This window comes from Lysinibacillus sp. FSL P2-0066, assembly GCF_037969495.1.
Taxonomy (GTDB): Bacteria; Bacillota; Bacilli; order Bacillales_A; family Planococcaceae; genus Lysinibacillus; species Lysinibacillus boronitolerans.
On sequence record NZ_CP150202.1, the window covers coordinates 3577800 to 3635470 of the forward strand.

Here is a 57671-nt window from a genome sequence, read left to right on the forward strand (position 1 = left end):
ACTTTTTACATCAACTCTAATTTAAATAGTTGGTTAAAAAAATTCCAAACTCAACATGGCTTAAAGCTTGTTTCAGTTCACGGCTTACGTCACACTTGAGCTACTCGCATGTATTACCAAACAAAAGATGTTGAATTTATCCAACACCTCTTAGGTCACATAGATATAAAAACAACAAAAGATATGTCTATATTCATTGCATCCCTGAATTAGGAAATATATTAGTAAAGTCACTTAATCAAACTGTATAAATGATTGTTAATTGAATCTCAATCCGTGCCAAAGTACATTTGTATTTTGGCACTTGTTCTTTCTCTATTTTTAACAGGTATTCACAATAAGTAGTGGGATACCTTATTTGATTGCTATTGAGTATTCATTAATTTTAATGGAATGTGCTGCCTATGTTTTGCAAATAACTAACCAGAGTAATTATTCTTAGCAATCGGATAGTGATAAATTTCAATATCTGAATCAATGAAACCTCTTCGCTTTGCCCCATGCAATGTTTGATACATATTTTCTCTACCAACAGGGTTATCAGTATGAATATATATTTTGTTTGCCCGTAACCCTTTTTCACAAATATATTTTACTAAGTCATAACCTGTTGGCAATAGGTTACCTTGTAGATCTTCGCCTAAATCATGGTCAAGAGAAAGTATATCTACTTCGTGATTTTCAAGTAAGTGAATTGCTTCTTGAAACGTTCTTGCCACAACAAAACCACTCGGACAATCTCTTAAATCATCAACATAAAGATTTATCTTTTGTGTACCCAAAATCATCACATCCTTAATGCATCGTTTGTTTCAATTGTGTAGTGTAATAAAGGATTTTGCAAATATACAACCACTAATTACAAATAGCCTTTTTACTATCATTAAATGCTACCAAAATAAAGGTAGCTGATTTATTGGGAAACCATTTTTTATACGCTATACTTACAATATAGTTAATCGCAGCATTAACTGTACCCCTAGTTTCCCTGTATGGTTCTAGGAGGCATTTCAATGAAAGACAATATTAAATCATATACAAAAAAAGATGGCAAAATCTACTACATGTTTAAGCTTTATTTAGGGATGGATAGCGAAACAGGCAAACAAATTCATGTTACTAGACGCGGCTTTCAAACAAAAAAAGAGGCGAATCTTGCCTTAGCTCAATTAAGAATTGAAGTTAGTAAAGGCGAATTTAAGAAACCTAAAACAGAAACATACGAGGATATATATAATGTCTGGATTCAACACTACGAAAGAACTGTCGAAGAAAGCACCTTCGTCAAAACACTAGGAATTTTCAGGAATCATATTCTACCTGCATTAGGTCACTACCGAATTGAGAAATTGAGTGTAGCAATCTGCCAAAGCTTTGTTGATGACTGTTCATTGAAACTAAAAAGATTTCGAATGGTTAAAACTTACGCATCTAAAGTAATTGATTTTGCTATTAAGCGTGATTACATCAGTTCTAATCCATTCAAGCTAGTAGACCTGCCAAAAATCAGAGCTTCTGCTGTATTAGATACCGAGGTCAACTACTATTCAAAAGAGCAGCTAATTGACTTTCTTCAATGCTTAAAGCAGTATGGTAACGCTCAAATAACCGCATTTTTCTACCTGCTTGCTTTTTCAGGTATCCGTAAAGGGGAGGCACTTGCATTAACCTGGGCGGATTTAAATTTCGATACAAAGGAACTGCTCATTACAAAAGCTCTTTCAAGAGGTAAAAATAACAAGCTTTATATCAAAACAACGAAAACTGATACGATACGCCAGCTTTTAATCGATGATGAAACATGCCGCATCTTATCCGAATGGAAAAAGATTCAGCAAGTTAAATTTCCAAATGCGAATGACAAAAGCCAATTAATGTTTACAAACGAACAAAATGGCTTATTGCAGCAAACAATCCCTAGAAGATGGCTTATGAAAATTATCGATAAATACAACTTACCTTACACACATGTCCATTCTTTTCGACATGTGCACTGCTCTTTGCTTTTCGAAGCGGGTGCAAGTGTCAAAGAAGTACAAGAACGATTAGGTCACACAGATGTGCAAACAACGCTCAACATTTATACGCACCTATCAAAGCGTGCAAAAAACGAAACAATTAATAAATTTGTTACGTACTTGAACTCATAAATTTGACCCAAAAGTGACCAGATTTTTGACCAGTTTTCGATAAAAAGCCCAGAAAACTCAGTACAACTAAAAAGAAAAAACCCTTGATATACAAGGGTTTTGACCACTCTAGACAACTCTAGAAAATATACGTATGGAGACGGCGGGTGTTCTACCTATCAAATTAGAAAGCCTTGTAATATCAACATTTACAAGGCATTTCTGACCACCGAAAATTGCTCTTACAAAGGAATAAATAAGGTTTGCTAAAAATGCTTACGGAGACTAATAGTTTATAATAATTTACTTAGTCAAAGCTATATTAAAAGAAAATGCAGTATACTTAATCAATAAGATAGTAAATGAATTAATTATGAATATATATTAAACAACTCCTTGTAAGGATCTTCTGTTGCGTATAAATCTTTATCCATAATTGTACACTTACAAGATTTAGTTTCTTTTTTTAACTGCTTACGATATTCATAATAAAGCTTTTCTAAAGATGGAAAATCCAATTTTTTTAAGTGTTTTTTAGGTAATCTCTTTCCTGTCGCCTGGAAGTAATAAAAATTAATAGATTTGTATACCCAATTATCCAGCATTTTTAATTGATTATAGTCTGTAATAATTAAAAAAAATCGCATCCAATTTCTTGTTTTTTCAAATTCACCACAATTTTTGCATTTAAATTTTTTATAATCATTTCCAAAGTATTTATAACTTAATCTTAACTTTAATAGCTCCAAAGCTTTCCTTTTACTAAAGTCCGTCGTTTTTAAAATATCTTCAATTCTTTTTTGGAATTTCAGAACATTTGATTTTTTTATACCAATATTGCTTTTTGATATTGTAAATCCAACAAAGTCTATACCCTTCTTGCTATTTACCTCGCTAATCTTAGTTTTGTCGGGATTTGGATGTAGTATTAATTCAATACTATCTAAATATTTTTCGCATTCTTCTTTTACTTTAATAATATCATCTTCAGATTTTGCTAAAATAATAAAATCATCTGCATATCTAGTATATCTGATATTATATTTAGCTTTTAAAGCCGAAATTACCCAGCGGTCAAATTGATGTAAATAAATATTCGCAAGCATTCCAGAAATAATTCCTCCCTGAGGAATGCCTTCTTTTCTTCTTACTCTTATAATCCTATTTCTATTCTTTCTTTTATATCCTTTATCAACATGAATAAAACGATATAAAATTTTTTGGATTTTTGGCATATCATTAAAGAAAATCTGAATTTGATCGTAAAGTTTATCATGAGGTATAGTATCAAAAAAACCTTTTAAATCAGCATCTAAAGCGTAAACATACCCTTCATTTAGCTCTTTGTATACCTTTTGCGCTGCTTTTTGGGCATTTACGTTTTTACGATATGCAAAACTAACATAAGGCAATTGACTAAATTCTTTTTCTGTAATTGGACTTAAGAAATCATATAACATCTTTTGAGTAATTACATCTCTTATAGTAGCTATAGATAACACTCTTGTTTTCCCAAGTTTCTTTGCTTCTTTTATATTTAATTGAGGATCTTTTGAAATTTCTATTTCTTTTAAAGGATAAAAAAAATAATTTCCTCTTCTAATTCTTTTGAAAATCATATCAACTTGATGAGGAAGTGTTTTTTGAAATAAATTATAGTCAGTGTTATCTAGACCTTCTGGAACTTTCACTTTATTTTCTTCAGTTAAATTATCAGTCTTTAGAGCAATATACTCGTCAAATACATTTTTAATATTTTCTTTTGTCACCATTTTTTCAAAAAAAACTCTTTCTTCCATAAAGTAGGTATTCCTCCATTTCCTGCGGCGGTGGGCAAGGAGGAATAAGGTTCAACCGCCTCCCTATCTTGACAAGATAGGTTAAAGTTCTAACAGTCTCATATGTAATATAAGACTGCTGGATAAACTGATAAGTCAATTAATAGTTGCATTAAGAGATTCATTAGCATTATCCTCCATTCGGTTTCAACGTCTATAATCTGATTATAAATCATCGAAACGAATGCCCTATACCGATTATCGGGACGCGTGTATATTTACACACGCTATAGGTTAAAACCTATGTGTTAAATATTACCACAAAAATCTTTTTTAAGGTAGTTTCAATAAGTTAATTTTTCACCTATCTAAGTAAAAATAATTAGTTAAAAAAGACTGAAAATAAGGCAACTTATTGACTTGGTTAAGGATTAGTAAAACATTGGTTCATTGCATACAAATATCTCTACATTACTACCTTAAAAACAACTAAACAGATATCTCTGTTTTTTGCATTAACCATTCAATATACTTTTTATGCTCTAAATATGAATTGCTATCTAAAGTTTGTTTATATCCATCTAATTTAATTACTTTAGCAGCTCTATCCTCATAACCTGTTGGTCTCTCCGTACCTAAAATAAATTGACCTTTTTTTGTTAAGACCTCACTTAAGACTTTATCGATATTTTTCAAATTCTGATTATCTTGCCCCTGTTGATTTGGTGTATCTACAATTAGCCAACTAAAGATTCCTCTATCCTTTGATAAATTATACTTGTATAAAGCTATATGATAAGCATAAATTAATCTTGGCAATTCACTACCTGTATTGTCCAATACTTGAACAAAATCTTTTAATTTTAAAAATGTTGTTGGTACGTTTAATAAATTTAAAATAGGTATGTAATGTTCATTAAAATCATTCTTAATTTCTTTAACTCTCTTATTAGATTTATAACTACTTAATGTTTCGTTATAATTTTCTATTTCAATTATTTTATTTTCAATATCTTTTTGAATTAGATTTCCTTCTTCATTACTAATCTTAATAAATTCTTTTTTTCCTTCAGTCTTATAATTATTTATTAAAGATATACCATCACGTTCTTTTTCTAACTTTGTTTTGTTTATTTTTAGTTCGCCATGGAGTTTCTTAAGTTCATGGGAAGTTTCTTGAATATCATTTTCTAACTTAGTAAGTTCGATTCTATATTCTTTTACTAATTCGTTACCTGTTTGAATATCCTTTACAATCTCGGTACGGTGTACAATCGTATTTTGATGGGTAGTTCCGCAAAAAGGACAAATTAATTCATCTGATTCATTTTTTGCAAAATCAAAATCTAATTCAAGATCACTAATCATATTTTCTAACATTTTTAGTGACATTAATTTTTCATATCTTAAGTTTTTTAGTTTAGATAGACTCTCTTTAAGTCTAAAGCTTTCTTTTTCTAAAAAATCAATTTTATTGAGAAGAGAATTAACCGGTTCAACATTTTCAATAATATTCTTCGATTCATTAATTTTTATTTTTTCATTGATCCGACTTATTAATTCTTCTATATTTTCGTGTTTAACTTTTAATTTTTTCACTTCGTCTTGACAGATATTGATTAACTTTTTTGTTTTATAAAATTCCTCTGCCTGATACCCAATTACAAATTTATTACTATGTTCTCTCCAATTTCTTATATATCTCATATTTGTAAAACTTTCGCCTATTTTCCCCCACCCAGTGTCTTGGTCAATATATTGAAATCTCCAAAGAATAGGTGTAGTTACATTTATTTCTCTTAACTCATTTGTAATGAAAGGAAAATCAATTTCGAATATACTTAAGGTAAGAAAATCACAGAACTCGTGGAAACTTGATGTATCAATTAGAAGATGCACTTCCTCATCCTTTATTTCAAATAATATAAATCTCTTACCTACTCTAATAAGTTCATATAAGTATTCCCCGTATTTAAATTTCAAATAAAAAAGACTGATCAGACGTTTCCAACTAGATTCCATTTTCAACTCACAACCTAAAGTATAAAAAATACTTTTAATCAATGAGGATTTCCCTGTTTTATTTTCACCTATAACTATATTTAAACCATAGCTGAAACTAATTTCCTTAGATTTTTTTTCTGAATCACTTATTACTATTAATTTCTCGAGCTTGAACCTTTTCATTTCTACACTCTTCTTTCACTCTTAATTTTCTAATTAATCTTTTATATTTTAATACTTCGACATTAGATAGTTTTTTCATAAAATATGGCCTCCACTAATAGGTCATTGAAGTCTGGATGTTTGATAGTTATTGATGCTTCAAATTTCTTTTTAATATGCTCTATCAATACTTTTACATTTCCAATATCAGTGATATTTTCAATTAGAACCTCATCTATTATATTTTCTAAGTTCAATGTAGTTTCCTGATACAATAAATCATTAATATCCAATAATTTTTGATGATGCTTTTTAAGCAACCTAATAATAAGTTTGTAAGTTATCGGTGGTAGACTATTAGAAAGTTCTGATTCTATTCTGTCATATAAGCTACTATCCGAACTTGACATAACTTGTTTCAGTTTAGAAAAAACCTCTGAGGAAACCCCTTTTTTCCTTACGAGACTTGTATAACTAATGGGCATTTTAATGAGAGTTTTACTTTTCTTTCTAACTTCATCTATTATATCTCTCAAAATTTTATTACTGTTTGAAGTGTATATATCCTTGTTATCTAATGCTTGGAAAAATTCTCCAGCAACTATTTTTTCATAGTTGTCCAAAGATAAATCACCTTGATATAAAAAAGTATTTTGAACAAAACTTTCAAAGCATTCATTAAAAATATCTGGTTCTATATTCGCATACTCTAATAAAAGCAACTCTCGAATCTTTTTATATAAATCTGGATTTACTACTTTCAATTCTTTATTGTCCTCAATTACGGATTGCCACGTAGAAACTTCAGTATCCATTCCTATATTAGAAACAAAGTGACATTTGTTACATTCATTTTTAAAGTTTAAAAAATTATAAAATATAAACCCTAGAAATGAGTGTTTATAACTTCCATCTTGTTTTTTTGTCCTATTAAATAAACGTGAAAAAGACCATTCTTTATATTTCGCAGATGTCTTTATTTGAAAAAATTCCGCACAACTTTCACCTTGTTTCGATTTAGCCATATCATCATGAAATTCACAAAATATAATATAATCATTTCCATTTTTATATTCTTGTATCATATGATATACAATCCAATGAGCTTGATATTCAAACCTGTTATAGCTATCAGAGCCAGCTTTTTCTCTTAAGCTACTATTCAATATCGTCTGCATGAGCAATTCCTCCAAGAATTAAAAATTTGTTGGCCAAATAAATGCAGCTATAAAACAAGACACATACCCCATTCGAATTACCTATATTTTACTTTAATTCAAATTTTACTATATCGCTTTCGAATTATCAGTATTTTTTATTTTTCACCTCAGAACAAACGTTTAATAATTTAACTAAATTCATTAGTGTCGCATTAAAAGAATTTAACATCGTATATTTAACCTAATTTTCTGTAAAGTGTTTCGCGCACAAAAAAATCCTTTATAATGGCTGGGTGGTAATAATCCATCCAAATCCAAAATAACGGACAATCGCATGGACAAGTTTACACGAAAAATGTCATTTAACTAGTTCTATTAAATCTTCTCAAAATGTCAGCCATTGTTTTTTATCCCAACTATTTGTACTTTAAAACATCGGTATTATATATTGTTTCTAGCCTTCAATTATTTCTTGTAGATTTGTTTCATTGGCTTTCATTAATATCACTCCAAGTTTATAGAATGGATTTAGGTAAAGTTACTTTCTAATTAACATAAATTTATAAATATATATTACCATATTTATACTTAATATATAATAAAAGCATAATTCAACTCTTAGCCCCCTTAGGCTTTCTATTAATGTATTTTCGCTATAACACGTACTTACAAAATACAATTAGATAATCCCATTTAGTTTAATCATGCACCATTTTTCATATTAAAAGAACCTAATTTGTCTTATTATTTGAGGTGAGCAAATGTTCGTAGCACTCGATGAAAACAGGGAGAAACAATTTGCCTTTCATGATGATAAGGTACGCTTAAAGTCTTTATCCGCTACAAAAAAACTTTATTGTCCAAACTGCCAAAAGCAAATATTCTTTCGTGGAGGGCCAAAGCGTATACATCACTTTTACCATGCAGCTCATGTTGAATGTAGTTTTGTTGGGGAGCCTGAAACACAGGAACATCTTGGAGGTAAATTAGCAATTTATAATAGGTTAAAGGAGCAATATCCAAATGCCTATGTCGCATTAGAAGAACGAATCACTAAGACAAATCAAATTGCGGATGTATATGCGGATTTTGGTAATGGTCAAAGGTTTGCATTTGAGGTACAGTGCGCAGAGCAAACAGCTGAAAAGTGGCTGGAACGTCGTAAACTCTATGCAATAGCGGGTATAACAGACATATGGCTATTTGGTGCTAATTATTATAAAGAAATTGATTCTGAAGATATTGAGGAAAGCGAAATTTTTCTCCGATTAAAGTACTTACAGCAAACTGTTAAAGAGTGTAGTGTTTACTTTATTGATGTGAAAAATAATCTCGTAAAACATATAGGAAAATTTTTCGGTATTTCCTATCGCACCGAAACAAGAGCTTCTATAAAGATGCAGCAAATCCCTATTAATGAAATGAAAATTTTTAAAATCCCATCACCTTGTAAATACATTTTAGGAAATAAACTTTCATATGAAAAGCTTCAAGAATATTTTATTGCTAGAAGCAAGGAAGCAGCAGAACTATGGCATGAACGTAAGAAGCAAAACGCCATAAGAATGCAAAGAATCCAACAAAGACAAGAGCAGCAAAAGAGATTCCATCTATATAAAAAGTATTTGAATAACTTTAGTATAGAAAAAGTATTGCAGCGGATGTCACATAGGAAAGTTCTATTTAAACGATTAATAAAGGAATATGGTTTGACCGATTCAAATTTCCCTGGCATCTTCAATATTCAAATGCAAGATTATAAATTTATTCATACACCTTATCCTTTGTGGCAATTGCTCGTATTTCATAAAGCTATTAAGCATAATTACAGTAAAAAACAATTGATCTTTTCTAAATATTTGTTTCAGGATATAAAGGCACAACTCAGATATGATTTTATAGACAGTAAAGAAGTTGCTACTTTAATTCACAGCTATCTTGTTCTCCTAGAGAAGTGTGGGTTTTGGACAAAAAAACGTTTTATCGCAAGTATACGCATCCATTCACAATCGAAAACAATATATTACCAATCGTTAATAAAAAAGAACTGAATGCAAATGTTGCTATGTATTTTTCTGAATTTAATTTATTAAAAATTGGATGGGGTGATTACTATAGTACTCAAGTATTTATTAAAGATGAGGAACAAGAAATTTTAGAAAATGCTGTAGTCTATTATCAAAATCTCGTAATTAATAAAATGAATTCCCCTCTACATATTGAAGAAGGCTTAATTAAAAGGTTACAAAAAACTGCCTTGAACCATTCTATCCAATTAGAAGCACATGAAAAAGAGTTTATCGATTATTTAAATCGCCTAGTTCTAGAGGGTGAATTTATTTCACAGGCAGTATTTGATACATTTATTGCACTGTTAGAAGTAAAATTTAATTAAGTTAGTGAGTTAGTGTAATTCATCACTATGAACTTCTAAATTAATCCTCAATATTGTTAAAAATTCTAATAATGTATATTCAATTTCTTAACTTACAACTACGAAAAAACGTTTTGTAATTAATTAAAATTAACAAGGGAATGCCCAACCCACAAGGTGACTTTTTGGTCGCTTTATTAGAGTTGGGGTTTTTTCGTTAGGAGGAAGATAATATGCAAGACGAGAACTTATAGATTTCTTTAAATCAAATTACATGTCTTACCACTTTTTTAAGTGCATTGGTGTTTCGTAGATAAATATCAACGTTATTCAAAGGAATGGAATCAGTAGTGAGTATACGTGCGTCGGACGGTACTTTTTTGTGATGTTCGAGAGAATACGAGCTTTTTTCATGAGTCGTTGCGCGTTTGATACTAACTTTCACGCTTTCTTTGAGTAACTGTGCATTATTTTCGGCGCACCGTATCGACCATCACTTTCTTTTTGAATGGCGCAAATACGCTCCGTAATTTTTTTGTTTTCAACTTCATACACGTTAGGTTTCTTGTGAAAAGACTGGTAATACGTACTCTTGGGTACCTTTAAAACGCGACCATTAATTGAATAGTATAATGTTCGCTTTCGTTTTCAATATGGTCAATGAGTTCTTGTTCTGTTACTTTTTCGCGAATAAGGTCATAGCCTTTTTTAAAATTTCAATCTCCTGCTTTAACCGAAGATTTTCTTTTTGGATCGAAGATACTTCCGCTGCAGTTAATTCTTCTGTACCTTCGATTGGAGAATGTAACTTAATCCATTTATAAATAGTTACTTCTGAAACACCATATTCGCTAGGCCGTTGATTGACCGATGTACCAGAGTGATAAAGCTCCACTACAGCACGAATTATTACAACTTCCCCCTATTATATTTCCCAATAATCTTAATAGTCTCATCAGCTACCCGACTGCCAAGTGTTGCATAGAGTTGTTTTTCTCCAACAATATAAAATTCTTCCTTAGCACGGGTGGCAGCAACGTTCATGATGTTGGGATCTGAAACTGCCCACGAAGCTGCTCCTTTGCTTTTTGTGTCTGCACCAAGTACTAAATACACAATTTTAGCTTCTTTTCCTTGGAATGTATGAACTGTGCCAACGTTTGTGACGCGCCCCTCTTCTCGTTGAGTAAATTGTATTTGATCTAATATCTTTATTAATTGGTTTGCTACATTGCGAAAAGGTGTAATTACGTATATCTCATTGGCTAATTCAGGCTTCTCAACTAGTTGGAATTTAATTAAATCTCTTAGCATTTCGCCTTGTTCTTTTACGTATTTATCACGCGCATTTCCTTTTACATCAATCCAAACAGCTTTTCCAATAGCCTCAGATTTTTTCTTTCCTTGTACCATCAGCCCGTTGTATGAAATTGAGTTTGAAATCGAAAACATTGGCTCATTGCATCTTCTATGAACCCATAGCGGAATTCCTACCCACTCATCTTCATTTTTGAAATAACCGAATTGACTGGCAGCGTCGGTTAACGTTTGGGTTGATGCATCAGATGAAACATATCTCTCATCGACAAGATAATGTTGTCCAATTAAATTTAAAACGTTTGAGTCTAATGTTAAGACTGGTTTAATTTGTGATGGATCGCCGACAACTACTATTTTTCTGCTTCTAAAAATTGCGCCAACGCTTGCTTGTGGAAGTGCTTGTCCAGCCTCATCGATAAATAAATAGCCCAGACTATTTTCATCTAGTGCATTAAACATGCGGCTAAAGCTTGCAAAGGTTGTGCTAATGATTGGGACTGCGAAATTAATCCATTGCCAGGCTTCTCTCACAATAATTTGTCCGGTTACTCTACCAGCATATTCACCTTGTTTTTTCCAAATAATCGCTGCCGCATTTAAGTTTTTTACGTTGTCGTATAAAAACTGTTTACGTACTTTTAAAGCTAATATAAAAAGCTTAGTTTGTATGTCACGAAATTTTTCAGTAAACCATGGATTCGATTTTTGTAAATCTTCATAAGCTAAATCAAATTGTATACCTTTTATATTATGCCCCTTTAGCTCCATTTCTAAATCACGAATTTGTTCTCTAATTTTATTTAATTTATCCATTTCATTATTTAACCAATTATTGAATTCAGCAACTTTCATTTGTTTCTCATTTGTTAGTTTTAGTAATAAATTTTTTGTAGTATTCATACTCTGTTCATTTTTTCCCTTGAGCTTTAAAAGGTTGCTTCGTTTCAAAATCAATTGTTGTAACTCTTCATTTGCTTCATTTAATTGTTTAAAATAACGATTAATTTTAGCTCTAAAAAATAATCTCTGTAACCAAATAAAGCTCGGTTTTTGAGATTGGATCACCTCGAAATTTCTTTCAGCCTGCGCTCGAGTGAAGTCTAAATCTTCTACTTGGTGATAATATGAATGATGATTATTACTTAGATTGTTTAATTCCTCTTCAAGCGCATCGATTTTTCCTGAAACCTCATTTACAAACAAATCTAAATCTTGCTTTTTTGCTTGCTCTTTAATTTTTAGGTCTTGTTCTTTCTGAGCTAATTCAGGCTTTAGGTTGCGAAGCTTGTAAATTTTTTCACTCAGCTGTTGAATCTTTTGTCTTTCATAGCTTGCTTTTTGGTACATAACTTTAAACTCTTCATAAATTTTTGGTTCGGGAGTATAATTTTCCTTTAAATCTTTTATGATAGATTCTATTGTTAGCATTAATTGTTCCATATTCGAAGCTTTGCCACCCTCTAAAGAGAACGTCCCCCAGTTTTCATGACCTTTAAAGGTAGATTTAATTTCAAACGTATTACCACTAAACTTTTTCTCTAAATGGCAGTTTGAAATGTGAGTGAAATAATTTACATTTTTTATGGCCTCAATAAATTCTTTATCGATTTCTTTGATTTTCGGTAGCTCATTTACAATATTTTGAACGGCACCGTTATTGGAGCTAGCTACAATAATATTTTTTTCGGAAATCGTTTTTGGTAAACTACCAAATTTGGCAGTTTTATAATATATAATAGTTGGCTTGACACTTTTCTTTGAACTCGAAACTATTTCAATGGCTTGTTGAACAATTAAATCCGCGAATATGTCTTTTAATAGTGTTGTTTTTCCAGTACCGGGTGGACCATTTACACTTATAATTTTATTTTTATCATTCAACGCTAAATTAACTGCAGCTTGTTGCATAAAGGAGAGAGCAAATGAAGTATTACTTGGAAATCTACCTAATGGATAATATTTTGGTTGCAGAACAGTTTCCTCAAAAATTGTGGGATTAAAAAAGGCTGAATGTTTATTACTATCTAGATTATATTTCGTTCCGCTAAACCCTTTTATATATTGATTTAAATTGTCGTTATTCAGTAGCTTCGCTCGGTTTAAATCTGCTATAAAAAAAGAATGTAAGTTTACATCACCATTTTCGATATCCGTTAAATATTTGAAGCGAAAATTATCCGGTGTCACATTATATCGAATAAATAATTCATAAAACATTGCATTAAAATTTTCTTCAAATCTGCGGCTCAAAATTTCCTTAAATTCATTTTCAACTTTTCGTAAATCTTCGGGCAATTCCCCTTTATTACGAATGTAACCACTGATTGTTAAAAATAAATAATCCTCTAAAAATTCCATTTCATGATTGAAATAAAGAGCAATCGTAAATTTTTCAGATTTTGCGATGTCTTCATCTGTTTTTTTTATTTTATATTTTTCCCTTAAAATATCTACAACTTCCTCAAAATCAAAAATCCCAAAATACATTACAACACCCGATTTAATAAATCTCTTCTCAGAAAGGTGACTTTTTCTTTTCTGTCTATCAATATATTCTATAAAAAATCTTTTCCAATCTGGTGCAGGTCCATATAGCAAATCAAACGTTTTATCTTTTTTACTAATAGAACCTTCTGATAGCTGTTCTATAGTTATCCATGCATCCAATATATTACGATTATTATTCATCTTTAAACTCACCTATAAGAAAATTTTAATATCTCTCTTTATTGATTCGACTATATGATGAATTTCCCTCTTGTTTGTTTTCTAGCATTTCCTCTTAATACCTAATTCGTAAATTTGATTGTGTAATATCAAAATTTATTTTTTGCTAGCACATTAAAATTCCACTTCAATTTTTGAAATTATTTCGTTCAATTTAAATTTTGATGGTTGTTCCCAAAAGCGAGAGGGTAATTCTTTCTTTCAAATCTAGTAATTATTTTGCAATCTATATTTTTATCTTTTATTATCTGAACGAATTTTCTGCAATATTAAAGCTTATAAACGGGCTAATAATAATTGTATTTTCTTCACAAATTTCTATATATTTAAATAACTCTTGCTCTAAATTATTTATTAATAGATCCATCTTCTTCATCCCTTTAGTTTTTATATGTATATTTTACTATAAATCCCATATAAAAAATTAACTAATTAATTTTTTATGTTAAAGATCCAACTAGCAGAAAACAAAAGGAATAGAGTAACTCTTGTCATACGCAAGAATTTGCACTTTTTTTCAAACTCGAACTTATTATCCTTTTTGTTTGGCTAGCATCATTTTTTGTTTCACTAATCTAGCTCGTGTTTTTTCTAACTGATTAAAATAACCCTGCAAATTAAGTGATACATCTGGACATAGTTCATATAGCTTCATTTTTTTAAGCTTGAAAATTAATAACTCTTTATCAATATCTTTAATCGAACGAATTATTTCATTAATTTCTTCGCGTACACCCTTAACTTCAACTAATCGTAATTCTCGCTGTTTTTCTGAGATCACTTTTTTCGCTTTATCAATTTCATTGTGTTTAATTAATGTAAGAACAATATGAATAATCTCGAACTTATTCATTTTCAGCAATAGCCTCTATAATCATTCTTTCAAATGTTTCAGCAGCAATTTTTTTTGATTCTAAATCTAAGTCTTTATTCATTAAAATCGGTGCCAATTTTCCTAAAATACCACTCACAATTTCACCTTTTGATACGATTGTCTTACGGTTTTCATTTAAAGTGGCCACTTCACGATTTGTTTCTGCTTTAAAACGTCGAATTTCTGCATCCATTTCTAGCACTTTCGCTTTACTAGTTTGACGGACAGAAATGATATCAACGATTTTGCTACCAACCTTCACCAAATCCGTAACTGTTTCGACTTTCTTCATATTTAACTCATGGTTATTATTAATTTGTATTTTTTCTAGTTCATTATCTTGTTTTTGTGATGTTGCAACATTACCATCAATTATTTCACCTTTATAAACAACTTCTTCTAAATCTAAACTTCTACGACGATTACTCATATCATTAACCCCTTGTCATCTTATCTAATAAGTGTTGTATATCTTCGATTTCTTGGTGCCAAACGTCTATTTCTTCTACTTCAAGAGTATTATGCAATTGATCAAAAGTTGCAATCAACTCTTCAAAACACTCATTCACCATCTCAATATTTGTTTGACATAATTCTTCCATATCATTTTGTACATCTTTTAATGTATTCTGTTGCCAAGCATTAAGTCCTTTTTGCACATCTTTTATTAAACGACCTTGCCAACGATTTGCCTCAAGTACATAGAAAAGTCCTTCAAGTGTTATTGTTACTGCAATCGTTAAATTACGGGTAGAGGTAGCTCCAATTTTCTTTAAAAATTTCGCTAATTGGTTATATTGATCACGTGTAAATTTTTTACCAAATAATCCTCCAGCTTTTTTCATTACCTTTTTCCCTAAGTTTGCAACACCAGCTCCAGCTCCACCACGACCACCAAAATTCGATAAGAAGGATTTTAATATGGTATCAGTTGTTCTTGTCGCAATTTTTTTCGAGAAACCTTGAAGAATTGGCTCAAATTCACTTGATATTATTTCAATATTTTTTTTAAAATCAATAAACGCTTGGTTAATCAATTCATTTAATTTGTCATTTAAAATTGTTATTTCCTGATCTAAATAATCCGTAATTTTTCTACGTTCTAACTTTTCATAACGCGGCATTAAATGAGCGCTTGTATAACCGATACATTCTTCAGCAGAATTCCATTTATTCGCTTTTTTTATTTCAAGAGAAATGGTATGATGCATTTGATTATTTGAAATTTCAAAAAGGCGCGGTAAATTTGCTTCAATCTTGTTAAATGTTTTATTAATTAACTCATACGCTTCCTTTTGTTTATATTTTAATTCTGCTATTTCATGTTGCGCTTGTTGAATAGATTCATCGGACAAACGAACCCCTACAACTTTCTTTTGCCATTCTAACTGAATATCTTGGAGTAATTGAATTTGAAAGTTTAACAATACTGCATTTATGCGTTGTTGACGTTCTTGCGATTGAATTTCTTTACGAACCGCTTCCCATAAATCCGGCACTTGTGGTAACTTTACTTCATTACCCGGGATTGATTGTACAATAAAATGTTGGATGTCTTCATGTAACAAATCTTTGGCATAGTTAACAATTTCCTTTATACGGCCGTTGTCACTTGTAATACCCTCTGGTACTCGATTAATGACTAAAAAGAACGTCAAATCATCTTGCAAATAATTAGAAATATATTGCAGAAATTCGGCATCCGCTTCACCTATCCCTACGCGATAATTTATTACATAAATAATGGCATCACTATTCGGAACAAATTGTGTCAATACTTCTTCATGTTTATCATGTATGGAGCCATATCCTGGAGTATCGAATAACCTCATTCCTTGAAGGTGACAAGGCATTGTTGGTATATGTAAGCGAAGACGTAGTACATCCTCACTCGATTTTAAACATTGTTCATGAAAATGCTCATCTGTCAATTTGCGTAATTTCGCATTTTTTAATATCGCATACGGGGTAATTTTTTCATCAATGTCATATTCATATAATTCAACAATTGTTCCCGTGGTTGGTCTTGCAGAAGTATAAATTACTTCTTGTCCCAATAAACCATTCAATAGTGAGGATTTTCCTGAACTCGTTTCTCCTAACATTGTGACAAAGCTTTCAGGATAATCTACACGTTCTTGTAAAAGCTTAAACATTGTTGAGAAGGATTCATTTTGAAGTTTATTCACAAAAGGTTGAATTCTGCTCATATTTTCTTGTAAATTCATGTCATCCCTCCAACGATTGTACAAATGCTAAATCATCCTCTAACGCTTTCTTTTTCGCTTTGTACTCATCAATTTCAATAAAGCGTATTTCACGCAATTCTTCATATGCTTTTTCAAGCATATCCGCTTGCTTCTCTGTAATAGATTCAATTGTTTCTTCTATATGTAAAATAAAGTCACGTAAGTTCTCTTTTAGAGAATTTTCTAGTTTTCTCGCAAAATCTTGGATTTTTGGTTCTAATTCATTCATAGTTGTATGTTGTCTATTTTCTTGTACATATTTTTTGGATTTACTACCGATAAAAGTACCGATTATACCAATTGCCGCACCAGCTATCCATCCTACAGGATTAGAAGCAAGTAATATCGTTCCAATACCTACACCAAGAGAAATTACTGTAGATATTGATTTTTCTACTTTAAGTTTTTGTTTTTTATTAAACTCATCAAAGTTAACAAATTGTCCATCTGGCTGTTGAATTTGGATTGAATCGTAATAACTTTGAACCTCCAACTTTAAGTCTGTCATTTTTTCAATAAATTGTTCCATAAAATCATCAGCAATATCTTTTTGGCTGTCTTGAAAAGCTGTTGCTAAGCGATCTCCATCTACTACATTCGATTTTACAACTCTGTGCATCAATGTACGTAAATCCTCTTTATGTTTTTGTGCTTCGGATTCAATCCAAGATGTCAATTGCCGTTCTTCTTTACGTAACATTCGCTTTAATTCACGTAATACTTTATTATTTTCTTCTAACTTTTCTTGCATAATGACTTCTTGCTCATGTAAAAATTCATAATGCTCTTCCGGACCTTTATCATACAGCTTTATTCCTTCTTGAATTACTTCTTTTACATCTATAATTGCCTGTCGTTCTAAATTGTTTTTTTCATCATTAATCATAGAGCGCCAGTTACTTGTAACTTCCGATATAAACGTTTGAAATGCTGGAATTCCTGAAGCATCAATTTGCTGCTGATTTTCAGTTAACTTTCCAGTTAAAGCGCCATAAACATTAATAATTCGAATATCTAAATAATCATTCATTTTATAAAATTTTTGAATTTCATTTAAAATATAAGCATTATGCTCTTTCCCATCTTCTACTTCAGCATTCGCCTCGTCATTCCATTTATTTTGAACAAACCAAGCTTTTGATAACTTTGGCCAAACTATTTTTAAAAAGTTAGCTTCATTTTTTAAGATTGGTGGAACACTACGAATCATAAAAATCGCGGCTGATAATTTTTCTATGTAATCCATTGTCGTCTTTACATTGCTTGGTGTTAAGCTACCAACACCGGGTAAATCTACAAAAACAACACCATTTTGAAGTAATTCATGCTTTTTGAATACTTGAATAATCTTTACTTGCTTTTCATTTCCAGGATTGTAGCTATTATGTACATATTGTTCAATCTCTTTATGATGTCTGACAGTAATCGGGCTTTTATCCTCGAAGTGAACAACTATTTTTTCATCACCATAACGAATTTCCACTGGTACACAAGTGGTTTCATCGGCATCTACTGGTAAAATATAATCATCCATTAACAATGCGTTTAAAAAGCTACTTTTTCCCGTTCCTTGAATCCCTAAAACTGGAATATAAAATTCATCTTGTTGTTGATTTGTTAATTTGTGCTGTAAATTTTCGAAATACGTTAAGTTGGTAATCGGATCTTTGTTAGGTAGTACTTTATTTAAAATTGAAACAAACTTTTCATTCATTAAAATTTCTGTAGACATTAAAAATCCTCCCTTTTGGTAAACCACTTTTTATAAAATGGCAAACGCTGATAAGCTAAATCTTTTTCTAGTTCTGCTAATTTCGTTAATAAAACTTGTGTATTGATTGCCTCTAGAACTGTCGATTCCATTTGATTCATACGATTTTGAATGGCAAGAAAGGAATCTTTTTGATCAACAGATTTTAGAAGGATTTCGGTCTTACTTTCTAGGACTTCATGCTGTTTTATCATTGAATCTTGCACTATTTTCAGATTCGTCTTTTCAAATGTGCTCAATGATTGTGCTAATCCTTCATTTGCATTATTTTGTGTTGATTCTAATTTTTCAATAGTCGACGATAATTGCATCCCCATTTTTTCACAAAAAATAGTCATCTCTTCACGAAGATTCGTCAAAATAGCATGTGATTGCGCTGAAAAGTTTTGTTGTTCTTCATTAAACATTCGCTGTTGTTGCAATTTTTGTTCATCTAATTGAACTAGCAACTCGTTAAAACTTTCCTCTTTTTGAGCTAGTTTTGTTGTGACATTTTCAAGTAATTGTAGTTCATCTTTTATTTGCTTTAAAATCCCATCTGAATTAGTCATAAACTCTTCTTTAACAACAGCTAGTTTTGTTGTAAATTCATCTATTAAATGAGAATTTTTATTTTTAAAATGGTCCAATCCTTTTTGAAAAAATTGTGTGTTTTGTTGTTCAAATTCATTAAATATATTGGAAATTTCTTTTTGAATCGTTTCAAGTTGTCCATTTTGTAGAGTTTGTAATGCTTCCATTTGGGCTTTATATTGCTTTTCTAATTTCGTTACGCCACGCAAAGTATCTTCTACATCACGTGAAATTCTAGTAATTGGCTTTATAGACGAAGCGATTTCATCTCTCATATTTTCTATTTCTACTTGTACTGTTTCGTTAATTTGTTGTATTTGGCTCGCTTGATTATTGATTGATTTTTCTATACTAGAAGAAAAGCTTGTTTGAATACTTTGCATTATGCTTTCTTCTAACTCTGACATTATATCTTTAGTTGATTCATCTATTTCAATCATTACTGATTTTGTCATATGATATTTACTCCCTTTCTTTTGGATACGGCATTAATATATTGTTTATAGGCAAAAGCAATATGTGATGAACTTAATAAATAAGGCATTTTCTTTTCGATTGTATTCGTTAATTTTGTTAGATGATGTACTTTCGTATCAGCATGATCCAACTCTAGATGGATTAATGAAAATAGAGGACTTTGATCGTTAATTAATCGATAACCATTGTTAAATATCGGCATACTTTTTATATCATCAAACATTTCTGCAGCTTCCTCATATGCATCACTTTCAATGAATTCAACAAAGGATTGCATGACAAGATTGCATAGCACTTTTTTTTTCTTTAGTTCTGCTACAACTTTGCTTTTCATAATTTGTGACTTCGCTTGTCCAACTTGTACAATATTAGCCAATAAATAAACATTAAAATTTGATTGCCCCATCCAATCTATCAATTTCTGTGGGTGTGTTGTAAGGGCATTTTCATAGACAATACAATATTGTCGCAATATTACAACACCTTTTTTCTTTAATTCTAAAAAGTTTTGATTATTTAACATCACTGAAGGATAGCGTTGTATGAACTGAACTAAACTATACTCATCCCATCCAATTATTAAAGTTTTATTGTAATTTTGTATCTCTTTATTAGCGTTTTGTACATGATTAAAGCATGTATGATAAATATTATTAACAAAAAACTTACTCATTTTATAAAGGGAATACGTTGTTGGTTCAATGGGCATTTTCACCATTTTTCCAGAATGCATTATTGGTTTATCATGCTTAATTTTTTTTGCAAATTGTTGAATTTTCACTTCATTAGCCTTTAAGTCAATTTCTAATTGCTTAATAAGCTGTCGGATATTACCGAGAACAAAAGATATATTCTTCAAATTTTGACGCGCTTGCTCTTTCTCTTGAATCGCAAACTTTTTATCTTCTAATAGTCGCTGTAAACTATCAATTGCTGCCTTTAACTGATTTGCCCATTCATCCATTTTCTGAGTTAATACATCTTGCATTATATAGCTGAGGCTTCTTAAATTTTGACTTATCTGCTGTTTATCAAGAATATCAACATCATAATAAACCGTTTCATAACCCCAATCTTTTTTGAATAGGCCGCCTACTAGGCGTTTTGCCCCTCCAATAATCCCATCTGATTTTACTTGTTTTGATTCCTGTTTCTTTTTGGAATTAATTTCAAAATATTGGGTATTGCGATAAGTAATCTTTTGAGAAACCAATCCGCGCAATAGTTCATTTAAATCTGTACCACTTAATTGGAATAATTTCTCTATTTCTTTGTGTTTTGACTTTATAACCTCTATAAAATCAATTTCAAAATTGTTCATTTGTTTTTTTGTTGCTGATATCGTACGTTCAGCATAAATAAAATCTGTATCATTTATGGATTGAATATTTCGAATTTGACCTTCAACATGATTATTGAACTTTAAAAATTGTTCTTTCAAATGATTTTTTTGACTTACGAGTATGTTATTGGCTTGCTCCATCATTTGTAAATCTTTATCAATTTGTTCCTTTAGATTCTTAATCTCGCGCTCAAAAGTAACTTGATTTCCAGATAATTTTTCTTCCTCTAGTAAAATCGTTTGCATTTGTTGAACTAATGCAAGTCCCCTTGTTTTAAATAATTGGGGGCCCATTTTTTCACAATACGACTCAACCATATGGATTAAGTGATATAACTGAGATTGTTCCAATTTTTTAGGATTTCTCTCATTTCTCGCATCTACAGCCCGTTTAGCAGATAATTGAACAATTTGAACAATTTCATGTAGTGATAGATCTACCTTATCTAAGATACGTTTTGTACGTTCAATATGTTCATTCGCTATTTGTTCACGCGTCTTTTCAATTACTCCATTAACACCGATTTTTGGTTCAATAGAGTCGAGCATATTTTGAACAATAATCATTGGCTTAAACTGATTTTTAATTTGCTCTAAAATACGGTGCGTAGTTGCATCTGAATTTGATTTCAACGTCACGACATATAAGCAAAGATCAATTGTAGGTAATAATGTAGATAACGTAAGCTCTTCATGACGCTCAAATCCATAAGCATCTAAACCGGGACTATCAATAATTTGAATATTTTTTGCCAAAAGAAAATATTTTGACTCTACATGAATTTCTTTTACCTTATATTTATTTTCTGTATTATTATGTTCATCTCCATATTTTTCAAGGGCTGTTTTAATATTTTTTTCATCAACCTCTTCCGTTTTACCATTTTCAAAAAATATTTTTGCTTTTGTTCGTTCACCCTTTGAACAAATTATTATTGATCCTGAACTTGGACGAACAGCTGTCGGCAAAATTTTGTCTCCTAAAAGAGCATTTAATAATGTAGATTTGCCACTACTCGTCACCCCAATCAAACCAATCCGTATTGATTCGTCCTCCCACCTTACTAATTTATGATTTAATTCCTTAATATGAGGAAGGAAATATTTCGAAAACTCTTCATTTTCATTAAAAAGTGCTAGTAATTTATCTATGTATTGTTTTTCACTCATATTTTTCCCTACTATCCCAAATATTTTACAGATAAAGTAATTATACTATGTATTAATATATCTGATTTAAAAAATACTTCATTATTGCAATAAATAGAATAAATTGATTTTGAATGATAAAAGGCATGTTTTGAATTCGAAAGTCAAAACATACCTCTATTTAATATATCAACAGGTTACTTTTCTTAATTATTTTTCAAACGAATTTATGCGTTATACAAGTAAAACGAACTATCCACTTACTTTAGATGCTTTCGCTAAATCATAAGCATAACGTACTAAAGAGATACCTCTTTGTACGAGATCATCCTCGATTAAGTTTTCTTCATACACTTTTAAATCCTTAATAATTTCCTCATCACCATTAAATGTCCAATAGCCTTCAGAAATATCAAAATTTATTGCAACTCTTGTTGTCAATTTACTTTTCTCACTCAGACGAACTGCTGAAGTATCATAAGAACATATATTATTATCATTAATTTCCGCGATGACAGCATCGTAGAAAGGATTAATATGGTCTGCTTGAAGATTCACACCTGTTAAACGTTCGATAGAAAATTTATCTTCATCTTCATACACAAACAATAATTTACTTCCACGTAAAATTGTTGGATATTTAACAAAGTAATAAGCCCAATGTGTTACTGACCATTCGTTATTATTTTCAATAATATAATTTAGTTTTTCCATAACAGATGAATTTGGAGCTGCAATTAATAGTTCATAAAACTTTGTGAACAGATCCGATAAATCATTATTATTTGTCCATAAAAATTCTCGATAATAAGTTCCTCCAAATACATAGCGTGGCCCCAGATTACTCCAACCAATTTGAATACCATAGTCTTCAATTGTCAGCATAGCTCTCGAAATTAAGTTATCTGGGAGTTGAATTAACTCTTTTGTATATTGAACTGTTTCTTTAGGATATCTTTTTAATATAGGTACAAGCTGATGAACAGCACCTTTAAAAGTTGGCATATCTTCTAATTCAAATAGCAAATTCTTTAATTCAGGATGTTCCTTAATAATTTTTGCTTTTTCTTGCTCCTGCTTCCAACTATTATCAGCAAAACCCTCTACACTATCAAAAGTAAGAATTACGTCATAAATAGGTTTACCAGTTTCTATTAATTGATCAATAGTTTTAAAAATTGGACCCAAAGAATCAAAACGTAAGTTGCTATTTAATTGACCATTATTCACTTGTCGAATTCGTTGAACTAAATTACGTATGACACGTAATGTATCTAGTAAATCAGATTCTTGACCATGAATTTTCTTTTGAATAATCGTATACAGATAGATACGTTCATTTAATCCAAAATTTAGCTTCTTATTAACGCAAGCATCAAATAATTGTTTATTTGAGGTGAACAATGGTAAACTTTCAGCAATTTCAGTAAAAGTTTTATGAATTTCACTTTTACTTTTCCATAGTGATAATACATTGAAAAGAAATGCAACATTCTCTTGTTTACTATAAATTTCTTTTAAATTAGATTGCTTTACAAAAGGCTCAGGGAATATTCGTTGGTTTCTCATCCTGATATCCTTAATTGCAATAGATGTAGTTATAAAACTAAATATCTCTATAAAAGCATTATCTATTGTATAATCCTCACTTTTGTATTCCCAAAGTAAATCAGTCCATTCTTTCTCTAACTTGAATGAGAAGTCTTTGCTTCTATCTTTAAAACCTGCTTCCTCTAGTATTTGTTCGAATTGTGCTTTGAAATTTTCGAATGTTGATAAAGGCTTACCTCGCGCATTCATTTTAATATATAGTTCTTCACCTAAACCGAATTTTTCTAACTCTAAAAAATGAAAAGTAATTGGACATTCTTCACTAATGATGAGTGGAATTACATTTAATTCAATGTCTTGATACTTCTCATGTATTGCATCTAACATTACAAGCATTGCCTGTACAGTAGGATCCTGAAGCCATTGATATTGAAACCACTTTTTTTCAATAAGCATTTCTGAAAATCTTTCATTCCTTATTTCATCAAAAAGCAGATCTTCTTGTACTAAAGCTGCAGTGAAATCACGGGCGCTAATACGGGTTTCATAAGAAAATCTCGATAAAGTTCCCATTATATTCACGTTTTCCTTTATACTAAAATACCAGTATAAAAGAAAGAGAGTGGTTAATCTTTGTTGTCCATCAATAGGAATTAGTATCTTATCTTCTTCATCATCAGTAACAGTTCCATATACAAAGTCGAAATCAACAAATCTCTTTCTCTCAATTGCTTCCTTCAAATGTTCTAATAATAAGTTTCGAATATCTGTTGAACGTTCATCAATACGCCCTTGTGCATAATCACGTTGTACAAGTGGTATTTTAACTTTATACTCATTAATTAACTCCCAAAACGTTATCATTATAATCCTCCTTATCCAGTCTAAAACGAAGATAGTACTTCATTAATCGCTTCAATATAATCATTTCGGTCTTGTTCTGTCCAAAGTTGAAAATTATCTACTTTTTTGCTGTAATACTTCATAAATGCATTACGAGTACAAATTGGTATAAAACTTCCTTCTTTATCATACTCTTTCAATCTTTTATATTTCACTGGATAAAAGTGATTACTTAATGCACTATTGGTTCCCCGATCTAATAATACTAAGTTCTCTAAGCCATGAATATTGGAACCAAATTGCTTTTCAGTTTCTTCCAAAACTTCGTTAAATAGTTTATTAAATTGCTCTTTATTGAGTTTTTTATCTTGGTAACTTCCTTTTAGCGAATTAATTAATTCTTTGTATTTGAACTGATCATCTAGATTTTCTAATTGATTTAGCGTATAAATTGCATCGTCAATCCATGCCAACCACTGCTCTCTCGTTACTAGACCTTCTGTATTTTGAGCGTGGATATGTTCAATGCTCCATCTTTCTTTTATATAACGATCAAATGGAAATCTTGCCTCATCATTTTTTTGTTTCAATGTTGTAATAATATTGAATAGTAATAAAACTTTTTTTATCTGTGTATTGTCTCGACCACCATAACTCAAATCCTCTATGGAAATATTGGATATTTCATCTTTTACTTCCTTTTTCAATTTTTGTCGGAAATCCTGTTTTTCAAGGATTTTATCACTATCATATAGTTCCATGTAATTTGTGATTGATTTATAATGCGTTAAGTAACCTAAATAGTGATATAATTCTCTATCTTCATACCATTCTTGAAATCTAGCTAAGTAAGATTTAATCATTAACCAGACATTTTGAAAGTCTTCTTCTTTTTGAAACTGATAAAATGTATAGAAAGGATCATGGTGTTTATTCGTAACATTTTTTGTATAGATATCAAATAAAAATTCAATTCGGTTTGTATAATTTTTTGTAGGTTGAATAAAGTACCATAAACGATCTTGTCTAAGGTTCCGTTCAATCTGATCCCATTCATTAGCAAGTTCAAATTTTTGATTATCTTGCGTTTTAGACAGAATCAATGCTTTAATTAATTCTGCATTTGTTAATGGTATCTTTCCAATATTCAAACGGCTAAAAACTTCACGTGCTTCAATTGCAACAGGAACTTCATACCAGATAACCTTCACTGTTTCCCCCAGTGCAATTAAAAACTTTTGTCTTAAAGTCCTCCTATTCTCTCTAGGTTGTTGAAACCATTCATCAATAGTTAAATACGCTTGTTTAAAAAAGTGAAAATCAATATTTTTCTCAACCTTCTCTTCCTCAATCTCCTTCTGAATTTTCAGTATAAACTCGTTACTATCTGGTCGGGTCTCATATGTTAGTTGATATGGTTCTTCATTCAGGTATTTTAGGATTAATGCAATTGTTGTTAGGCGTTGCTGACCATCTATCACTTCATAAATAGGTAAGTCATTTTTTCCTTCTTCAATCTTTCGTACAACAATTGGTTGTAAGCAGTAAAATTCTGATTGACCTGATGCAAAATCATCCACCATGAAATTATAAATATCATCTAACAAATTTTGCACCTGTTGTTTGTCCCAACGATATCCTCTTTGATATGAGGGGATAAAAAACGAAGCTGTTTCTAATAATTCGTTAATTGTTTTGAGTGTTATTGTATTTTCCACAACTGAATTCTCCTTATTTTTAGCCTTTTTTCTCTACCTACTGTCATTGTTTTAAAAAGTAATTTAGTTTTCCAGTTCTTCTAGATACTTGTCCCTGTTTATCAATTCCTTAAATCGTTACTTTTTTTTAAAAGTTCATTTCAAAATGGATAAATGGTAAAAAAGCATATGAAGCTACCCAACCCTTATTCAAGAGGTTAGCTTTCATATGCCCTATTTGTATTCATTCATCGAACACGCGCCCCGCATATAACGGAATTCTTACTCTTAAAACATTACACTATACTCACCCTATGGAGGTAATTACAAAATTGCTAAGTTTGTCTAGTAATCTAGAAGTTCAGCTAGTGCTGTTCTTGATAGAAGTTACTAGTTTGCTTGTTGAGGTTCTAAATATTTATAACCTTGACAAGCGTGAAACTAACACTTCTGCAACTATTTTCACAGAACAATTACATTATCCTATTTTATTAAATATAAAGCAAATTTTACATTCTCAACAATAAAACTCCAATTTTTCAATCACTATTCTTTTAGCAATTCCGTAATCACTTGTATTAAACTCACCAATACGTTTTTTTAGTTGCTGATAAATCGCTTGATGAATATTCCTCGTTAGCCAGCCAATATTATCAACATCATTATCCAACTGGAAATCGTAGCGAACTGGTAATTCTCTCCCTTTTTTATCTAATTTACTTTGTACAAAGAAATCTTCAATTTTTATATTTAGCCATGTAATGTACTCTTTTCTTAGACCTTGTGCCTTTAAATAGTCTTCACCTTCTGAATAATTTACTTGAATATTTTCATTAGCTTGTGCTTCATTCTTTTCAATTAGCATTTGTGCTTCTTCCTCTGAAATTGTTCCTTCTTCTTGTAATCTATGGATTCGTTCTATTTGAGCCTTTAAATTATTTACCACTTCATCATTCGTAGCTTTTTTGGCCGCTAAATATCGATCAAATCCGTCAGTTGAAAATGAATCTTCATTTCCAATTCCTTTAGAAGAGTATTTTGTGACACTTCCTAATTGCTGTGGAACTACTACTAGAATATCTTCATCAATATCTATTTTAGACTTCCTAGAAGATGACCTTGCCTCTACAAACCCCATCTCTTCTAGCATATTAATTTGGACACTCATACTTTCTCTTTGGGATTTAATCACTTCTGAAAAGGATTTTTGCTGTTTGTAATACTCCCACAACTTTTCAAGCCCCAGTTCCTTGTGATATATGACATTACAAAAGTTATCTAATTCGGAATTAGCATTATGAATTTTTCTTAAGCCCCTACCTATCGCTTGAGCATATGGCGTCAATGATTTAAATGGTCTAAATATAGAAATTATAGAAATATCCGGATTATTATAACCCTCTCCTAGCATTTGAATACTAACCATCACATCATATTTACCTTGTGCAAAATCTGTTAAACGAATATCGTTCTCTCTTTCATTATTAGAGTTAGTACTTACATAGGTTGCAGTTAAACCTGCTTCATTAAACCATCGGCAAATTGATTGGGCATGTTCGTCATTACAAGTAACTGCTAACACGCGATGGTTAGGATAACTTTTTCTTTTATCTATTAATACTTGCTTTGTTTGTTGAATGATTTGTTTGGAACAAACTTCTGACAATGCTACGGATTTGTTTATCCAGTCATTATTTAATTTCTGCTTTGCTTCTTCTAACGTCAATTTTTGACCAGTTTCATTATGGACAAATTCTAATTCTCCTGGGATTTCAACTTCTTTTATTACATCTTTTAATAATCCATCTTTAATAGCTTCACCTAATGTATATTCATAAATTGGATCCAATGGATTGTTTGTAATCTCTTGTTTATCTGCTCTAAACGGGGTAGCAGTTAACTTAATTACTTTTGATGCTTTAAAATATGCCAATGCCTCTTGCCACATAGGAGCTGCAACATGATGAGCTTCATCAATGATAATCATATCGAAAAAATTCTCATCAACTAAATTCATTAAGTTAACTTCATCACTACTGCTGTTTATTCGATGGATATTAGTAATAACTATATCTGCTTCTTTTAGCTTTCGAATAGCAATACTTCTTTCCTGTTCACTACCCTTTTTAAAACCTTGATATAGTAAAGCTTTCGGAAGTCGATCTGACTTTAAAACAACGTTATGTTTATACAAAAATGAATTTTGAGGATTAAACACTGTATCAAATTCATCAAAAACCGTTCTTCTAACAACTTTTCCTGGAGTAATTAATAGTACTTTTCCTTTACAATTAGCAAAAGGTAGAATAGACATTAAACCAGTTTTACCAGATCCAGTAGGCATAACAACTAACACTTCTCTTTTTTCAAATTCCGGAAATTGTTCGTAATAATTTTGAACGGCCTGATATGCATCAATTTGAGCTTGATATAGTTTGCTATTTTCTATAATGTTTGCGTAAGTAGAATTAAAAATTACCATAATATACCTCCTCTTTAATCCTATAATACCATATTTATACCTTTATATATTATATTGTTTTAAAATTCCCAACTTTCTGCTTTGCAATAACGAACAAAGGTTTTATATAATCTTAGATTAATAAAAAGCAAGGGAAAATCCCCAACTCATGAAGTGACTCACACTGTCACTTTATTAGAGTTGGGGGTTTTTTGCCTTGAGTAAATTCATATTAATAAAACGTTAAACAATCAGTAAAATGACTGCTTAACGTCCATGTATTAAAAATAAATTTTAGTAACAGTAGCTTTTCCTCGAATTACGTCTTCCTTCCCTTTCGCTTGACGAACAGTTTTCTCTAACTCTTCAATGTCAGTCGTAGTAGCATCGCCAGCGAGTTGCAAATCAAAGCCAACGAAATTTGAAGAGTAGCCCTTAGCCTTCACTAACTCTTTTAATTCAGTTAAAAAATCGAGACTGATAGCATCATGTGCAGAGTTGCGTTCTTTTGTGCTATCTTCTTGCGACTTAACAATTGTACTTAACTGAATTGTAATTTGACCGTTGTACCATTTAAGCATTTATAAGACCTCTTTCATTTTAGAATCAAGTTTTAATCCATCCAGAAACCCAACTAGATAAACTTGTTGCAGAATATTATGCTGATACTCAAACACTAAATCATGAATTTTTTCTGTAAATTCATCCCGTGCCTCTTTATTCAAAGATAAATTAGATTGATTTAGCAATTTGTCGATACTCTGCGATAAACCTTCATTTTTTACATTTAAACTGATTTCATACAATACTCCATCAACGCGTTGATTCAAAAATTGTTGCATTGCTGCATTAAAATTATCGATAATAGCCATCTCCTTTTATGCAGTTTTTTAGAATTCTCAATAATAGTATAAAACAATAAATATTGATTGTAAAACGGAATAATTGTACGCTTAAATTGACTAATTAACTGGAGTTGATAGGACGATGAATTCAGTATCAATCGGACGTACAATAAGAAGTTTACGAAAACAAAACAATATGAGTATGCAAGAATTAGGCGATAAAGTCGCACTATCTCAGGCCTCAATCTCTAGACTAGAAAGCGGTGTCACTGATATAAACTTTGCACAACTATCAAATGTATGTGAAGTATTTGAACTTACACTAACTGAATTTTTTGCTATGGTCGAAAAGCAAATGGACTTAAAATTAGATGTCTCTCCTGTAGAAGTTAAAACCATCGACGACAAATTAATTGATATCATCCAACAGTTATCAGATGATCAAAAAAAGGGGCTGTATGTTTTATTACAACCATATGTAAAATGAAAAAATCGCTACTTAGAATCTAAGTGGCGATTTTTATTTTTTACATATACTAAGAATATGCTTTTTAATTGGTTATAAATATGTAAAGCAATTTTAAAAATTTTATATATTACGTGGGGGAATTATCGCTATAAATTTACAGTGATCTTTAATATGTCTGCAAAGGAAAAACCTGCAGGCACCTATCATGGCCATTTAAATGCGCTGAGATGATGTGCTTATATTGCTTGCTTATATTATCGCTATATATTGATCCGCTTTAGGATAAGGTTTTGCTTAGCGATTGTAAACCATTTAGCCGCTTCTTGCCAATCCTTTATATAGAGCGTATTGCAAAGATGGTATTCAAGGATTACGATAGTCTATTCTACTGGAAAACCACCACCTTTATCACCTGAACAGCGGCCATTTTGCATAAAACGATTGCTACAAAAATCCCTCTGATGTTGACTTTCCAGCGAAATCTAATTAGACTTTAGCGCTTTGCACTAAGTTAATTGTAGGTTTTTATAACCTATATAAATTTCAAATTGAAGTATAAAATTTATCGTTTCGCACACAATCTTTTATATTATGTTAAAGAAACATTTAAACGGAGGATACAGATGGGAAGTTACGGAATAATATATCTAATAACTTTTATTAAACCGAACACTCAAGATCACTATTATATAGGCCAAACAACACAAAATTTAAGGACACGAATTAATGATGGTCATATTAATAGGGCTTGGAAGACTGACAGCAATGGCAATTTTGAAAATAACTACAGAGTTGCAAGGGAGATTAGAAAATATAAGATAACAGACAAGGTGAAAAATGTTATTTGGGATGATAAAAATTATGTTAATTCTCATTCGAAAACATATATAAAAATAACTATTCTGGATACTGCTAAGTCTCAAGAAGAGCTTGATCATAAAGAAAAAAAATATATTATTGAATATAATAGCTATGAACACATTAATGGTTCACGAGGTTTTAACGGGACATTGGGTGGTCATGGTAATAGTAGCGGAGTATTGCGTGGTGAAAATGCTAGTGAAGCACAGCTTACCAATTTTGAAGCTAAACAAGTTAGACTTTTGAATCGAGATACTTCGCTTATTTATAAGGAATTAGCTGATCTTTTCAGTTGTAGTATCGGATGTATCTACAATGTAATTAATGATAAAACATATATAGATGCACTAATAGACAAAAATGATATTCTTGATAAGCAATATGAGCATTGGGTAAATTATGCTCCGTTATCTCGTAGAAATAAACTTTTTTATAGTTACGATTTGAGGAAATCAGATAACGATGAAGAACGTATGAAAATTTGGACTAGTCCCTCAGAATGTGCTAAGGAGTTAGGAGGAGGAGTAAAAGCCCAATATATTTCTTATGCATTATCCGAAAAAAAATCAATAGTTGCCAATCATTTTGTTTTTGTACGTGAAAGAAATAGCTATGAGTTTGAAAAAAATCGTTTACCAGAGTTACAAATGAAACATGATAATAAATATAGAACTTTTAGTGCTTACGATAAAACCACTGGAAAATATATCGATACTTATGATTGTATGGGAACATGTCTAAAAAAATTAAAACTTAAAAATAATGCTCCAATATATGATTGCTTAAAAGATAAAACCTCATATAGTGATAAGTTTATTTATATATATGATGATAAATTTACTCATGAATTATTAAAAGAGAAAATAAAAAAAGCAAATCCAAGATCTTTTTATATGTTTGATATGAACGGTACTAAAATGGGTAACAGTTGGACTGTAATAAAAAAATGTGCTGAAATGTTTAATATTGATGCAAGTAGTATAAGTCGTTGTTTAGAATCTCAGAATCCATACAAAAATAAATATATCTTTTTTTATTCTGATCAATATAGTAAAGAACTTTTGAATACTATTATCGATAGTATAAATAATAAGGAACGTTATTTCCTCTTTAATTTAGAAGGTAAAAGTATGGGTATTTCAGAAAGCCAGTATGATTTATATCATAATAAAAAAATTTTCACTACTAGCTATGCATTAAAAAAGAAAAATTATTACATCCCCTCAAAAGGTTTGATAGTAATACCTGAAAGTGTTTTTAGTTTCAAAACACTAAATTTACTACTAAAAAAAGCAGAAATTGAATATGCGAAATATATTCAAAGCAGAACTATATCAAATAAAAAAATCCTTATTTACTCTAAAGACTGTCTACTATTAGAATTACCAAATGCAAGAGCAGCGTTGGAAAGTGATATTATCCCGTTACATGCTGCATATAGAGTGCCTAGAAGAGAAAATAAAATATATAAAAATTTAATTATAATATTCGAAGAAGATGCCACACCCTCAGTATTAATGAAGCTTAGAAAAAAATTAGAAAAATAATTTCATACTGATCCAATGTCTTCTTTTTCGCTTCCCTTGTTAGGGGATTTACTTGCTGAATTTCTCAATTTCAAAAGACTTTTCTTTTTAAATTGAGATAGTCGTTCTGACACCTTTCCCTGTTAATCCAACTTCATTATTATTTTTTAATGTTGTTGGATTTTGTTTATTTTATTTTACTCCTTATACTAACAACTGCCAGTTTAACTATTTCACTCACTACTGCTCCTACTGTTTGCTATAAATTTTTTCATTAATTCTGTTTCTCTAAGAATTCTTTATTTACTATAACTCAAACCAAGTGTTTACCTTTAGGAGAGATTCTGAATAGTTACCAATAGTGGTTACCATTACCAACCTTTTTATAGTAACCAATAGTTTCAATTGATATTATTAAACATATCGCTACTTGACTAAACTGGCCATCTCCCCTTTACAGAAGGGATTCTGAATAGTCACCAATAATGGTTACTATAGCGCATTTTTTATAGTAACTATTATTAGTTATCATTGGCAAATACGTACTTTCAATAGTATCTGTTCGTTAATATTTAGGATTTCAAATGAAGTGGTTTCTCTAACCAATTAAGGCTATAGTGATTTTAATAGTGTCAAAAATTAATTATCCATTCTCATCATAAATTGAATAACTCTAATCTATGTAATCATCTACCGTTGTTCCTCCTTCTGGATTATTTATCCAAACGCCTAATACTCTTTACCTACGTCCACAAAAATTGAGCCATATTTACAATAACTAAAATCATCATTATTCTTAGATTCAATTATGTCGTTACATTTTTTGCAACGTACTATATTAAGAATATTTCTTTCTTTAATTAAGCCTCTATATTATTATAATTTTTCTAATCAATTCGACCATCGTTTCATACACTTAAGGGGGTATAGCTAAGTATACCCCCTTAAGTGTATGAACGACTTCATAACCCCAAACCTGTATAAGGCCTTGATACGTCTATGTTTCATACGTACAATTACAAGGCTTCCGAGCAGACAAATATCTCTGGGAAACCCCTAAAATGATCAAAAAAACATATCTAATCTACATCACATTTTTGGGGACTATTTTGTAATATTTATAGCTCTTAATCAGAGTCTTTTAGTGACTTCAAATACCTAAGAATTAAGGGCATTCTATTTTTCTCTAGTAGAATACAGTCTTGTCGTAAGCAACTAAATATATATCAACATGCTTTCTACTTTGCTCAGACATGTACGAATCGTTTAGATTTGAATTCCTTAAAATTTCATTTATCAAAGTCAAAATTATCTTCCACTTCTTTAATAAAATTCCTCAAGGTGCCTCGTTTCTTAAAGGACGTGATAATCGCGTGAATTAAAATCTTCCTCCGAAAATTATCAAAAAAGCATTCGAAATGAACAGCTCATTAGCTCGGGGAGTGGACTGAAAAATGCTACAAGTCTTCGACCAAGAGGTTGCTAGATAGATCAATTCTTCTACATAGCTTTCTGTCATGGACACATCTCAAATTTCATGAGCTGAATGTAGAACTTCTAAAGAAAATCCCATGAAAAAGCCGACAAGTCAGGTTTTCCGTGAAATTTTGTGCTGTGGTTGATGAATAATCCAGTTATATATTAGTTTCCCTAATATTCACTCTGAAATTTTAATTTCATTTCAAATCCTTATTAAAATATGGAGTTTTTCGGAATATAATATTTAAAAATCCAGGTGATCTTTATGTATGAAAAAACAAAACAATTTCTTAGCATCTGCACTAACTAATGTTCCACACCCATCATTTTTTTATATTCATTGTAATAACAAATTATGTATTACTGAAACTGATTGGATAGATCCAATTGATTTAAAATTATGCTGTTCAATGGATTCCAATGGCAAACTTGGCATTCAAGCCAAGTTATTGTTAGATAAAATAATTAAAGTGGCACAACTGACAGATAACATCACATTGTCTAAACAAGTAATCTATAAAAAAACAAAAGCCATGTTTTCTTCTGTTAATCAATTAAATAAGGCACTTGCTTATCTATGTGAGCTTGGTTATATTTATTTAACTTCGGGTGGCGTATCTGGACGAATGCAATTGATTCTCTTAAATCCAAAGGCAATTTCAATTTTAGGTACTAACTCTTTATAAATTACTTTATGGTTAACATATTTTAAAAAAACAACAAAAGATAATTTATAAAACAAAAGCAGCAATACTGTTATCTTGATTAATGTTCAAGACGACAGTATTGCTGCCCTAGCTCCGCTTCTCCAGATTGGAATAACACTTATTCTTTAGCTGATTAAATAAATTCGCTAATGCCGTCTCGCCGACATTGCGGTACTTGCCTAATAGCACTAGCTCTTTCGTGAAATCCTCCCCGCGATATTGCTCCATTAAAACATCGATATGCTCGACAACTTCACATTTAATATCTGCCTACACTTTTCATTGAGGATACGTTTGGCACACTCACCCAATTTGCCCATCTGTTAAACGCACCTTAATTACAGCTACTATTACTATCCGTCAGCAAATCCTTCATAACCCCGCGTGTCGTCTTCCCTGTTCGCTGAACCTTTTTTAACACAATATCAACAGTTAAGACACAACACTATACATATTGAATATTATCAAGACTAAAATTGAAAAAAATTAAATAAATTAATGGACCAAACATATTTTATATGACTAATATGTTTGGTCTTTATCTATTTAAAATATCGAATCTTAATGTACTTTAATAAAGTCTTTTCAAAAATAATAAAGACCTTTATAAATGTTAGTCATTTTATTCAACAAACGGGCCAGATTGTGGAGTAAATATAGCTAATAGATGCATTGGGAAATTTTCTTTAAACAGTAATCATTGCTGCTTTGACAATATTTCTTATTTTTTGCGGATAAACATAAAACTAATTTTCAATGAAAGACGTTTCTAAAACAATTGCATATGATAATACAATGAATCTGTGAAGGGAATGAATTAAATGTACTATCACTCTAACGGGTATCCATATCAAACCCCTTATTATGGAAATGCATCAATGCATAATTATATGGAATACCCGAATTACTGGACATACCCTTATGGGGCAATTCCTGCAAATCAATTAAATCCTTATCATGCTTCCAATGGTAATAATGAAATAATGTTAAAAGATTATGGAGCTAACCCATTTGTCATTAATATTAACGAGGCGTCAAAGCAAAACAATACGTATCGTACAGCTTTATGGACAGGAAAGCATTTACAGCTAACATTAATGAGTCTAAATCCCGGAGAAGATATTGGACTAGAAATGCATCCTAATGTCGATCAATTTTTACGTATAGAGCAGGGTCAAGGGGTAACTCAAATGGGCAAGAGTAAAGATAATTTAACCTTTATAAGAAATGTCAATGATGATTATGCCATTTTTATCCCTGCCGGAACATGGCATAACTTAACAAATACAGGAAGTATTCCACTAAAACTTTATTCTATCTATGCCCCGCCTAACCATCCGTTTGGAACCGTTCACCCTACTAAAGCTGCAGCAATGGCTGGAGAAAAGGGTGAAAATAACAATAATAGAAATTCTGTTATTTCTGGCAAGACTCCAGATGAATGGGTGCGGTACACGGAATTCTTGGTAAATGAAGGATTAAAGGATGTTCAAAGAGGGATAAATCCAACACACATTCTTCAGGAATTTATTCTTATGGGGGTTCTAGTAGGAAAAGGATATTCTCCAGAAAAGGCATATGAGACAGTGGAAGAATGGGAACGGACAGGGGAATCTAAACTTCTACAACAAAGCAAAAATATGTAGAAATACTGTAAAAATAATGGATACAGATAAAAGACTTTTAGAATTTCAATATTTATCTATTTAAGAAAAAATTTTTTGAGATTGTGAAGGAATGTAATTAAACAAACGAAGGCTAATAGTGGAAGAGCTTTATGGTTATCTTGAAATCCAGTCTTCTGTTAAAGGGCGCTATTTTTGAATAAAACTTAGATTTTTAAACAATTAACGTGAAGTTTCTTAAATAAAAAAATATACAACTATATTTTTAACCCCGTCCTATATTGAACGGGGTTATGCTTATTTGAACTTTTAAAGTTAATTAACTTTATTTTCATTTCACATCTCCATCATAACTCTTTATACACCTCTGCGTAAGCGAATTTCAATTGTTCCTTTAGTTCTTTATTTTCACTCTCCAATTTCTTAACCTTTCTTTTTAGAGATTCAATAAGGGCGTCTTTATTATTTTCATTCATTTCTCGCTTCACTTGTTTTGGTGAAGGTACTTGTGCTTGTTGCTGTCTTAATGTTTCGATTCGTTCACGAATATCCTTATTGTTGTAAAGTGTTGCTTTCGATACACCAGCTTCACTAGAAACACTATTAAAATTAATATTCTCGTTAGTGCGTATGAGCCTTTTAATGGCTTCATCTACTTTTTGATAGGTGTTTGCCTTACGTTGGGCATGAACTGCTTTTAAATGAGCAGAACGGTCATATTCAGTCATTCTTAACACCTAACTTTCTTTTCATCCGTTCATGTCTACCGAATATAACGTTTCCTTCTTGAAGGGTAGTTAAAATATTTTGGTATCGTCGTAAGTTCTTTTGGTTCTTCTCGGCTATATCTTCTCTTCCTCTTTGTTTTGCTATTTCAATTGCTTTTGTCGTTGTATTAATGTGCAGCTCATATTTTTGCATATCGTATTCTGAAAAACCTACTGCTAAGTCTTTACATGGCGTTTTGTTGTCACCACAAGTTAGACAAGGAGGTTCTTCCATATAAGGACAATTACCGTTTAAACGAGCGTGGCACGTTCCATAGGGGTTATCCATCGCATTTAGTTTATGATCTTGCCATAAAGCATCCAAAATATCTATTGGTATATCTTCTCCTTCCTTAATTTCTTGAATTTCACCATTTAAATCGAAGCTGAATACTCCTTGCTTCACAGCGGATTTAAAGGCTTCTCTTTTGGTTTCATCTAATAGTTTAGCGTATCGCATTGTCATTTCTGGAGAAGCATGAGCTAAAAGCTCTTGAACAGTTAAAATATCTGCACCACTATTTATCATTTTCACTCCATAAGTATGTCGAAACTGATGCATCGCGAAATGAAAGAGATTGCCGTTTTCGTCAGTGATATTCACTTTTTTTGCCAATATATTTAGTGCGGTATTAACCCAATTTTGCCCATATGGTTGTCCTTTTCGTTTGCCACGATACCGCACAAAAATATAATCCTTTGGATTATTATCTTGATTACTAAATTTTTTTGATTTATCGATTAGAACGGCAAGGATTCCCGCTAACTCTTCATCAATTGGAATACGATGTTCTTTCACATAGGTTTTTCTTATATCTGTTACTATAGAGTATTGCCCGTTTAGTTGAACTAAGCAGTCAAAGGTTAGTTCTAATGCATCGGATATTCTAAGCCCGGTTTTAAATGCGACCCAAACAATCGGAACAATATCTTTATGTAATTCATCTAGATGAGAAAAAAGCTGCTCTAAGACAAAATCCGGAATGTAACCGATTTGGTCAGCGGATTTTTCTCGTAGTTTAGGCTTATCTTCAGGAAAAATCAGTAATCTTACATGTTTTTCAGGAGCTATATCATACTCATATCGTTGAATATCTTCAAGAAATTTTTGTATAGTGCCTAATGCTATTGATATATATGCTTCAGGATGTGCATTCTTTTGTTTCAGTTGAATTTGAGTATATTCATGTAGATATTCGATGTATTTTTCTATGTGATTTCGCTTTAAAGCTTTTAAATCTTTCCATTTTGGTTCTAGTGTAAATACAAATGTAAAAAAAGATGGTAAAAACAGTATATAATTTAATGCTGTACCCCATGCGAATTTATTTTTACTAAGTAATCGTTGCTTAAAATACTTTTTGACTTGCTCACGAATGGTAGTAGGAATCTTTGAGAAATCAATATAATATTGGTATTTGCTTTTATTATAATTAATACCGTATCTATCATGTAAATGACGAACATCCCATCTATCCTTTTCCCACTCTTCTCGTTTATCTGTGTATTGCGAAAGGGCTGTATAAATAGTTCTCAGAAAACGTGCAACGGGAGGTTTACCTATATCGTCTTTCTGGAGCTTTCTTCTTCTTATTTGTTGAGTTTGGATTCCTTTTTCATTCAACCAAAATATATACTCTCGTTCTGCTTTTTCAATATCCAATTCCAACATTGATGATAGTTTGGGGTACTTTTCGTTTATGAACTCCGTCACTCGTCTTAATGGCGGTTGATTTACAAAGGCATACGTGATTGACCAATAATCGTTAAATAAATGTTGGTAATAGACATATTTCACTTCTAAGTTAACCAAAGGATTATTGAATCGAAAATGAACATTTTGGTTTGAATGCTTATAGGTCTCTACCTCTTCTTTAAATTGTTTAATTTTACCTATATCGTTGATTTTCCATATGTCATTGACGAGGAAATAGGGATTACTTATTTGTTCAACCAAAACCGAGCCATCCTCGTGTATTACTTTATCAAAATAAGTTGAAAGTTCACTTTCTAAGCCTTCATGAAATCCTATTTCTTCTGATCCAATAATCTTCATTTGTTTCATCTAAGTAACTCCTTTTAGTCATTTTTCTTTAGGTTAAATGCAGATTGTGCCTTATTCCAATCTTCTCGAATATCTTCGTCAGAAGGATGTAAATATAAGTTCATTGTTGTTTGGATATGAGCGTGTCCTAATCGTTCTTGCACTTGTTTGATATCCTTTGTTTGCTGATAGTAAATTGTAGCGTGTGTATGCCGAAATAGGTGAGGGTGTAGCTTTTTTATTCCTGTTTTCTTTTTTAAACGCTTAAATAGAGATTCTACATCCAAATAATCCATTGGTTTCCCGACATTTCCACCTCGTATTTTCACAAAAACAAAGTTTGAATCTAAATCTAATTCATCCAACACTTCGTACAAATAATCATCGTATAAATCCATTAAGGATTGTGACACGTATATCTCTCTTTCTCCGGTTTTTAACTTAGCGCCATTCTCCAATTCCCCTCGCTCAACAAGGCGAATTCGATGTCCTTTTTGAAAGTCAAATTTAAAATCCTCCATAAAGAGACCTATAGCTTCACCAATACGAAATCCCGTTTCATATAACAATTGAATCAGGAACTTATCTCGGATATTCGTAGTTGCTTGCAATACTTGTTGTACTTGTTCCTTCGTTAGTGTATTTACTTTTTTACGCGGTTCATTTAATTTAAGTACGTTTCTTGCGGAGGGCTTATCTTTAGTAATATGGTGTAAGAAGCTTTTGTAACGTGTGTTACCTCCAGTGAACACTTGTTTCATTAACTTTTCCATCATGTCATTTTGTACTTCTTCATTTCGAAATAAATAGTCATAAAAGTTTGCTATAACTGTGATGGTATGGTTAACAGTTGTTTCTGCTCGTATTGCTATTTCTTGTTTAATCGGAGCGACTTTGGAATTTCCGTAAGGACTTCTTAACCACCCCACAAAGTCCACCAAATCCTCTAATCGAATATGTTTATAATCTTTGTTCACTTCTTTCAAATAGGTAAAAAAATGCTTTAAGGAATAACAATACGATTTCTGCGTATTAGAGCTTTTCCCCGTCTTATCTAAATACTTTATGTATTTCATGGCTACTAGTACGGGAATTCCTTCTTGGTCGAGTAATATATATCGCTTAATGTTATTTTCTAAAATAACCTCCTGAACTCTCATAGCACTTCCCCCTAAAAAGTAATAGTAACGCTCATTTTCTAACAGATTATATTTCGATATGGAATATAATAACCACAAAAACAAATGTATGTTCACTTATATTATATACATATTAGACTAATATTTTTAAATCGAGTTAATAAATCTAATATGTATTGAAAAAGGGGATATATGCTCATATATTGAACATATTATCCTCTTATTAGTTTAGTCTATTTAATATTCAGAATGTGTATTGAATTACTGATTAAAAAATCATACAAAACTGAACTATTATTCTACTCCAAGTGCTTTAAAAACCGCCTCTTGCGGCGTATTGTAAAATATAATGCTAAATGCACCCATCAATTCAGGTGGCACTGTACCCATATCTACCGCAGAAGTAATCGGTACTAGTACCTTTTTAGCTCCACTATCAAGGCAGACTTGCAACGTATTAGCAAACTCCTCAATCTTCAGTATGGTCCCACTAATACTAATATCACCAAGAACTACAAGACTAGATAGAGTTGGTTTTTGAAGAGCAGCTGAACAAATAGCAATTAGGGTAGGAAGTGTTAATGTCTTTGTGATACCAATCCCATTTAAATCTTGGTAATTAATAATGTAGTCCTTAGTTGTAGTGCTTATCGAATTACTTATATTTTTACCATTCGCCTTTAAATAATTAAAGGCGCTATTTGTCGCTTCTTTTGCATCTCTGTCTGTGCCAAGGCCTGTTCGTTCAAACTTCCCATTTCCAGGAAGAACCTGTGTCTCTAAACGATACACACCGACCATACCTGATTTCCCTCGTGAAATGGTATAGACATGCCCTGGGTTAGTCATTCCCTCAGGTATTAATTTCCCACCACCCTGTTCTGGCACAGGTACATAATGTTCTTCAAAGGTTTCATTATCGACATAGGAAAAATTGACATCATAAAATTCCATGCCACCAATTTTTTTGAGTTGCTCTTTAACACGGCGTCTTAACTCCAGAGAAATTGTTAATATTTCAGTCATATCCTCTTTTGAATAGTCAACATTAGGATATAATAGCTTTGTGAAGCCTGAAATCATCTTTCTGACTGCAATGACGTCACGTTGATTTAGATTCGAGCCAAACTTAAAATACTTATCACAAGCATCACCAAATTGCTCTTTGCGCATCTCCTTCATAAACTCTGAAAGATAGTCGGTGATAAAGGCATATTCATTAGTGAAAAAGTCTGGTCGATATTTAGGGATTTCCCAGCCTGGAACATAGCAATGCATTCGATCAAGAAACGCTGTATCATAAGCCATTACCTCTGGAAACGGTTCAAACAAATGTGATGTTTTTAAAAGTACATCAACACTTTGGTTGATGTTCCCAACAAACACCATGGAAGCACTAGCCGCCTTCTCCTCCTTGCCACGCGCAAAAGAACCAGAAGCCATATAGTCTTTCATGATTTGAACGCCATCTTTATCTTTGAAAGTGATACCTGCTACTTCATCAAAGGCTACACAATCCCACATCCCAACAAGGCCTACTGTTTTATTAGACATATTATAAAATAGATTAGCGACAGTCGTCTGTCCTCCCGATACAAGAATGCTGTTCGGTGAAATTTCTTTGTAGATGTGAGATTTCCCTGTACTACGAGGTCCTAACTCACAAAGATTAAAATTATTTTCCACCAATGGAATCATACGAGCAAGAAGCAACCATTTTTCACGCTTTGTAAACTTCTCTGCTTCCATTCCAGTTGATCGAATTAATACATTTAACCATTCATCTTTTGTGAATTCTTTCCGCGCTTCCTTGATTTCATCTAAATCAATATGAGGCATTTGGATAGGAGTTAACTTTCGTACACGAATAGGATGTGAACGGCGATCTTCTTCCATATATTCATATTCCAATTGAACAATACACCAAATCCCTCCACACAAAAGCCTATCAAATTCCGACACATTACTCGGTGATAATAATATTTCCTTTACACCAAGATTGGAAAACTCCGCCTCATATCGATCTTCTTTAATGTTAAGCTTAGCTGTTATACGGTCTATTACTGTATAGCTCCCTCTTTCACGTAGAATAGAAAGAACCTTTTGTGCTTCATCTGGTCGCACAAAATTCTCCGAAAGAATTCTTTTAATGGTTTTTACACCTTCTTCAATGATTTCAGGATCATCCGAGCTACAATATTGCCCTAAAAGAAACTCCAAAACATAAACTGGTACGTTTGCGCCCTCTTTAATAGCTTTCGTTAAATCTTTCCGAACTATCTTGCCATCAAAAAACTGTCTCAACTTTCGATTCAATACAATATTAGGATTCTCAGCTGCTTCTAACTTGTAGTCGTCCATGAACTTATTATCCCCCTTCCCTCAAAACTAAAATCCGAAATCATCAGCAAACGCTAGGTCCATTTGCACCTCGTGACGAATGACTTCAAGCGCATTTTTTTCATCGTATGCCACTAAATAATATTTTCTATCTTTATCATATTTCTTATTTCTAAATGTAAACTTCAGACGAAATACACGCTTACTTGCGTCGTTATCTTTTATATCTGCTACATAGATGTTCTCATTCGATATTTTTTCATTATCATCGGAAATAAAGAATAGTTTATAAGTCGTTTCTTTATTTATATCTGTAACCGCTTCTGTTTGAATAAAATCTAAATTCAACGCTAAATTAGTAATTTTATTTAACCCTGATACAAGAGCTATCGTAACAGCCTTTGTTTCCGTGTGATATTTATTCGTTTTCACATCAAGTACAGGGATTAAAACTTCTTGAAGAGAAGCCCCTCCATGCACGTAGTTTTGTCCGCCACCAGCAACTTTAATAACATCGCTGCCAATCGGGACAGTAATTATTCGCTCGTCGGCATTGTTTAATACCTCACCTAATCGAATGGTACCTACACCCTCCGTCTGTAAGCTTTCATCCGCAATGACATATCTCCTACCAACAAAAGCGTTATTTTTTTCAAAACCACTAATCTTATCACTTTCTGTTAGTTTATCGCGTTTATAAATAAAACCATGATCCGCTGTCACGATAAATCGTGTATTATTTGCACTAGTCAGCCTTTTTATCATCGTATGAATTTCTTCTACAGCTTCTTCACAGGCATTGAACACCTCATTTTCTGTGTTCAACTTATCGCCCCTAGCATCAATTTGATTATGATAGATATATACCACTTCTTGACCAGTGAAAATATCTTTTAAATCAGCTACTTTCATCATCTTAATATCATCAAACTGTACCGTACGACTTTTTTGCACAGTCTTCTGTAAAACTTGTTCTCTTGCCTTTAAATCATCACATACTTTCCCATCAACGAGTACTTTGAAGTCTTCACTCATAGTAAGCTCCTTATGAGGAAGTAACGCAGACATACCAAATCTTGTATAAGATGGCACAACGCTTTGCATAGCATGAATAGTTGCCGTACATTTTTCATCGGCCATCATTCGTTTCAGTAATGTTTGCCCTACTTCAAAACGGAGGGCATCAGAAATGATGACTACCACACGCTCTTTTATAGGACGTAGAAATGTATGATAGAAATCTTGTTGCTTCATAAGTCCCGTATTGCCCCTACACTCCGAAAAAGCACGAATCCAGGCTACTGATAGCGGATCTAAATAACGATTTGTATAAATGTTTTCCACCATATCACGTAAATTTTCATAAGGTGTATTATTGATTATTTTGTCATAGTGGTAATAGAAATAGCGATATTTCTGGTCAATGACATAATCCTTTTTTATATAACTCTTCCAAATATCCTCCACACACGTCTTCGCTTCAAAACGAGCTGCTGAAACGATGTAGTAAGCATTTTCTAAAATATAATAATGCGAGTAATACAACTGGCCATAATGCATTTTCCGTCTCACTTTACACAGCTCAGGGATAGAATAACCATTTAATTTTGCATCTGTATCCTCGTTTTCAAGCCTTTCTATTAACCATTTCAACAAAAAGATATCCACTTTTTTGAAAATCTCTACTTCAGTTAAATCATTTACTTGTAGCTTGTTAAAAATTGCTTCTCCGTTCAGTGTACTAAATACCAATTCAGACAAACGTTCAAAGTGTTCCTCAAAGTTCTTACTATTCATCAAGCTGTCGAGAAACGCAATAATATTACCTGATTTGTATGAGCAATAATTTTTCCATGAAACAGGAAGCTCTGACTGAATCACTTTTGAGGTATACGTAATAAACATGGTAGCAATCAACTTAAATAAAGATGGTGATACATCTGTATATCCAAAAGTTTCTTCACACTTGCGCCAAAATGGTTGTATTAAATCGTATTTTTCAAATTCCGCCATATACTTATTATCTTCGAGACTATCACTCGTAATAACTGCACGAACAATCTCTTCAAATGAAACCACTTTCGTCTTACAAATAACACTCATAAGGGCAGTTTCAATAACACTCTTATTATAATTTTCAATTTCTAACTCATAAAATCGCTGCGTTCGATCCTTGGCACCAAAAAACTTAATATATTGCTGCAGCACTGGCTTATATTTTTCATCAATGCCTAAATCTAGCGCCAATAAAGAGGCTCTATCAGCAAAAAACTCCTTCGAATAACGAATCGTATCTGCCAAATGGTTGTCCTTCAAGGCTGGTTTAGCAAAAGGAGCGTAAACTAAATAGTGATTTGTCGTATCCTCACGTTCTAAAAAATGTTTGATATAAAACTGATTATCTTGCTCAAGTTTCAATACCTTTGCATTCTCAAGTTCTATTGTATCGATATCCTGTATAAACTCAGCACCGGTGTCGTACCAAAATACCAGCTTTCGTACATCCCCTACAAACTCAGTGTTCAGTTTATCTATAATTTGTTTTAGATTAAGCTCTGCCATTTAATCATCACCTTATTTAAATATAAAGCATCCTTGCAATATATTTGTTCAATTCTTTCTTAAATCTTATTCAAATATACTTGAAATAAAGCAAAAGAAATAGTCATCTTATTCGTTAACAAGATAGCTATTTCTTTCTATTATCGTTACAATTCGTTAATTAACCTCATTATAAACAGTATTAAATCTTTCCAAGAATAGCAAGTTTCTTACTATCCTGCCCTGTTTGGACCTTTTCATAGTTCACTTTCACACCATCGTCCAGGTCAATGGCAATTCGGCTAAGAGCAAGGTGCGCAACCTTTTCATCATATTCTTTCGTTTCTTTCAACTGCTTGATAAGCTTTTCTTTACGCTTCTCTGCTTGTGCTACTTCACGGCCATTATTACTATTCTCCGCCATATCAGTCATACGATCAATTTCACTCATATAGATTTTTTGCATTTTATGAAGGTAATCAACACGTAACACACCTGTCGTATCAGCTGTATAACGGTGCATATATACAAGTGCCTTAAAGCCATTTTGCTTTCCACTATCATACAGCCAATAAATAGGGCGTTTTTGATACATTTTCACATGGTCTTTATAAAAATCTTTAATGAAATAGTTACGAATAATTTCTCTTGAGGTACTGCCCTTATTTCCAAGCGCCTGTGCAATAAAGTCAAGATTTTCTTCTAAAGTATCCTCACCATAGACTGTCTTCACAAAAGCTACAAAACGTCCAACAATATCATCTTCAAAATATTCCTCATCGGTAATTGGAATACAATTATCCGCATCCGGTATAAACGATGAATACTTACTCGTATCCCACTCATCACCAGCATAAGCTAGCCCAGGAACATCCAGCGAATAACGACCAAACATACAGCCAACTGCATATGAAACAAAACTTTTCACATCTCGCTGCAAATCGGCTTTACGAACCGTTACATCTTTATCCTCAACCTCAGGCGTTAATTCATCTTGTAACCCATAAATCTCAATAAAAATACGATTTAACTCCTCCTCATTCGCCTTCAAAGCATAAAACTGAGCTTCAGCATGACTCTCCCAACTTTGATAAGCATCCTCAATCCGATATTTCAACTGCTCTATCAACCCATCTGCAGAACTAGTACCATTATTAAATGTAATTAAAGGATGTGTACTAAAATCCCAAGAATTTTCAAAACAGTTCCAATCATTTTTTGAAATTTCAATATTTTGCACTACATAATTTTCAACTGTATTGTTTGAAACAACTCTCGCATGAATTGGTACTGAATTTACATGTCCTGCCTCATAATTAATAGTTGGTGATAGTGCGGAAAGATAATGCTTTGCTACTTTTGAATTCACTAGCCCTAATAAACTCATCTGTGACATATCTTTTGAATATATACAACAACCAGCTACATCAAAAATAAATCCATTTGGATAATAACGAAAAGCAATATTACCACTTGAAATTTTTGACCAACTAATTGTTTCACGGTAAAAATACGGGATATTCTTTATAGTTCTTGTGACTGTCTTATAAAGACTAACTGCATATTTTTTTGCTTCTTCACCGTCATTTGCCCAATTCAAAACGTAATCTTGATTTCCATACCACTTTTTGAAATCTCCACCTTTGTTATAAGGTATCCATTTAATATCATTTTCAATTGTTGTATTCTGATTAGCACTATGCAAACAACTTTTTGATAATTGAATTTCATGCCATAATCTTAAAAATCTAGCATTGTCACAAGTCTGCATCCCAGTCTTAGTCTCTGCATAATCTGACAATAATTTTGCATCAAATGCTGATAGTGCTTTATTACTTAACCAATACACTATTGGTGAACTAGGTATTTTAGTAAAGTTTTCAGAGCTTACTTGTGCATATCGATTTGCTTTAACAGGGAATTCTACAGGTATACCATTATCCCCTATATCTTTTAGAGTAATGTGATTGTATGTTCCTTTATATTTCTCAAAATTAGAATTTCTAAAATTTGTAACAGCAGTACCAAAAGCAATGCCCATGACCATATTTTCCATATGCATTAAATTAGAAATAGTTTTTGTAGCTAATATAGCTTTACGCATTTTTTCATAACTAGATAGGAACATCCACGATTGCATTGTCACCATACAGTTATAGCCATTTCGATTGGCCATTTTGTTTCCCTTTTCAATAAAAACAGCAAATAAATCTGATTTGGTTAGTGGATAAAACTCTTTTAAATAATCACTCAATTTTGCACTCATTCCACTTCCACCCATATAAGGTGGATTTGTAATAACAACATCGTATTTTTGAGCTAATGCTTCACCCATGGCAATTAGCTTTTTTAATAGTTGCTGAGAATTTTCAGCATCTAATACTTCTAATGATAATTGACCTTCTAATCTGAAATCATCCACAAAAATGTTGAGGAATTTCCAATCGCAGTTATCAACATTTAGAATTGAGCCATATTCTTTGGCATCTTCGAATGTGTCAATTAGATATTCCAGTTGTTGAATAGCTGAATTTCTTTCTAATTCATTAAGTGATTGTCCGAAAAATTGCAGATTTCCTTTGTTTATATCATTGCTTTCTTGAATAGCATAAACCTTAGGTGAGATTCCTCTTGTTAAAAATCTACGGTCGTATTTTCTAGCTTTCATCATAATAGCAAAATAAGCAAGTTGATACGCTCGGTCATCGATGTCTAACCCATAAAGATTGTTTTCAATAATGGCTACTGCTGCATCTCGTTGTGTGTAACCCTGACTTTCATATATTTGCATCAGAACATCAAAGGCATAGACAAGTATATGTCCACTTCCCATACAAGGATCAATAACTTTAATATCTTCTGGTGATAGTTTCTTATATTCTGCTCGTATTTTTTCAAGTTCAGCTTTTACACTATCTTCTTGCTCTGCTTCCTCAAGGTAGTATCTCCATTCGGATTTCAACTCTTCATTTTGATGGCCCTCTACCCATAGTCGACCAAGGGAGTTTTCCACCATATAACGAACAATCCAATTAGGCGTAAATAATTGTGTTGCTGCTGGAATACGTTCTTTCGTAATTTTGACATTCTTTTTTAGTAAAGCGAACACTTCATCTTTAGGTTCTGTATTGTAATATTGATACAACCATCCAATAATCTCTACAGCTTCTTTAAAATCTTCCTCTTCAATATCATTAATTAGGTGACTAACAATCCCATCAGGGTCTGTGAATGAAATCGGTAATAGTAGCTCTGTATAGTCAGCTGTTTTTTCAAATAAAGCAGGAAGTACTTCATTTAACTTGTTACATTGTTTAATGAAAAGCATACGGAACAATTCGTCTAACTTATTTTCATCCTTTAGTTGTAGGATACGATCCGTTTCATATGATGAAAACTCCATATCTGTGTCAAACGGTTTCGTAACCATATCTGGCTCTGCTTTACCAGGTGTTTCACTCGATAGGACACGAATGCCAGATGGTAAATAGTCATTGACCTCCATGAAACGAATGGCAATTAGACGGTTAAACCATGTATAGGCAACCTCTTCAACGACAAATTGAAACGCTGCTTTGTAATCTGTAGAATATTCTTTTTCTTTGATGCGTTTAATCAATGCCTCACGCTGTTTAATTTCATTATCTACGATTTCAGTGGGTTTACCCGTGCCAATATCGAAAAACTGAATATTATCTGTTGAAGTGGAAAGAGGATATAAAATCCCCTTTTCACTTATCCCAATAAGACCTGCTTTGTAGGTAATTTCACTAATGAGCTTTCTTCTTGCCCATACTGCAAAATTCTTAATCGCTGTTTTATTCATAATTTCCTCCTGTTAGAACTCCACGTTTAGTATCGTATCGTATTCCATACGCTGTTTTAATTTTCGCTTTAACGCCTCTACATAGCGCTCAATATCCTCTTCTGTCTCGATACGCCATGTTGCTTCTGTGTTAATGGATTTAATACTTACTGTTTTTTGCGTTTTTGTCTTTGGCTTCGGTGGCTCTAATACAGTTTCTGGTCCATCTGCCACAATTGTTGGAGGTATTTTTGTCTGTTTCGCCGCTTGCAGTCGTGCCTCCTCTGCTAAGATTTCATTGAGTAAACGTACCTTTAACGCATCCGCTTCCACTTTAATATTTTGAAGAGTTGCCACATTGTTACATGTTTCAGCTTTTTGCTCAAGCTCTTCAAATCGATGAACAACTTTTGGCGAGAACTGCTCCTTATACTCTTTTCCTTCTAATTCCGCATTAACACGTTTTCTTGCTTCTTGAATCACTGTGAAAATCGGCTCTGCCATTTCCTTTAAAATATTCCCATATAAATCTGTGAATGTATCGAGCATATCTGGCATTTTTCGAATATCTGCATATGGTACATTTTTCTTCATAATGCCTTGTATTTGTTCGATTACCATTTCAATTTCATTGTTCACAATAAAGGTCTTACTTTCATTGTAAATCTTTAATAATTTTAAGGCACGATTCCAAATAGACAGCTGATCACCTTCAAAGAAGCTTTGAATAGGCTCTACATCCTCAGCAAAATCTAATAGCTCATCCTTTTTACTGTCTACTGTTTTGAAAAACTCTGTAGCATATTGAATTGATAGAATATCAAGTAATAGCGCTTTACCATTTTTGACAATGCGTTCACCTGGATAGCTCGGTTCATTACGGTAATAAATCTCAAGTTTTTCTAATTCATTTTTTAATTTAGTTGTATATTGCTGAAAGCTCTTGACGATGGCATCATCTTCATCACTAGATGGCGTTATGTTAAATAGCGCCTTCATAACTTCTCTCACTGTTTTTTTCTGCTTATCGTTTGCTTTTTCTCTTTTTTCAATTAACAGCTTTTCGAGAAATTCTTTTCGACTTAAATAACGGTATACTTCATCAGCAGATTTTGACAAAAGTGTCACGGCATCGTTGTTGACAAAGAACCCAAGATCACCATCTTTAAATAGTTTTACTACTAACCATTGCACATCGTCCTCTACAAATCCATATGGCGGTTTCGTAAAGCGTTCCATCACTGATTTTAGTGACGTTTTTGCATGCTTTTGTGAATTTAAGCTGATGAAATCAAGCACGTCATTTAGAGCTAATTTATTAGGTGTCCCATTCCCAGTTGCTTCTCCAAATGAAATTTGGCTACTATTCGAATCCTTTAGCAGTGCCTTAATTTGCAACTCTCCCATCGCTGTATCAATATAATAAAGCTTATGATAGATCGAGTTCACTAGTTTGCCCATTGCCTCATGTATACGAGCCGTAATATCCTTTGCAGCAACTTGCAGTTTATCTCCATTTACAAAAATCTCAGCGTTTTTCAAAGATTGCTCAAGGTAAATACTTGCATGATCACTTCTCTCACGCATTTCAGAACGTTTCGCTTCTTTAATTTGTTCAAATTTTGTAATCGCATTTACTGTGTTCAACCGTAAATATTTTTCGATTTTTAACACGTTTCTAATCTCATCCATAAACGCCTTATCATCAGGTAATGCAACTAAAACACTCGGCGTCTGTCCGCTCATTAAACGTAATGTTGTTTCATCTGTACCCATTTCATAGTTTGGTGTCAGTATTTTAAGTGAAATTGCATTATTTTGATTTGCCTTATATGGTCTATCATCTACCAACTGGTTAAATGCAAATGTATATCTTCCATTGAACGCTGGGTAGCGATATTTCTTTTCGTCATATAGACCATCAAATATTAGCTCTGATACTTTACTAATGATTTCTGAGATTTCTACATGTTGATTATCGATTTCACGATTAATTTCTTGCTCTTCATCTGTTAAGAATACGTACAATTCGCCGTTTTTTTGAATATACGTTTGGCGAATAAGACGTTTTAGCGCATCCTCTACTTTCGTTTTTAAAGCAATTCTATCTTCATCAATATGTGAAACCATTAGACTTGTAATATTTTCAAGATTAGGTACTACTTCTTTCACGTATTTAATCATAAATAACGTTTTTAATACATCTACATCAAAGCAGTCCTCTAATTTATCAGGATTTAAGTAGTCATTATTATAAGCACGGATAATTACACCTTTATGACTATGATCTAAAAATTGCTCAAGCGCATCATAAAATAGATTAAATGGTACAAGCGTTCCTTCTGATTTATCCATTATTTTAACGACTGATTCCTTGAACAAGGCTAGCATTGAGCGTTCTCCCTCTGCTAAATGTTTCCCGCTAGCGCCATGTGTTCTAATCGATGTTAGTACACTCGCTAACAAGTTAAACTGATACGGTACGAATGGATATACATCAGAAAAATTATCTCGATCTGTATAAAGTTTCTTTTCAATACCGTCGTTAAATAGGATAAGATTTTTTATAATAGTATCTTTCTCATCATAAAGAGGCCTTAACGTTTGGCTGCCACTCTCTGTTTTTTCTAATATTCTTTTGCGAATAACTTCATCTACATTAGCTGAAGAAAGGGATAGTCTTGTATCAAAACGACCTTGGATTTTCGAAAAGTCACTACCTTTTGTTTTCGTAATGCTATCGATATCCTGTTGACTTGTTACAACTACCCACGCCTTACCTTCACATGCAGAACCTAAGTCCTCTGTCACTGTTTGCAGATTTAACATAAGCTTTGAATCGTCACCTATATATTGACCAATTTCATCTACTAAGAAGACTACATGATGATTGTTCCCTTTTTTATTGATGTATTGCTTCACCATATCAGCAAATGATGCTACATCAATGTTATATGTACCCGTCGAACTCTCACACCAGTTTTTTGCAGCTTCCATGCTCATATAATCAATTTTTACAAGCGCCTGACAAACCTGGTCTTGAATAAAACGGAATTGATGTCTTGACTCTTCCCATTCTTTCCCACGGACTTCAGAAAAAGCATTTTTGAACTCTTCATATTTACCTTCATCAGAAAGGTGTCTTTCTAAATCCGCTAAGAACGGATTGGCTCCGTAAAAGCCTAAGTGCTGATTAAATACCTTTAGAAATACAGAAAGGATCGCTTCTTTATTATTTTGTGAGTCAGCCATCCCACTTTTAGAATCAATATTAAACAAAATAATATCGCTTGAAACATTGGCAGCAAGCTTCATATCCGCTAGTACCATTTCATCCTTAATTTTACGATCTTCTACAAAGTATTCGAGAGCCGTTTTACCATCAACAACACGATTTTCTAATAGATATGAAAGTATTTTTAAAAAATGGGATTTACCGCTTCCGAAGAAACCAGAAATCCAAACCCCCATCTTATCTGTATTGCCAATAATTCCTTTTTTATAGCTTACAAAAAAGTCAGCGAAATGTTTTTGTAGTTCCTTTGTCACAACATACTCTTCAAGCTCTTGTTTGACGTTCTCATCATCACCTTGACCGACCTTAATAACCCCTTTAATGTCTCGATCTACTGGCTTTGTAAACATATTTTTAATAAACATTAATTACTCCTCCTTTAATCTACTAGTTTGAATGCTCTATAATAGTTATCATCCTTAATTTCTGAAAAGAGCATTAAAGACTGCCCGTCATATTCCCCTGGGAAAAACATCACCACAGGTACATCATCTACAAACTGATGTAAGTTATTTAAAATTTTATGTGAGCGCATCATCGGGTAACATTTCCCTACCCCTGTTAAAAAAACAATCGCATTTTTCGGTGTATGGTTTTTAATATATGCGAGCAGTTCATTACTTTGATTGTCTTCTTCCATTCGAAGCATCTCATTGACTGCTTTTGTAATTTCAGAAAAACCTTTTGTTTCCTCAAATTCCATACATAACTCTAAAAAGCCTTCTCGAATTAAAATATCTATAATGATATCGTACAAATCAAATATGACTAACTGAAAGTCGTGGTTATTGGTTGCATATTTTGATTTCAAATAATCAATCTGCTCTCTTACAAGTAACTCTTGCTCTGCTGGATAATCAAAAACGTAATAGCCTACCTCATTTCCTAATCCTTTATTTTCTCTGAAGTTAGGTTGCTTTATTTTATCTTCGAGCTGTTTCAGTCTATTTTCCAAATTCACCATTTAACTCCCCCCTGTAATAGCTTTAATCATTTGTGTCTCACCAATATCATTTAAATACTGTTCAAGTTCATAATCTAATATAGCAGGTGTTATACGTTTGCGTTTATCACTCAACGTTAATAAACCAGCATCCATTAAAAAATTCATATACGAACTCCGTAATCGTTTTAATGTAACATCTGTCCATTTACTTATCGTTTCATCTTGAGCTTGCTTGTTTTTAAAAAAGATGCTGATATCGCTTACTGTGAGTTCTTCCGCACCAAGTATAACTTTTTCTCGATACACCTCATATAAAAATTCAAAAAACAATGTGTTCTTACGGGCTATCGTATAAATCGTAATTAGCTTTTGCGTTTTGACATCTGCATTCAAAAACAGCTTGATTAACGTATCATCCAGTACCATAATTCTATTTTTTAAATAACCAAAATTACGATTTGCTCGATAAGGCTTCGAAATGCCTAACAAATTTTCATTTAAGCAAAGAAATTTTATTTCTTCCCATGATTTACCTTCATGTTTTAACTTTATAAGTAACTTCATTTCAACAAACCAAAATGATTCAGCAACCAACCCTGAACTATACTTTTCCATAGATCACACTCCAAATAAGAACTTACTTTTTAAGAACAGCAGAATGATAGCTATTTTCTACTTTAATCTACAAGACAATATCACCGTTGTCACATTCAAGTGTTTCCAAATTTCATTCAAAATATCTAGAAATACAATTTCGTTCATTTTGTATTGTAAATGTAGATGGAGTTACTTTTTCTGTTCTTCTTACTTCCGCATTTGTCAAATTCATTTCAATGATTATTTTCCATAGGTTTTTATAACTTACATTTTTGATAAATACACCTTTTGTTTGATGAATTCCATCAATTAACTTCGCTCGTAAATATACTTAAATATATTATTATTGATTTACATTGATTGATGTTCATTCAATAAAAAATCGTGCAAATACACGAATGAATTTCTATATAAACTAAATTTAACACCCATCTAACATTATAACGATTGCCTATACAAATGGGTAATTGATTTATAATTCAAATAGTGAAACCTTCTTAATAGTTAATCGTATACCTTATAAATGTCATTTTACAGGAGGTTTTATTATGAGAGAAGCTTGGCATACAAACGATGATAGACTATACATAATCCCTCAAAATTTACCTGCAGCTGAAATCGAGAATCATAAGCAAATTGCCAAAAAAGGAACATTTATTTGTCCTTATTGTAAGGCTCAATTATACGTAAAAAGTGGAGAGATTTTAGGGAATTTCTTTTCACATTTGCACGGGGAGAGTTGCGAAGCGTCTAAACAAAGCGAAGCACGTTATAGCAAGTATGAAAAGCAAAAGAAGAATGATACACCACGCCAACCACACATAGTAGCTCTAATAAACGACGAATTAAATGTATTAGCAAAAGTTTATCCACACGTTACAGTCATTCCTGGATATCTAAACCAGGACTTTTCAAAACACATCCCAGACATCACTTTAAAAATTAATGATTATAAGTACGCAATTACAATTGTCACTAACATTACCGTCTCTACAGATCAGGCTATTGCAAAATCTATTCAAAATCAAAAAAATTATTATGCATCATTAGGTTATGAACCGCTATTTTTCATTGAGCGTAACCATTTGGGCATTGATATTGATGGACAATCACTTGTGCTATGGAAAACAGAGCTACAGGCGTTAACAAGTCAAAAAGCAGATATTCATTGGAAAGATTTTTTAAAACAATTAGGGGAATTAGAGGACCTACAGGCGGTACTAAAGCTACCTAAAACAGACTTAAACGTGAAAAGTATAATGTATATTACGCCTGCTAATGAAGCCATTTCTATTGAAGCTTTCCATGTTTTAGAACATCCAAACACTTTACCACCTAAAGCACACTTCTTCGCAATGCCTTATAAACTAACATTTTCTCAAGCATTTAAAATAAACGATGAAAATCTTAGCCTAGCGGACCTAGACATCGAAATTAATAATCAATCAAAATACGCTGAACATTTTTTACAGGCAAAGGAAGCTTTTGAACGCCAACTTGAAGAAAAGGCTCTTTTAGCTAAGTTAGCGGCGGAAGAAAACAGAAAACAAGCTATCGAAAACCAGCAAACATATTTAGAAAGATATAGTCAAAGTAACTATGTAAAATCAGATAAGGATAAAAAGCGTGAACTAGTAATGAAAGCCTTCCTTTCTAATAATTAAATGAAAATTTATTTTTCCTCATTTAAAACCAAATCATATATCAAATAGCGAAAAGGGTTGTCCTAACGGATGGCCCTTTTTGTCTTTTTTAATGTTCATTACAAAACTATTTTCACACCAAAAAAAAGGCTTTAGACCTATAAGAATTAAAAAATCTAAAGATATAATGATTTGCGGATTTGAAACAATTTACTGGCAATTGCATTCAAAAAAAGGGATCAAAGCTATTCGAATATTTAATATGCCATGGTAGAATACTGCAAATTTTAGTGGGACAAGCTTTTTAGTCCTTCTAGGATTCAACAGCACCCTATCCGGAAGGGTTGCTATCAATGCATTTTTTCATGTCTAGGTACCTAGGCATGAAAATTAGTAATAACGGAGGAAAATGCGATATGCAAAACAATCAGGAATGTAATGAATTTGAACAAGAAGAAGAGCAAGAAGTAGAAAACGATTTTTCCGAACTAAAATTAGCAGAAGCTAAATTAGAACTAGAGTTTGAAAGTGAAATCTCACCTAATGTTAGAAGCGGCGGACTTCAATTAAGTAATAATCTCTTTGAAGAGATGTATGAAAGCATTAATAGTCTTGATGAGTATGGGTTTGAGTGGCAACCACCAATAACATTTGAAGAATCATCTCTAAAGCAATTTGACGTTAATGTTTTTCCGAACACCTTGAAAAATATGGTTTTAGCAGTAAGTCGCTTTACACAGACCCCAGTAGATTTTGCTGCAGTTTGTTTAATTGGTGTACTATCAACTGTTTTACAAAAAAAGTTTCACGTTAAACCAATCGAAGGCTGGAAAGAACCTTTAAACACATATACAGCCGTGTTATTACAAGCATCAAATCGTAAGTCGGCTGTTTTTGGATTAATGATGGGACCTTTATTAGATTATGAATCGAAACTTATTAAATCACATCAAGAAGTGCAAGAAAAGAATGAAAACCAACTATCTTTACTAAATAAACGTATAGATAAACTGGAAAATAAGTATGCAAAATCAGGTGAAAATGAAGTGCTAGAACAGTTGGAAAATTTGTGGACCTTAAGAGCAAAGTTAAAACCAAATCCAGCTCCGACACTCATTTTGGATAACTCAACTGAAGAAGTTGTTGTCTCCAGGATTTCTCAAAATTCCGAACGTATTACGATTGCTTCTTCAGAAGGAGATTTATTTGAACGGTTAAAATCATCTATTAAATTTGAAGCAAGTAAATTAGATGTGTATTTAAAGGGTTATTCTGGTGACTCACTGCGAACTGACCGAATCTCAAGAGGTACTGAACGAATAGAAGAACCTTTAGTAACAATTTGCATCTCAGCCCAGCCGACCGTAATTCAGGATATGCCTCAGAAAATCATTGATCGAGGCTTAATTCCTCGTTTTTTAATCGCTATGCCTGAAGATTTATTAGGTAAACGAGATGTGTACAATGCTAAACCAGTAGACTCTGAAACTAAATATCTATATAACAATTTAATTTCTAAACTACTAAGTTTCGAAGATAATGATTCTGTTGCACTTGAACTTTCCACGGAATCATACAATTTCCTGAAGAAATTTGAACACCATGTGGAGACATTATTTTTACCAGAACAGCTATATTGTGACTCCTTAAAAAGTTGGGGTGGGAAAATAATCGGTAATTTATTACGAATTACAGGTTTATTACATGTTGCTAAACACACTGACATCGCAAAGGATAAATCAGATATTCCTACAACAATTGAAGTAAAAACGTTAAAGGAAGCACTAAAGTTAAAGGAATATTTTGATTCCCAAATTATTAACGCTTATGGGATCATGTTTAGCAAGGAATCGAACGATATGGCTCAATATTTACTAGGTAAGTTAGAACTACTAACAGAAGAAAAGAAACAGCGTAAAGTTGCTAAGCAAGATTTATGGCAAAAGACAAAAAAGATTTTTACTACTGCCCCAACCTTTAACCTAGTACTAAAAATTTTAGAAGAGCGTAGCTTTATCCAGTTTGACTTAGGTGGTAAATCAGGACGAAAAGAATTTATTATCTTATCTCCCTTTGTAAACAATGATAAAAAAATTTAACAGTAGCTATTCGAATATGAGAAAATGGCTGTTATTATATTTCCAGCTTTTAAAAAACAAAGCTAGATTTCAAGTCTTATAGCAAGAGAAAGGTAGGAAATTCGGATGCAACCACGTGATTTAGAAAATGAAGAATGGATGAATTTAAAAACCGCTGCTGAGTATTTAAATGTATCTTACAAAACGCTAATGACTTTTCGTGCAAAGGGATTAGAAGTAGCAGAGATCGGTCGTATTCGACGCGTGTCAAAATCAGCATTAGATGAATTTATGAAACAAAATAGCTTTTAAAACTAGATATT

The 57671-nt window shown here is 32.1% G+C and carries 36 protein-coding genes and 1 pseudogene; 10 read left to right on the plus strand and 27 right to left on the minus strand.

The features are described 5' to 3' along the window. Window positions 1-419 precede the first annotated feature (419 nt). Window positions 420-788 (minus strand): cyclic-phosphate processing receiver domain-containing protein, encoded by a 369-nt coding sequence (locus tag MKZ14_RS17875; protein WP_128568360.1) that lies wholly within the window; start codon window positions 786-788, stop codon window positions 420-422. 225 nt (window positions 789-1013) lie between these two features. On the opposite strand from MKZ14_RS17875, the gene MKZ14_RS17880 reads away from it, so the two are divergent. Continuing rightward, window positions 1014-2150, plus strand: coding sequence for a site-specific integrase (locus tag MKZ14_RS17880; protein ID WP_339280273.1), 1137 nt, complete (start codon window positions 1014-1016; stop codon window positions 2148-2150). A 350-nt stretch (window positions 2151-2500) separates the two neighbouring features. Here MKZ14_RS17880 and MKZ14_RS17885 read toward each other — a convergent pair whose 3' ends face one another. The 3 genes from MKZ14_RS17885 to MKZ14_RS17895 form a co-directional block, all read right to left on the minus strand. Beyond that, a complete protein-coding gene (locus tag MKZ14_RS17885; RefSeq protein ID WP_339280274.1) occupies window positions 2501-3928 on the minus strand; it encodes a reverse transcriptase domain-containing protein in 1428 nt (475 codons plus the stop codon). A gap of 468 nt (window positions 3929-4396) precedes the next feature. Then, window positions 4397-6094, minus strand: a complete 1698-nt coding sequence (locus MKZ14_RS17890) for a hypothetical protein (RefSeq protein ID WP_339280275.1) — start codon at window positions 6092-6094, stop codon at window positions 4397-4399. Between the two features lie 62 nt (window positions 6095-6156). Beyond that, window positions 6157-7251, minus strand: coding sequence for a dsDNA nuclease domain-containing protein (locus MKZ14_RS17895; protein WP_339280276.1), 1095 nt, complete (start codon window positions 7249-7251; stop codon window positions 6157-6159). A 743-nt stretch (window positions 7252-7994) separates the two neighbouring features. On the opposite strand from MKZ14_RS17895, the gene MKZ14_RS17900 reads away from it, so the two are divergent. Together MKZ14_RS17900 and MKZ14_RS17905 are read left to right on the plus strand one after the other, a co-directional pair. Beyond that, the gene (locus MKZ14_RS17900; protein ID WP_339280277.1) at window positions 7995-9284 is read left to right on the plus strand and encodes a competence protein CoiA family protein; all 1290 of its coding nucleotides are present in this window, start codon (window positions 7995-7997) and stop codon (window positions 9282-9284) included. After that, window positions 9197-9628 carry a hypothetical protein gene (locus MKZ14_RS17905; protein WP_339280278.1) on the plus strand — a complete coding sequence of 144 codons (432 nt, stop codon included), beginning with the start codon at window positions 9197-9199 and terminating at the stop codon, window positions 9626-9628. The genes MKZ14_RS17900 and MKZ14_RS17905 overlap by 88 nt, the downstream gene beginning before the upstream one ends. Window positions 9629-10283: 655 nt before the next feature. Here the strand turns inward: MKZ14_RS17905 and MKZ14_RS17910 are convergent. The 13 genes from MKZ14_RS17910 to MKZ14_RS17970 all read right to left on the minus strand — a co-directional run bounded on the left by MKZ14_RS17910 (window position 10284) and on the right by MKZ14_RS17970 (window position 29513). Then, window positions 10284-10502: a transposase gene (locus MKZ14_RS17910; protein WP_339280279.1), complete on the minus strand. Its 219-nt coding sequence runs from the start codon at window positions 10500-10502 to the stop codon at window positions 10284-10286. 14 nt (window positions 10503-10516) lie between these two features. Further along, window positions 10517-13615: an AAA domain-containing protein gene (locus MKZ14_RS17915; protein WP_339280280.1), complete on the minus strand. Its 3099-nt coding sequence runs from the start codon at window positions 13613-13615 to the stop codon at window positions 10517-10519. A gap of 571 nt (window positions 13616-14186) precedes the next feature. Further along, window positions 14187-14507 carry a hypothetical protein gene (locus MKZ14_RS17920; RefSeq protein WP_339280281.1) on the minus strand — a complete coding sequence of 107 codons (321 nt, stop codon included), beginning with the start codon at window positions 14505-14507 and terminating at the stop codon, window positions 14187-14189. After that, complete coding sequence (locus MKZ14_RS17925; protein ID WP_339280282.1) at window positions 14500-14958, minus strand: hypothetical protein; 459 nt, start codon at window positions 14956-14958, stop codon at window positions 14500-14502. The genes MKZ14_RS17920 and MKZ14_RS17925 overlap by 8 nt, the downstream gene beginning before the upstream one ends. Before the next feature lie 4 nt (window positions 14959-14962). Beyond that, window positions 14963-16756 carry a dynamin family protein gene (locus MKZ14_RS17930; protein WP_339280283.1) on the minus strand — a complete coding sequence of 598 codons (1794 nt, stop codon included), beginning with the start codon at window positions 16754-16756 and terminating at the stop codon, window positions 14963-14965. A gap of 1 nt (window position 16757) precedes the next feature. Continuing rightward, window positions 16758-18509: a dynamin family protein gene (locus tag MKZ14_RS17935; protein WP_339280284.1), complete on the minus strand. Its 1752-nt coding sequence runs from the start codon at window positions 18507-18509 to the stop codon at window positions 16758-16760. Continuing rightward, window positions 18509-19576 (minus strand): hypothetical protein, encoded by a 1068-nt coding sequence (locus MKZ14_RS17940; protein WP_339280285.1) that lies wholly within the window; start codon window positions 19574-19576, stop codon window positions 18509-18511. The genes MKZ14_RS17935 and MKZ14_RS17940 overlap by 1 nt, the downstream gene beginning before the upstream one ends. Next, window positions 19573-22110, minus strand: coding sequence for a dynamin family protein (locus MKZ14_RS17945; protein WP_339280286.1), 2538 nt, complete (start codon window positions 22108-22110; stop codon window positions 19573-19575). Before MKZ14_RS17945 ends, MKZ14_RS17940 begins: the two co-directional genes overlap by 4 nt. 231 nt (window positions 22111-22341) lie before the next feature. Then, complete coding sequence (locus tag MKZ14_RS17950; protein ID WP_339280287.1) at window positions 22342-24504, minus strand: DUF262 domain-containing protein; 2163 nt, start codon at window positions 24502-24504, stop codon at window positions 22342-22344. A 20-nt stretch (window positions 24505-24524) separates the two neighbouring features. Continuing rightward, window positions 24525-26201, minus strand: a complete 1677-nt coding sequence (locus MKZ14_RS17955; RefSeq protein WP_339280288.1) for a DUF262 domain-containing protein — start codon at window positions 26199-26201, stop codon at window positions 24525-24527. 496 nt (window positions 26202-26697) lie between these two features. Further along, the gene (locus tag MKZ14_RS17960; RefSeq protein ID WP_339280289.1) at window positions 26698-28662 is read right to left on the minus strand and encodes a DEAD/DEAH box helicase family protein; all 1965 of its coding nucleotides are present in this window, start codon (window positions 28660-28662) and stop codon (window positions 26698-26700) included. Window positions 28663-28922: 260 nt separating this feature from the next. Further along, entirely contained in the window at window positions 28923-29222 is a 300-nt protein-coding gene (locus MKZ14_RS17965; protein WP_339280290.1) for a hypothetical protein, read from the minus strand. Further along, entirely contained in the window at window positions 29223-29513 is a 291-nt protein-coding gene (locus MKZ14_RS17970) for a hypothetical protein (protein WP_339259816.1), read from the minus strand. It abuts the gene before it with no gap. 115 nt (window positions 29514-29628) lie between these two features. Here MKZ14_RS17970 and MKZ14_RS17975 point away from each other — a divergent pair, with 115 nt between their 5' ends. From MKZ14_RS17975 to MKZ14_RS17985, 3 genes are all read left to right on the plus strand, one after another. Then, window positions 29629-29973 carry a helix-turn-helix transcriptional regulator gene (locus tag MKZ14_RS17975; protein ID WP_339280291.1) on the plus strand — a complete coding sequence of 115 codons (345 nt, stop codon included), beginning with the start codon at window positions 29629-29631 and terminating at the stop codon, window positions 29971-29973. A 605-nt stretch (window positions 29974-30578) separates the two neighbouring features. Beyond that, window positions 30579-32363, plus strand: a complete 1785-nt coding sequence (locus MKZ14_RS17980) for a hypothetical protein (protein ID WP_339280292.1) — start codon at window positions 30579-30581, stop codon at window positions 32361-32363. 1727 nt (window positions 32364-34090) lie between these two features. Next, window positions 34091-34507, plus strand: a complete 417-nt coding sequence (locus MKZ14_RS17985; RefSeq protein WP_339280293.1) for a hypothetical protein — start codon at window positions 34091-34093, stop codon at window positions 34505-34507. Window positions 34508-34831: 324 nt separating this feature from the next. On the opposite strand, the pseudogene MKZ14_RS17990 reads toward MKZ14_RS17985, so the two are convergent. Continuing rightward, window positions 34832-34952 (minus strand): annotated as a pseudogene (locus MKZ14_RS17990) (DUF2196 domain-containing protein). A 397-nt stretch (window positions 34953-35349) separates the two neighbouring features. On the opposite strand from MKZ14_RS17990, the gene MKZ14_RS17995 reads away from it, so the two are divergent. Next, complete coding sequence (locus MKZ14_RS17995; RefSeq protein ID WP_259950419.1) at window positions 35350-36174, plus strand: cupin domain-containing protein; 825 nt, start codon at window positions 35350-35352, stop codon at window positions 36172-36174. A gap of 326 nt (window positions 36175-36500) precedes the next feature. On the opposite strand, the gene MKZ14_RS18000 is transcribed toward MKZ14_RS17995, so the two are convergent. From MKZ14_RS18000 to MKZ14_RS18040, 9 genes are all read right to left on the minus strand, one after another. Beyond that, window positions 36501-36881: a DUF6262 family protein gene (locus tag MKZ14_RS18000; RefSeq protein WP_112118497.1), complete on the minus strand. Its 381-nt coding sequence runs from the start codon at window positions 36879-36881 to the stop codon at window positions 36501-36503. Continuing rightward, window positions 36874-38985 (minus strand): tyrosine-type recombinase/integrase, encoded by a 2112-nt coding sequence (locus MKZ14_RS18005; RefSeq protein WP_259950420.1) that lies wholly within the window; start codon window positions 38983-38985, stop codon window positions 36874-36876. The genes MKZ14_RS18000 and MKZ14_RS18005 overlap by 8 nt, the downstream gene beginning before the upstream one ends. Window positions 38986-38999: 14 nt before the next feature. Then, window positions 39000-40124 carry a site-specific integrase gene (locus MKZ14_RS18010; RefSeq protein WP_259950421.1) on the minus strand — a complete coding sequence of 375 codons (1125 nt, stop codon included), beginning with the start codon at window positions 40122-40124 and terminating at the stop codon, window positions 39000-39002. 273 nt (window positions 40125-40397) lie between these two features. After that, window positions 40398-42464: a protease Lon-related BREX system protein BrxL gene (brxL, locus tag MKZ14_RS18015; RefSeq protein ID WP_339280294.1), complete on the minus strand. Its 2067-nt coding sequence runs from the start codon at window positions 42462-42464 to the stop codon at window positions 40398-40400. Window positions 42465-42491: 27 nt separating this feature from the next. Then, window positions 42492-45005, minus strand: a complete 2514-nt coding sequence (gene pglZ / locus MKZ14_RS18020) for a BREX-1 system phosphatase PglZ type A (RefSeq protein ID WP_339280296.1) — start codon at window positions 45003-45005, stop codon at window positions 42492-42494. A 181-nt stretch (window positions 45006-45186) separates the two neighbouring features. Continuing rightward, the gene (gene pglX / locus MKZ14_RS18025) at window positions 45187-48810 is read right to left on the minus strand and encodes a BREX-1 system adenine-specific DNA-methyltransferase PglX (RefSeq protein WP_339280297.1); all 3624 of its coding nucleotides are present in this window, start codon (window positions 48808-48810) and stop codon (window positions 45187-45189) included. A gap of 12 nt (window positions 48811-48822) precedes the next feature. Continuing rightward, window positions 48823-52449 carry a BREX system P-loop protein BrxC gene (gene brxC, locus MKZ14_RS18030; protein ID WP_339280298.1) on the minus strand — a complete coding sequence of 1209 codons (3627 nt, stop codon included), beginning with the start codon at window positions 52447-52449 and terminating at the stop codon, window positions 48823-48825. A gap of 14 nt (window positions 52450-52463) precedes the next feature. Then, a complete protein-coding gene (locus MKZ14_RS18035; protein WP_339280299.1) occupies window positions 52464-53048 on the minus strand; it encodes a DUF1788 domain-containing protein in 585 nt (194 codons plus the stop codon). After that, a complete protein-coding gene (locus MKZ14_RS18040; protein ID WP_339280300.1) occupies window positions 53049-53645 on the minus strand; it encodes a DUF1819 family protein in 597 nt (198 codons plus the stop codon). A gap of 530 nt (window positions 53646-54175) precedes the next feature. Here MKZ14_RS18040 and MKZ14_RS18045 point away from each other — a divergent pair. From MKZ14_RS18045 to MKZ14_RS18055, 3 genes are all read left to right on the plus strand, one after another. Continuing rightward, a complete protein-coding gene (locus MKZ14_RS18045) occupies window positions 54176-55291 on the plus strand; it encodes a competence protein CoiA family protein (protein ID WP_339280301.1) in 1116 nt (371 codons plus the stop codon). Window positions 55292-55686: 395 nt separating this feature from the next. Next, entirely contained in the window at window positions 55687-57369 is a 1683-nt protein-coding gene (locus MKZ14_RS18050) for a YfjI family protein (RefSeq protein WP_339280302.1), read from the plus strand. 105 nt (window positions 57370-57474) lie between these two features. After that, window positions 57475-57660, plus strand: a complete 186-nt coding sequence (locus MKZ14_RS18055; protein WP_289449719.1) for a helix-turn-helix domain-containing protein — start codon at window positions 57475-57477, stop codon at window positions 57658-57660. Window positions 57661-57671: the final 11 nt, after the last annotated feature.

Coding starts and splice junctions, on each gene's coding strand:
- MKZ14_RS17875 (WP_128568360.1), bottom strand. CDS start 788: ATGATTTTGGGTACACAAAAGATAAATCTTTATGTTGATGATTTAAGA.
- MKZ14_RS17880 (WP_339280273.1), top strand. CDS start 1,014: ATGAAAGACAATATTAAATCATATACAAAAAAAGATGGCAAAATCTAC.
- MKZ14_RS17885 (WP_339280274.1), bottom strand. CDS start 3,928: ATGGAAGAAAGAGTTTTTTTTGAAAAAATGGTGACAAAAGAAAATATT.
- MKZ14_RS17890 (WP_339280275.1), bottom strand. CDS start 6,094: ATGAAAAGGTTCAAGCTCGAGAAATTAATAGTAATAAGTGATTCAGAA.
- MKZ14_RS17895 (WP_339280276.1), bottom strand. CDS start 7,251: ATGCAGACGATATTGAATAGTAGCTTAAGAGAAAAAGCTGGCTCTGAT.
- MKZ14_RS17900 (WP_339280277.1), top strand. CDS start 7,995: ATGTTCGTAGCACTCGATGAAAACAGGGAGAAACAATTTGCCTTTCAT.
- MKZ14_RS17915 (WP_339280280.1), bottom strand. CDS start 13,615: ATGAATAATAATCGTAATATATTGGATGCATGGATAACTATAGAACAG.
- MKZ14_RS17920 (WP_339280281.1), bottom strand. CDS start 14,507: ATGAATAAGTTCGAGATTATTCATATTGTTCTTACATTAATTAAACAC.
- MKZ14_RS17925 (WP_339280282.1), bottom strand. CDS start 14,958: ATGAGTAATCGTCGTAGAAGTTTAGATTTAGAAGAAGTTGTTTATAAA.
- MKZ14_RS17930 (WP_339280283.1), bottom strand. CDS start 16,756: ATGAATTTACAAGAAAATATGAGCAGAATTCAACCTTTTGTGAATAAA.
- MKZ14_RS17935 (WP_339280284.1), bottom strand. CDS start 18,509: ATGTCTACAGAAATTTTAATGAATGAAAAGTTTGTTTCAATTTTAAAT.
- MKZ14_RS17940 (WP_339280285.1), bottom strand. CDS start 19,576: ATGACAAAATCAGTAATGATTGAAATAGATGAATCAACTAAAGATATA.
- MKZ14_RS17945 (WP_339280286.1), bottom strand. CDS start 22,110: ATGAGTGAAAAACAATACATAGATAAATTACTAGCACTTTTTAATGAA.
- MKZ14_RS17950 (WP_339280287.1), bottom strand. CDS start 24,504: ATGATAACGTTTTGGGAGTTAATTAATGAGTATAAAGTTAAAATACCA.
- MKZ14_RS17960 (WP_339280289.1), bottom strand. CDS start 28,662: ATGGTAATTTTTAATTCTACTTACGCAAACATTATAGAAAATAGCAAA.
- MKZ14_RS17965 (WP_339280290.1), bottom strand. CDS start 29,222: ATGCTTAAATGGTACAACGGTCAAATTACAATTCAGTTAAGTACAATT.
- MKZ14_RS17970 (WP_339259816.1), bottom strand. CDS start 29,513: ATGGCTATTATCGATAATTTTAATGCAGCAATGCAACAATTTTTGAAT.
- MKZ14_RS17975 (WP_339280291.1), top strand. CDS start 29,629: ATGAATTCAGTATCAATCGGACGTACAATAAGAAGTTTACGAAAACAA.
- MKZ14_RS17980 (WP_339280292.1), top strand. CDS start 30,579: ATGGGAAGTTACGGAATAATATATCTAATAACTTTTATTAAACCGAAC.
- MKZ14_RS17985 (WP_339280293.1), top strand. CDS start 34,091: ATGAAAAAACAAAACAATTTCTTAGCATCTGCACTAACTAATGTTCCA.
- MKZ14_RS17995 (WP_259950419.1), top strand. CDS start 35,350: ATGTACTATCACTCTAACGGGTATCCATATCAAACCCCTTATTATGGA.
- MKZ14_RS18000 (WP_112118497.1), bottom strand. CDS start 36,881: ATGACTGAATATGACCGTTCTGCTCATTTAAAAGCAGTTCATGCCCAA.
- MKZ14_RS18005 (WP_259950420.1), bottom strand. CDS start 38,985: ATGAAACAAATGAAGATTATTGGATCAGAAGAAATAGGATTTCATGAA.
- MKZ14_RS18010 (WP_259950421.1), bottom strand. CDS start 40,124: ATGAGAGTTCAGGAGGTTATTTTAGAAAATAACATTAAGCGATATATA.
- brxL (WP_339280294.1), bottom strand. CDS start 42,464: ATGGACGACTACAAGTTAGAAGCAGCTGAGAATCCTAATATTGTATTG.
- pglZ (WP_339280296.1), bottom strand. CDS start 45,005: ATGGCAGAGCTTAATCTAAAACAAATTATAGATAAACTGAACACTGAG.
- pglX (WP_339280297.1), bottom strand. CDS start 48,810: ATGAATAAAACAGCGATTAAGAATTTTGCAGTATGGGCAAGAAGAAAG.
- brxC (WP_339280298.1), bottom strand. CDS start 52,449: ATGTTTATTAAAAATATGTTTACAAAGCCAGTAGATCGAGACATTAAA.
- MKZ14_RS18035 (WP_339280299.1), bottom strand. CDS start 53,048: ATGGTGAATTTGGAAAATAGACTGAAACAGCTCGAAGATAAAATAAAG.
- MKZ14_RS18040 (WP_339280300.1), bottom strand. CDS start 53,645: ATGGAAAAGTATAGTTCAGGGTTGGTTGCTGAATCATTTTGGTTTGTT.
- MKZ14_RS18045 (WP_339280301.1), top strand. CDS start 54,176: ATGAGAGAAGCTTGGCATACAAACGATGATAGACTATACATAATCCCT.
- MKZ14_RS18050 (WP_339280302.1), top strand. CDS start 55,687: ATGCAAAACAATCAGGAATGTAATGAATTTGAACAAGAAGAAGAGCAA.
- MKZ14_RS18055 (WP_289449719.1), top strand. CDS start 57,475: ATGCAACCACGTGATTTAGAAAATGAAGAATGGATGAATTTAAAAACC.